This is a genomic window from Algoriphagus yeomjeoni (assembly GCF_049821175.1).
GTDB lineage: Bacteria > Bacteroidota > Bacteroidia > Cytophagales > Cyclobacteriaceae > Algoriphagus > Algoriphagus yeomjeoni_A.
On record NZ_CP187512.1, the window covers coordinates 1,672,469 to 1,730,139 of the forward strand.

Consider the following 57,671-nt stretch of genomic DNA (forward strand, 5'->3'; position numbering starts at 1 on the left):
TGCGGAACTTGAGAAGTGAAGATCACCAGCTTTGAACTGGAAGTTAGTGTTACCATCAACTTCATTGGTATTGTTTTTACCAGTTTTATACTTTGCATTGAATCCAAAATTTGCTTTTCCAGTTGCGGTAGGATACAGTTTAGAAGCTCCTAATGGCGAATCAATCCAACCACCACCGGTTACAAATCCTCCTGCAGGGTCGTAAACTGGAAGGAATACTTCTTCTGATTCTGAGCAGCCGCCTGCTTGGGCTGTCACAGCATAAAGATCTGCAGCTAATTTCCCTAGATCGAAGGTCGCTATACCATTTTCTGATGTTGCTGTATATGAAACAGCTCCTACATTCAGGGTAACAAGGACATCCGAAAGATTTGTGGATCCATCTGTAACACCAATAGTAATTGTTACAAGTTCATTGATGCTTCGTGGATTTTGAGCATTGGTAATATCAAGAGTCACAGCATTAACTGTTAGTGTTCCAGGGACATAAGTAAAGTTATAATTACTACTTAAAGCCAATGTACCCTGGTTAATAGAATAATTACTCGCTCCCTCGCCTGTTGCTCTTACTAATTCCCCTGTAAATCCATCACCAGTCACCAAAGCCCCAGAGGTAATTTGGTATGTAAGTGGAGGATCGACTTGACCACAATATTTAAATAGGTTATCAGCAGTTATCGTGATCGCTCGTTGCGTGATACTAAAGTCATCCCCTACAAAGGTCTCATCGTAGTTGCTGCCATAGGTATAGTCGTTCTGACTGATGGCATAAGAACCTACATCCTCGCCTGCCACTCTTGCCAATGTTCCTGTTGCAACATCAGCTCCCTGGATTACTCCTGAGGTTACTGTAGCGGTGAACGGTAACGGATCTGCATCGCCATAAATCTTCGTCTGGCCTGCGTCCACCGTGATCGTGATCGCTCGTTGCGTGATACTAAAGTCATCCCCTACAAAGGTCTCATCGTAGTTGCTGCCATAGGTATAGTCGTTCTGACTGATGGCATAAGAACCTACATCCTCGCCTGCCACTCTTGCCAATGTTCCTGTTGCAACATCAGCTCCCTGGATTACTCCTGAGGTTACTGTAGCGGTGAACGGTAACGGATCTGCATCGCCATAAATCTTCGTCTGGCCTGCGTCCACCGTGATCGTGATCGCTCGTTGCGTGATACTAAAGTCATCCCCTACAAAGGTCTCATCGTAGTTGCTGCCATAGGTATAGTCGTTCTGACTGATGGCATAAGAACCTACATCCTCGCCTGCCACTCTTGCCAATGTTCCTGTTGCAACATCAGCTCCCTGGATTACTCCTGAGGTTACTGTAGCGGTGAACGGTAACGGATCTGCATCGCCATAAATCTTCGTCTGGCCTGCGTCCACCGTGATCGTGATCGCTCGTTGCGTGATACTAAAGTCATCCCCTACAAAGGTCTCATCGTAGTTGCTGCCATAGGTATAGTCGTTCTGACTGATGGCATAAGAACCTACATCCTCGCCTGCCACTCTTGCCAATGTTCCTGTTGCAACATCAGCTCCCTGGATTACTCCTGAGGTTACTGTAGCGGTGAACGGTAACGGATCTGCATCGCCATAAATCTTCGTCTGGCCTGCGTCCACCGTGATCGTGATCGCTCGTTGCGTGATACTAAAGTCATCCCCTACAAAGGTCTCATCGTAGTTGCTGCCATAGGTATAGTCGTTCTGACTGATGGCATAAGAACCTACATCCTCGCCTGCCACTCTTGCCAATGTTCCTGTTGCAACATCAGCTCCCTGGATTACTCCTGAGGTTACTGTAGCGGTGAACGGTAACGGATCTGCATCGCCATAAATCTTCGTCTGGCCTGCGTCCACCGTGATCGTGATCGCTCGTTGCGTGATACTAAAGTCATCCCCTACAAAGGTCTCATCGTAGTTGCTGCCATAGGTATAGTCGTTCTGACTGATGGCATAAGAACCTACATCCTCGCCTGCCACTCTTGCCAATGTTCCTGTTGCAACATCAGCTCCCTGGATTACTCCTGAGGTTACTGTAGCGGTGAACGGTAACGGATCTGCATCGCCATAAATCTTCGTCTGGCCTGCGTCCACCGTGATCGTGATCGCTCGTTGCGTGATACTAAAGTCATCCCCTACAAAGGTCTCATCGTAGTTGCTGCCATAGGTATAGTCGTTCTGACTGATGGCATAAGAACCTACATCCTCGCCTGCCACTCTTGCCAATGTTCCTGTTGCAACATCAGCTCCCTGGATTACTCCTGAGGTTACTGTAGCGGTGAACGGTAACGGATCTGCATCGCCATAAATCTTCGTCTGGCCTGCGTCCACCGTGATCGTGATCGCTCGTTGCGTGATACTAAAGTCATCCCCTACAAAGGTCTCATCGTAGTTGCTGCCATAGGTATAGTCGTTCTGACTGATGGCATAAGAACCTACATCCTCGCCTGCCACTCTTGCCAATGTTCCTGTTGCAACATCAGCTCCCTGGATTACTCCTGAGGTTACTGTAGCGGTGAACGGTAACGGATCTGCATCGCCATAAATCTTCGTCTGGCCTGCGTCCACCGTGATCGTGATCGCTCGTTGCGTGATACTAAAGTCATCCCCTACAAAGGTCTCATCGTAGTTGCTGCCATAGGTATAGTCGTTCTGACTGATGGCATAAGAACCTACATCCTCGCCTGCCACTCTTGCCAATGTTCCTGTTGCAACATCAGCTCCCTGGATTACTCCTGAGGTTACTGTAGCGGTGAACGGTAACGGATCTGCATCGCCATAAATCTTCGTCTGGCCTGCGTCCACCGTGATCGTGATCGCTCGTTGCGTGATACTAAAGTCATCCCCTACAAAGGTCTCATCGTAGTTGCTGCCATAGGTATAGTCGTTCTGACTGATGGCATAAGAACCTACATCCTCGCCTGCCACTCTTGCCAATGTTCCTGTTGCAACATCAGCTCCCTGGATTACTCCTGAGGTTACTGTAGCGGTGAACGGTAACGGATCTGCATCGCCATAAATCTTCGTCTGGCCTGCGTCCACCGTGATCGTGATCGCTCGTTGCGTGATACTAAAGTCATCCCCTACAAAGGTCTCATCGTAGTTGCTGCCATAGGTATAGTCGTTCTGACTGATGGCATAAGAACCTACATCCTCGCCTGCCACTCTTGCCAATGTTCCTGTTGCAACATCAGCTCCCTGGATTACTCCTGAGGTTACTGTAGCGGTGAACGGTAACGGATCTGCATCGCCATAAATCTTCGTCTGGCCTGCGTCCACCGTGATCGTGATCGCTCGTTGCGTGATACTAAAGTCATCCCCTACAAAGGTCTCATCGTAGTTGCTGCCATAGGTATAGTCGTTCTGACTGATGGCATAAGAACCTACATCCTCGCCTGCCACTCTTGCCAATGTTCCTGTTGCAACATCAGCTCCCTGGATTACTCCTGAGGTTACTGTAGCGGTGAACGGTAACGGATCTGCATCGCCATAAATCTTCGTCTGGCCTGCGTCCACCGTGATCGTGATCGCTCGTTGCGTGATACTAAAGTCATCCCCTACAAAGGTCTCATCGTAGTTGCTGCCATAGGTATAGTCGTTCTGACTGATGGCATAAGAACCTACATCCTCGCCTGCCACTCTTGCCAATGTTCCTGTTGCAACATCAGCTCCCTGGATTACTCCTGAGGTTACTGTAGCGGTGAACGGTAACGGATCTGCATCGCCATAAATCTTCGTCTGGCCTGCGTCCACCGTGATCGTGATCGCTCGTTGCGTGATACTAAAGTCATCCCCTACAAAGGTCTCATCGTAGTTGCTGCCATAGGTATAGTCGTTCTGACTGATGGCATAAGAACCTACATCCTCGCCTGCCACTCTTGCCAATGTTCCTGTTGCAACATCAGCTCCCTGGATTACTCCTGAGGTTACTGTAGCGGTGAACGGTAACGGATCTGCATCGCCATAAATCTTCGTCTGGCCTGCGTCCACCGTGATCGTGATCGCTCGTTGCGTGATACTAAAGTCATCCCCTACAAAGGTCTCATCGTAGTTGCTGCCATAGGTATAGTCGTTCTGACTGATGGCATAAGAACCTACATCCTCGCCTGCCACTCTTGCCAATGTTCCTGTTGCAACATCAGCTCCCTGGATTACTCCTGAGGTTACTGTAGCGGTGAACGGTAACGGATCTGCATCGCCATAAATCTTCGTCTGGCCTGCGTCCACCGTGATCGTGATCGCTCGTTGCGTGATACTAAAGTCATCCCCTACAAAGGTCTCATCGTAGTTGCTGCCATAGGTATAGTCGTTCTGACTGATGGCATAAGAACCTACATCCTCGCCTGCCACTCTTGCCAATGTTCCTGTTGCAACATCAGCTCCCTGGATTACTCCTGAGGTTACTGTAGCGGTGAACGGTAACGGATCTGCATCGCCATAAATCTTCGTCTGGCCTGCGTCCACCGTGATCGTGATCGCTCGTTGCGTGATACTAAAGTCATCCCCTACAAAGGTCTCATCGTAGTTGCTGCCATAGGTATAGTCGTTCTGACTGATGGCATAAGAACCTACATCCTCGCCTGCCACTCTTGCCAATGTTCCTGTTGCAACATCAGCTCCCTGGATTACTCCTGAGGTTACTGTAGCGGTGAACGGTAACGGATCTGCATCGCCATAAATCTTCGTCTGGCCTGCGTCCACCGTGATCGTGATCGCTCGTTGCGTGATACTAAAGTCATCCCCTACAAAGGTCTCATCGTAGTTGCTGCCATAGGTATAGTCGTTCTGACTGATGGCATAAGAACCTACATCCTCGCCTGCCACTCTTGCCAATGTTCCTGTTGCAACATCAGCTCCCTGGATTACTCCTGAGGTTACTGTAGCGGTGAACGGTAACGGATCTGCATCGCCATAAATCTTCGTCTGGCCTGCGTCCACCGTGATCGTGATCGCTCGTTGCGTGATACTAAAGTCATCCCCTACAAAGGTCTCATCGTAGTTGCTGCCATAGGTATAGTCGTTCTGACTGATGGCATAAGAACCTACATCCTCGCCTGCCACTCTTGCCAATGTTCCTGTTGCAACATCAGCTCCCTGGATTACTCCTGAGGTTACTGTAGCGGTGAACGGTAACGGATCTGCATCGCCATAAATCTTCGTCTGGCCTGCGTCCACCGTGATCGTGATCGCTCGTTGCGTGATACTAAAGTCATCCCCTACAAAGGTCTCATCGTAGTTGCTGCCATAGGTATAGTCGTTCTGACTGATGGCATAAGAACCTACATCCTCGCCTGCCACTCTTGCCAATGTTCCTGTTGCAACATCAGCTCCCTGGATTACTCCTGAGGTTACTGTAGCGGTGAACGGTAACGGATCTGCATCGCCATAAATCTTCGTCTGGCCTGCGTCCACCGTGATCGTGATCGCTCGTTGCGTGATACTAAAGTCATCCCCTACAAAGGTCTCATCGTAGTTGCTGCCATAGGTATAGTCGTTCTGACTGATGGCATAAGAACCTACATCCTCGCCTGCCACTCTTGCCAATGTTCCTGTTGCAACATCAGCTCCCTGGATTACTCCTGAGGTTACTGTAGCGGTGAACGGTAACGGATCTGCATCGCCATAAATCTTCGTCTGGCCTGCGTCCACCGTGATCGTGATCGCTCGTTGCGTGATACTAAAGTCATCCCCTACAAAGGTCTCATCGTAGTTGCTGCCATAGGTATAGTCGTTCTGACTGATGGCATAAGAACCTACATCCTCGCCTGCCACTCTTGCCAATGTTCCTGTTGCAACATCAGCTCCCTGGATTACTCCTGAGGTTACTGTAGCGGTGAACGGTAACGGATCTGCATCGCCATAAATCTTCGTCTGGCCTGCGTCCACCGTGATCGTGATCGCTCGTTGCGTGATACTAAAGTCATCCCCTACAAAGGTCTCATCGTAGTTGCTGCCATAGGTATAGTCGTTCTGACTGATGGCATAAGAACCTACATCCTCGCCTGCCACTCTTGCCAATGTTCCTGTTGCAACATCAGCTCCCTGGATTACTCCTGAGGTTACTGTAGCGGTGAACGGTAACGGATCTGCATCGCCATAAATCTTCGTCTGGCCTGCGTCCACCGTGATCGTGATCGCTCGTTGCGTGATACTAAAGTCATCCCCTACAAAGGTCTCATCGTAGTTGCTGCCATAGGTATAGTCGTTCTGACTGATGGCATAAGAACCTACATCCTCGCCTGCCACTCTTGCCAATGTTCCTGTTGCAACATCAGCTCCCTGGATTACTCCTGAGGTTACTGTAGCGGTGAACGGTAACGGATCTGCATCGCCATAAATCTTCGTCTGGCCTGCGTCCACCGTGATCGTGATCGCTCGTTGCGTGATACTAAAGTCATCCCCTACAAAGGTCTCATCGTAGTTGCTGCCATAGGTATAGTCGTTCTGACTGATGGCATAAGAACCTACATCCTCGCCTGCCACTCTTGCCAATGTTCCTGTTGCAACATCAGCTCCCTGGATTACTCCTGAGGTTACTGTAGCGGTGAACGGTAACGGATCTGCATCGCCATAAATCTTCGTCTGGCCTGCGTCCACCGTGATCGTGATCGCTCGTTGCGTGATACTAAAGTCATCCCCTACAAAGGTCTCATCGTAGTTGCTGCCATAGGTATAGTCGTTCTGACTGATGGCATAAGAACCTACATCCTCGCCTGCCACTCTTGCCAATGTTCCTGTTGCAACATCAGCTCCCTGGATTACTCCTGAGGTTACTGTAGCGGTGAACGGTAACGGATCTGCATCGCCATAAATCTTCGTCTGGCCTGCGTCCACCGTGATCGTGATCGCTCGTTGCGTGATACTAAAGTCATCCCCTACAAAGGTCTCATCGTAGTTGCTGCCATAGGTATAGTCGTTCTGACTGATGGCATAAGAACCTACATCCTCGCCTGCCACTCTTGCCAATGTTCCTGTTGCAACATCAGCTCCCTGGATTACTCCTGAGGTTACTGTAGCGGTGAACGGTAACGGATCTGCATCGCCATAAATCTTCGTCTGGCCTGCGTCCACCGTGATCGTGATCGCTCGTTGCGTGATACTAAAGTCATCCCCTACAAAGGTCTCATCGTAGTTGCTGCCATAGGTATAGTCGTTCTGACTGATGGCATAAGAACCTACATCCTCGCCTGCCACTCTTGCCAATGTTCCTGTTGCAACATCAGCTCCCTGGATTACTCCTGAGGTTACTGTAGCGGTGAACGGTAACGGATCTGCATCGCCATAAATCTTCGTCTGGCCTGCGTCCACCGTGATCGTGATCGCTCGTTGCGTGATACTAAAGTCATCCCCTACAAAGGTCTCATCGTAGTTGCTGCCATAGGTATAGTCGTTCTGACTGATGGCATAAGAACCTACATCCTCGCCTGCCACTCTTGCCAATGTTCCTGTTGCAACATCAGCTCCCTGGATTACTCCTGAGGTTACTGTAGCGGTGAACGGTAACGGATCTGCATCGCCATAAATCTTCGTCTGGCCTGCGTCCACCGTGATCGTGATCGCTCGTTGCGTGATACTAAAGTCATCCCCTACAAAGGTCTCATCGTAGTTGCTGCCATAGGTATAGTCGTTCTGACTGATGGCATAAGAACCTACATCCTCGCCTGCCACTCTTGCCAATGTTCCTGTTGCAACATCAGCTCCCTGGATTACTCCTGAGGTTACTGTAGCGGTGAACGGTAACGGATCTGCATCGCCATAAATCTTCGTCTGGCCTGCGTCCACCGTGATCGTGATCGCTCGTTGCGTGATACTAAAGTCAGCACCGGGATTGGTAATCGTGTAGTTAGCCAGTTTGCTGTTTGGATCTACCAACGTAGCAGTGATCTGGTATGGTCCTCCCGCAACTGTTTCTCCTGTTGCTCTTGTATAAGTAGCAGTGATATTGTCTCCAGCAAGGAAGTCACCTGAACCTGTGGTCAACGGACTTGGGTCCGCCTCTCCATAGATTTTGCTGTTTACATCCGTTGTCCACGTAGCTGCACGCTTGGAAATCGTTCCCGTAGTGGCCAAATCAGCCATGCTGTAATTCGCAGCCAGCCCACCATTAGTTCCATCAGCAAGACTATATGATATGGTAGTTGCTTTTCCTACACCTGCATTTGCATCGGCATAGTTACTTGCAGATGGTGTAATTAATAATGTTTCTGTTCCAATAAGGCCCGATACAGTCCCTAAAGAAACTGTGCCTGTAATAGGTGAACCATTATACACTTTAGAGGCTACAGTAGAAGTAGCGGTCAAAGGCTTCTTATTCACCGTCAACCCTACCGCACTACTAGTCACAGTTCCACATGAACCAGTAATTACCACTCGATACGTACGTCCACTGAAACTAACACCAGGAGATGGAACAGTATAACTTGATGAATTTATCCCAACATTATTCCAAGTTCCAGGTGCAAGCGCAGTATTATATTGCCACTGGTAACTTAAGCCATCCCCAGTTGCTGTTACTGAAAAAGTAGGTTCTGAATCGCCATAGGTAATGGCTTTGGCTGTCGGAGCATCTGAAATGGAAGGTTGTGAACAAACTGAAACATAAATCCCTGTAAATAATTTAGCAGAGTTATTCGGCATACGATACCTTAAATTAGGGCCAGCTACAACATCCCCATCAGCATTTATAGTTGTGCTTGAATAGGTTACCCCACTTACAACCACATCAGGAAAAATAAAATCTATATATTCTTTATTAGATTGAACGAATGTAGAAGGAGTTGCCGGTGGAGTAAAGGATGCCGTATTTGTGTAAGATCCAGTGGGTACGTTTTCTGAAGTGCCCAATCTATATGAAACTGATAAAGATGTCCCAGCTGGAAGTCCAGATGCAGCTACTGTAATGTTTGCATCAGTAAACTCAGTAACAGCAACTCTCCCAGAAATTTGCCCGGTTGCAGTCAGCACAAATGCAACTCCTAAGTGATTGTCTTTAATCAAAAACCCGCTATATGATATATCTCCATTCTCATCAGCAATTGCGAAATAATCATGTGAATTAACACAGGTTTCCGGCTTCGGAGTTTCTTCAAAATGAAAATCAACCCGTTCTCCGGGTTCCCAACCTGAGCCTGTAATGATTACATACTCCCCCGGAGCGTAATCATCCTTATCCGTAGTAACTGTGGCTGTGCCACTTTGGGCAATTGCTGAGAACGCATTCCCGAAAAAAAGCAGGAAGGACAGACTCAGAATTCCAATAATCGAGGAATTGTAGAAATTTTTCATAAGCTATTGTTAAAAAATTCTGTCTAAGCAATCACCAAAAAACTCCTACCCTATATTGCTTAACTAGAATTACAAATTGTTTGCAAGTACATAAGTAATAAAAAATTTTGTATTTCAAAACCACTTTTATGCAATACAAACGTTTTTTATTGCGTTTCATAACAATAGTTACTTCAGAGCTTCGTTTGACAGGTAAAAAACATACCTAAACGATTTTCATAGTAATCTCCCTAACTATTAGGTCAACCAAAATCACCTGATTCACAGATCTTTTAATATGGCAACGATTACTATCGTACTAGTCGGATTGTCTTAAAAAAATTTCGTAAAAAGCAGGAATCAACCTCCGAATTATTCAAGTCAACTTCAGATGCCTTTGAATTGCCTATGTCTTTCAATATTTATTTAGAAATAGCATAGAATTCTCTTCCTTATTATTTTGGCAAGACCGCCTAATTACATTTCTTTGAATAAGAATTATCCCCAAACAAACTCCAATATTTTCAGTTTACGCTAACCTAATCGCCCACCTCCGCCTATTTCAATGATTAAACTATCTGAAGATATTAGCATACAAAAACTCACCCTAGCGGACCAGCCAGAGCTAATTGAATTGATGAGGGAAATCTATATTCCTTCCTACAAACACATTTGGTCTGACACTGGAGAGTGGTACCTTCAACAAATGTATAATCCAGAAGTCTTCCAAAAAGATCTGGAAGATCCAACCAGCCATTATTACTTTTTGCTTTATGATGGATGGAAAATTGGCATTCTAAAGTACAATTATCCAGAATCTCCCGACTTCATAGATTTTCCGGATTCGCTAAAACTTCATAGAATTTATATCAGCAAAGAATATCAGGGAAAAGGAGTTGCAGCTCAAATCATGAAGCGAGTTGAGTCTATTGCCAGAGAAAGAGGCCTAAAATACATGTGGCTGGAAGTAATGGACACCCAATTACAAGCCCAAACATTCTATAGAAAGATGGGCTTTGAATGGCTTTTTACCTACCACCTTGATTACAAAAAGCTCCTCCCTAAATACAGGGGTATCCAGATTTTAAGGAAAACATTGACCTGATTTTGAAATTAACGCCCCTGATCCAGTTTTAAATTCTAGGGAGAATGAGTTATTTTTAAAAAAAGCAACTATGCTAAAATCTGCTCTCTACTCTCTCCTGGCTATCATTATTGTTTCCTTAGTTATTTTTTTAGCGAAAGAAAACACAGAAGTTCCCCAGAGCCAATTAGCAAGTTTCGCCAGCTTCACCAAGCAAGCAAGAGTTGCTGAAGATGATGAAAAAGTAGGCGTCTTTTTCATGCCTTCGTGGAACACCTCGCCTGATCCAGCTTCAGATAGGGATAGTTTCTGGTCATGTCTTACCGGAAGAGGGGATTGTTCAAGTTTACAAAATCCAAGTATTTGGGGGCCAAAAGGAAGGATTTACAATGAAAACTATCCCTACGAAGGCCCTTATTTAGATAGAAAACCAATCAAGGAATTAAAAGGCTTTTACAAAAGAGATGATCCGGAAGTCATCAAAAAACAGCTGGAATACATGAAAAGCTACGGAATTGACTTTTTTGCATACGACTGGTTTTTTGGAAGGAACTATTATTACCACTTGGACTTTGGCCCCCAATCAAAAATCTATTATCCAAAAGGCTGGAAAAAGGACCCAGCAAATGCCGGACGTGTAGCCGTGCCTGGATTGGTAGAATGGGGAGATCAGCTCAAAGTAATGCTGGAAGTAAATGAAAGCTTGCCAGCCGAAAAGCAAATGAAATGGGCACTGAACTGGTGTGATGACAGTGACGAGCGCTGGATGGCGTGGCTCAACGTAGGATCTCCAGATGAAATGGCGAGGAAGGCAAACTATCCAGGGGAAAAGCCTGATAAGGAATTGTATTTGAAAGTTCATGAGAAAATCACCCAACTCTGGGTAGATCAATACTTTGGTAGAGGTGATTATTTGAAAGAAAAAGATGGTCGCCCAATCGTTTATTTCTATTTCCCACAAGACGCTGAGGCTAGAGCTGCTTTTTATGGTTTGAAACTGAAAGATCTTTTGGACCTATCTCAGAAAATTGCCAAAAAAGCCGGTTTACCTGGGATTAAATTTATTGCTGTCATGGCGGGACCTATGCTTGAAAATGAGCGGATTTACGGACTTCCTACCCAGTGGAAAGCCAACAATCCTCAGAAACCTTGGGAAGGTGGTACTTATCAGAAAAAGCAATTGCTCCAGGAATATGTCCCTAGATTGAAAAGCATGGGTTTTGAAGGAATGACGGCTTATGTGTACCACAATTTCATGAACAAGGACAACAAATCCTTTGATGACATGCGAGAGACTTACAAAGGGCATTGGAACATGTGGAGTGAGAAATTCAAAAACGACCCTAACTTCGAATACCAAGTCCCAACAGCCATGGGCTGGGATATGCGACCTGCCGGTGGTACTTGGCCACAACCTTCTGGATTCCCAAGTGAGCCTCAAAAAGATCGTGTTCACAGTGATAAAAATTCCTTCACTGCCATGCTTAAAGATGCTCAGCAAACTTCAAAAAAATATCGCTCCAGCAACGGAAACACAGTGATGGTTTGTTGCTGGAACGAATATTTGGAAGGTAACTACATAGAACCTACTGAAGGTCATGGATTTGATTACCTAGAGGCAATTCAATCAGTTTTTGGTAATTAAGGTGCTAAAGCGCTTCTTCTAGCTTTTTAATAATTTCATAGAAATCAGCCTTCATTTTATCTTCAGATTTTATCTTTTCCAAAACCGAGCTAATTATTTCAAAATGCTCTAATTCAGCCATTTTCTGACCTTTGTTGCCCGCAAGCTTCCATAGCTTCAGGTATTCATTAATTATATCTTCTTTTTTAGCATCGGAAATTCCCAAAATAAAATGAGTCAACATGATATTAACAAAATGAGCCATTTTCCAGAAATCATCTGACTTTGCTTCACTTGCTTTTAATTCATCATAGATTTTTTGAATTGCCTTTCTAGCATCCAAGTCAATATTCCTAAGTCCACTTTTCTCCTGCAGCAAAAGATGGAGACGTGTAAGTGTTAGCCAATTAGTCAGTGGATAAGCATCAGTATAATTTGAATACTTACTTGCATGCTTATATGCTTCTATTGATTCGGACATGGCCTTCATTAATTCATCGACTGAGGCATCCCTGAGAATATGCATTTTTCGTTTATGTGCACTTCCAATCAAACTCCATCGCTCAGCACTTTCCCCAAAATGCTTGGCCAAGCCCCCTAGATCCTCAATGACTTTATCAATCATATTCAACGCTTCTTTTTGCCCGATCTTCTTCAAGCCAAATTGCTGAAGCGCAAGCTTTGCAAGTGTATTACAATACCGCTCAAAACTCTTGATGGTAAATGAGGATTTCTTGGATTTTAATAGCTTTTCATAACAATTACATGATTTCTCATATTCCTGTAAGCCTGCATAAATAGTGGCAGATAGCTCATGAATTCTATCATTGAGCATATTCCTGCTTTGCATTTTTTCAAAGATAGAATCCAGTCTATTAAGCACTCCATTAGGATTATACTCATTAGCATCCATTGACTCCAGCGTATTCTGAAGCTCAATTTCTACTTCCTCACAAACCAGCAGTTCATCGTCGCTATTTCTCCAAACTCCTTCCTCTGAAAGCTTATAAAATGGGTCTCCGTAACATTGAAAAGCACCCCAAGTATTTGTTCTGCGACCATAATCCTGATAAATCACCTTCCTTGCCCGCTTTACTGCCTCTCCAAATCCCAGTCCTTCAAACATATTTTCATAGAACTGTTTAGAGAATTCCAATGCAGCTGCGTCATCCACTGCCCAGCCTGCTACGATTACTGCTCGAGCTCCATTGTTGATTAGCTGGGTACCAATATTTGCAGCAAATTTATTCCTATACTGACTTCTTTCTTCCGAACCCCTATCCATCAATCCTAGGTAGCAGCAATTCACAAAAACCAATTCAGCCGAAGAACTCATTCCTGCAACTTGAGCAGGAGTCAAAAAAGTATCATTGCCAATGACCATTCCAGTAGCGCGATTGGGACCATGTTCGAATACTCCGTGTCCAGCGAGATGAATGATTTTATGGTTTTTGGAAAAAAGCTTCAGGATAATATCAGATGCATTGCTACTAATCAAACTCTGGACCTGATAATCGTTTTTCTTGAGAATGTTTACAACAGCTTCTGCTTCACGTTTGGCTCCTGGAAGCTGTGACATAAACTTTTCCAGAACAGGATCTCCGACCACTAGAGCTGATTTTTCGGTGACTCTTGCTATTTTTTTTCGGAATTGCATGGTGGTCAACTGACGAATCATTCCTGTATGCACGCATAGCGGTACCGCATCCACGTCTTCCTGTATCATTTCCCAAGGATATTCTGCAGAAGGCAGATCCAATATCCAAGAGACATTATTTAGTCGCTTCACTTCTTCCTTAAAGTCATATGGAATCAGTAGCTCAAACATAGTTTTGGCTATTTCCGGAGAATATTGATTTTCCAAGGTCATACGCTTGAGCAATACGTCCAAAGTCTTATCGTTTGCTGGCATAAACTCCACCTTTTCACTTGCCCCGTTTGAAGCGATCGACATTCGAATTGCTTCCTCTACTTCATCTCTATCCTTGATTTTCAACTCATGGGAAACACTCACCCGAGTCCACCAGTCCTTTGTATTTTCATAAGGAATCCTCCAGCGTCTGCCTAGTTTGTAATTCAGTCCCTTGTCTTTGAAAGCCACATTAAACTCTTTGCTATCATCCACTTCCAGGCGCTGGATGGTTTTCAGAATAGACAAGGCTTTATCATTGAATATTTCGATAATTTCTACCTCTTCAATGCCTTTTATCTTCCCCTTATATACTGAGTTAATATTTCTATTTGCACGCTGAATACCTAAAATAATCGCCCGAATAGAACTCTCAGTGGACAATCCTCCATAAGCATTTGCAATAGCAATCACTGATATCCCAGTAGTGGCACCACTAGTCCCGTCACTCTGATCATCAGTATTGTCTTTTTTTATGGTTAGGTATCGGGCTACGCCTTTCTCCACAGAATTCATCAAAGCAAATCCCGACAATTCCCCTGGTACACCCAAGCCTATAATCAGACCTCCTTTGAAGGACGATTTTGTGAAATTTTCATTTAGTATAATCTGATTGGTCCCAATTGGACCTGGGTACAAGCCCAATCCGTGCAATCTGGAAAGTTCTCCATCAAGTTGGCGGTCAATCGCATGTTCTGTGGTGAGAATAGCATCAAACTCAAAATGACCAGCCAACACGGGATATTTGGCATATTTCAAATCTCCGTGGCTCACGCTTACCAAAATTGGTTTTTCTTCCTGCCATTTTTCGGTCACCTCCTCTATTCCCAAAATGGTATTCATCAAATTCTCCTCGCTGATATCAAATACCTCAGTTTCGGAAGGAGCAAAATCCTTTTCTTCTCCACGCGTCTTTGGAAGGCTATTTTGAAGTCTTTTTGTGCTTCCAAAAATCAACAAATCTTCAATGGCAGCAAAGAGGTTCCGCTCCTTAGAAAGTCCACCATGTGTCACATTAGCATAGTAAACTTGGTTCTTATCGTGAAAAGGCTTTGGAATCCCTGACATCCAAGTCACACTCTCATCTCCTGCATTCGTGGCATAGAATACCAACTCCCCATCCTCAATATCCAGATTGGAAATAGTGAAGCTTTTCTTGCCGCTTTGCCCTGCGATGTAAGTGATATTCGAATAATCAATCGTATCAATATTGTCTAGAACGACTTTTTGATGCTTACCAAATTCTTCCAGAACTTTGGCAGAAGGAATTGGCCAAGAGTCATCTCCTGAAGCGGCACGCATTCGCTCCCATAAGTTCCTATCGGAGAAATCATGTCTGTTATTGTTGCTGATTGGAAGTAGATTAAGTATGCCAGGGAAATTACAGAACACTTCCAAGAGCTCCTTGGTGGAGTGCCTGATATCGATTTTACCCAATAATTGAATCAAGCTATCTTTTCCAAAAAGCACATAGGGAATGCGGTACGAACCTCCCAGCGGGGAGCCAAGGAATACAGCTCGGAAGCCAATTGAGTTATTGAGCTTTTGCCAGGTATCTTGATGATAAACAATAAAGTCACGGACCAAAACCCCGCCCATGCTATGAGCAACGATTTTAATGGGCTGATTATAGCTTAAAAGTTCCTCGATTTTATTCTTGAAATCTTCAGCGCTTTTCTTCAATGGAATTCTCCAATCAAATTGGAATGTGACTATATCATAGGTCTCTGAGAGTTTATCACCCAAATTACCGTAGGAGGTCTTGATCAAGGAATGAGCGGATAGCCCACTTTTAGAATCAGAATCGTAAGCTAAGCCAGTCAATTCACCCTTCAGGAATCGCCAATAATTAATCCAAAGCAGTTCATCCTTTTCCCCAATATTTGATCCCATGATGCCTGGAATCACAATAGCGATAGGTCGAGATCCTGAAACCTGATCCTTTTTATAAACTCCTATTTCTATCGCACCTCTGTCCTTGTCAACTAATTTCAATTCAAAACTATCCGGAATATCCCCAACTTCAGCAGACAGACCAGAAACCAATGCTTTGACAGTATCGGGATTTGAGAAGTATTTGAAGTGATTGATAACGCCACTCTTCTGAATGTAAACTGCTACATTTCCAGAGGCGCGTCTTGCTCCCCATTTCATACTTTCCGTATCAACCACCAGGTCATTTTTCTTCATAAAGAAGAACTTACCCAAAATCACCACCAGCGTCTTAAAGCTCAAACTCAATTCGCTACTGCCACCCACCACAAATAGTGGAAACTTGATTTCAATGTCAGAGGCCTGATAGTTCATCGCTTTGATGAAAGGAGATTTGGGGTTCATAGCTTCCAAGCCCGGCAAGACATCCACATCATCTTTGCAGGCTACTGCTTCCATGATAAACTCCTTGAATGCTACAAAGATTGGATTGCCCACATGACCAACCGCCAGGCCTAGCAAGTTGAAAGTGACATTCAAGAAGATATTCAGTCGACTAGAGGCGAGTGTAGTACCATTGGCTGGGCTGGCAACACGGACCATAGAACGAATGGTTATTTTTTTTGATTGGAGAATATCTCTGATCTCCTTGATTGTGCTGAGATCAGAGGAGCGCTCATGCTTGTCTAAAAGGGCTTTCTCTATTTTATCAAACCCCTCCGAACTTGTAGAAAATCTCGCTAATAAATCAGCCAATAATCCACCACGGGAATGGCTCAAAAGATCCAATTGGATACCAGACGGAAGGCTCAAAACCAGTTCAAGAATATTCTCAAGAGGACTGGTAGTCAGTGTTCTATGCTGAAAAGCAATCAAATGCTCTTTGCCATATTTCTGAATCAACTTCAGCCACTCATCGGATTCCTTCAGCTCGCCAAAGGAACCAACAGTAGATGATCCAGTACCGTGCAGTAAAAGCAAATGCCGACTTTTCACATCCAGATCAGCCTCTTTTTCCTTATTAAATTTCAGCGGTGTAAGCTCGATTTCGGGAGAGCAGGCAATTAATAAACCATGCCTGACTTTCTTAAAATCCTCACCGGTAAAAGCAAGTTGCTTATCCTCCAGATTTCTAGCCAGCTCCTTTATTTTTGGTTGAATGATTTTCTTTTTCACAAAGACCTTCAGGAGCTTTATTCCTATCTTTTTAAATACTCCTCTATCCTGCTCATCAGACTCCATTTCATCTGGCAAATAGAGCTCATCTCCATCTGCAGAGCGTTTTACTTCTAGCGGAAAAAGAGTTTTGATGGTCTCATTATCCCCCATCCAGACCGTCTCATCCTCAAAATTAAACTCCACAATGTGGTTTTCATCCAATTCGAGAACCTGCTCGGGTACATCCCCGCGTGTTGGACTTTCGATGGTGAAAGCCTGGGCAAATTGGTAGAGTTCGAAGCCGCTATCATCTCCGTTATGAAATGAAGAATGATCCTGTCCTTTCAGCTTGATTTTTAACTTAGCCATAGGTAAAAATTATAAATTTAATGATGATGTATTCTATTAACAATGGAAAGCAATGGATGCTAAACACCTAGCATTTTGCCCGATCAGTAAGCGAGAGATGAGAAAAAATCACACCTGAATTTTCAAAAATCTAATAAAAGTATGACCTGATATAAAGACATAACTTCATCTGAAAACTCTCTACAAATTAAAATTTATTAGCTTAAAAACATCATTAAGACCAAATAATCTGGCACATAGAGGAAAACAAACTATAGAATTTGCAATCAGCTTTATACAATATTCTGCAGGAAACAAATACTAAAACCGGGCTGGGCCCTTCCATTAAAAAACATAAAAAAACTCCTCTCAGAAATTAGTCCAAGGGGAGTTTTTACAACTAGTTAATGAATTAACTTAACGCTTTTCGTAGGCCGGTCTAGCCGGTACTTTAAAGCGTCCATCACTATTCAATAAACGCATCACTTCTTTAATCGCAGCTTCCAATTGCGCATCGGTTCCCTTTGCCAGGCTTTCGAAGTCTTCTAACACTTCAATGTCCGGATCCACTCCATGACCTTCTTTGAACCAAGTACCATCTGGATTGTACATTCTAAAGGTTGGTACAGATACTGAACCACCATCAATCAAGGCAGGTGCGCCTGAGATTCCTATCAATCCTCCCCAAGTCCGGGTACCGATCAATGGGCCGATTTCTCTTTTTCTGAAGTAATCAGGGAAAGCATCTCCGCCGGAGCCTGCAAAACCATTGATCAACATTACTTTGGGTCCAAAGTTACCAGATGGAGGCCAAGCCCAATCTTGTCCATCCCGAACTGCCCAGAATGCCAATGGCTCACGATCCAGCAACTCCACAAACCGATCTGGGATCTGACCGCCGTTATTAAAGCGCTCATCTATGATCATTCCTTCTTTTTCCAGCTGTCCATAGAACTGGCGGAAGAGTTCATTTTGTCCATCAACCCCAGTGCTAGGCACAAAGATGTACCCTATTCTTCCGTCTGTGGCCTCTTCTACTCTCAGCCGAAAGTTATTGATCCATGCCAGATTTCTCAGTCTAGCTTCAGATTCCAGAGGCTCCACCAAAATATTCTTTGCACCGGACATTGAAGCTGAGCTATTGACAGTGAGCTGTACTGTCTTACCAGCTAATCCCTGAAGTGCAGCGTATATCGATTTAGTTGGATCAATTGGCTGACCATTGATAGCCAGTATAAAGTCACCTTCTTTAACTTCCAGACCGGGTTTAAGGAGGGGAGATCTCACTTCTACATCCCAAGGCGCGCCTTGGATTATTTTTTCAATTTTATATGCTCCATTCTCAAGTTTGAAATTGGCTCCTAAATATCCTACAGACATGGATGGTCCAGATTCCAGATCTCCTCCATTATTGTAGGTATGGGAGGCATTCAGTTCAGCGATCAAATCACCTATGATTATATTGACATCCCGCCTTGAGCCAGCTTGGGCAACTAAATCACCGTAGCGCTTGCGCATCTGATTCCAATCGACACCATGCATAGTTGGGTCGTAGAAATAATCACGCTCAAATCTCCAGACATCGTTGAAAATCTGCTTCCATTCTTCAGCAGGCACAACTGTCATATGCATTTCGTTAAGTGGAACTGTTTCTTCCATTTTCTGGCCCGGTGCCGGATCAATTACGGCGATTTTACCCATGGCAAAAACCATCACTTTCTTCCTATCAGCAGAAAGTGTAAATCCTCCTACTCCATCGATCACTGTTTTTGATTCCTTTTCTTCAAAATCATACAACTGTAAACTACTCTGGGAATCGTCGCCAGCCCCTGTATTTGGTGAGCGTACGTATAAAAGTTTTCCTTTAAGAGCTGCCAATGAACCTATATTTCCGGTTGAAATATCAAGCATTTCTATTCGGTTTTCGAAATTCGAAGTCTCGAAATCAACTCCTTTTGGCTCCTCTTCTTTCTTTTCGTCTTTTTCTTTATCATCGGTGTCAAAAGATTCCTCTTCCACTTTGATCTCATCATTTTTAAGCGAATTCAGGGAAGCAATGGATTGATTTAAAGTACCTACCGCTACACCAGAAGTGTTTGCATAGATGAAAGTATTGTCAATATCAGAGTACTGAGGATCAAAATTTCTATTGGTTGTAAAAAAGAGATATTTACCATCCTCGCTAAATGTTGGACTTTGATCTGAATAGAAACCGGAGGTAGCTTGGGAAAGCTTGGAGTTCTTCGTATCATAAACATAAATGGCAGAAGTGGCTCGGTTGATTTTGGATAAACCATAGGCTATATATCTGCTGTCTGGGGACCAACTTACTCCAAAGCCTTGGAGGTTTCCTTCAAACATGTATTTGCCCTGATCGATGATAGAAACCGCCCCTGAAATGGCATCGATTAGCATGACTTCCATGGCTTGGTTGACACTCACTATCTTTTTACTATCGGGTGACCAAAAGAGATTATACCCAAAGCCATCTGTAAATTTAGTCAGTGTTTTAGTCTGAGATTCTGCACCCAGTGTCTTGATGGTCAGCTGATACTCTCCAGTAGCGTCTGACCAGTACGCTATTTTTTTACCATCCGGAGCAATTTCCGGGTATCGCTCAGCTACTCCAGATGTATTAGTAAGATTTGTAACGAAACCTTCTTTTGCAGGCAAATTGAAAATCTCACCACGGGCGTTGGCTATGACGCGATTTCCGTCAGGAGAAAGACTAGCAGCCATCAAGTCAGACCCTACATTCACGATTTTTGGAATCATCGCCTTTTGATCCGAAATAATCTGGATTTCCACACGCTTAGATTGTTCCGAGGCAATATCATATAAATACAAGCTTCCCCCAGCCTCGAATACAATCTCGGTATCGCTGTTGGATGGGAAAGTGATATCAAAGTCCTTAAACTCCGTCAGCTGAGTATTCTGCTTTGTATTCAGATCATATTTCCAAAGGTTATTTCTTTTCTCTGGGCCATTATCAGACATATAAAATACTGCATCTCCCATCCACATAGGCAGTTCATCATTTGCAGCATTATTGGTTATGATCTCTGTTTTGTAGCCAGCTAGGTCGAAAAGCATGATATCCGGTGCAGTACCACCTCTGTACCTTTTCCAGTTTCTATTGACACGACTTTTATCTGTGTAGGCAAATCTTTTTCCGTCAGGAGAATAGGAGGCAAACTCCCCATATGGGACAGGCAGTTTGGTAGGCAGTCCACCCCCAGCAGCAACGGTATAAAACTGAGAAAAGCGCTCCTTGCCACTTTCTCTACCTGAGGTAAAAAGCACTGATTTACCATCGGGAGTCCAGCCTTGAACCATATCTGGCATTCCGTGGTAAGTCAGTCTTTCGGGTATGCCTCCGGATGTTGGCATTACATAAACGTCGTAGTTTCCATTGTAATTTGCAGAAAATGCGATCTGCTTACCATCCGGGGAAAATCTAGGATACATCTCAGGACCAGCTGGAGAAGTGAGTCTTTGTGCTACTCCTCCCTGCTTAGGGACAACCCAAATATCATCACCATAAGTGAAAGTGATTTGGGTCTCAGAGACATCGGGTAATTGCATCAGCCGGGCGTCAGTTTGCGCCTGACTCAAAAAAGGGACTGTCAATATTGACAAGCCTAAGATGAATTTTCTCATAAGTATGTGTCTAGTTGGGTTTAAATGGTGTAGTTAAAATGGCTGTAAAACTCCTAAAGCCCAGGTAATTCACTCTCGTTGTTCGAACGAAGGTTGAATAAATGGCAAGTGTTGATTGAAAAGAATGTACTATACAGAAAAAATAGTACCATCACTTCTAGTGTCAATTTAAGTGATTGATTTAAAGTATACTAAGAAAAAACCTTGAAATAAGGCTGTCTTATAACCGTACATATTTTTTGTTCGATTTCAAACAAATCACTACCTCAGATAAAATATTAGCCTGAATTGTTCGTCTTGAGATAAGATTTATTTACAGAGTATTTTCAAAAAAACAGGCAACTTGAACCTACGATTTCTATCGATTTTACTTCTTCTTATTTCGCATTCCCTGCTTGCACAAACATGGATTCCTTCTGATTACAATCGCTTTACGCCTGAGCAGTTTTTTCGACTAGTGGCTGTAAATCAAACGATCAATTATAAAAAGCTTGACCGTGGACTCCTACAAGCAGCTATGTTTTTTGTCACTAATGAAGAACGAGTAAAGTACGGTTTGAAACCTTTTGAGCATTCTGAAGTGATAGAAAAAGTAGCCTCCGAACATGCCAATGATATGGTGAGTTATAACTTCTATAGCCATGTCAGTCGGGTTTCAGGCAAGAAAACAATTGGAGAACGATTTTCAAGAGAAGGCCTGAAGCGCATGCTTATTGGTGAAAATATCAGTTCAAGTATTGGTCTGCAATATCAAACCGGTAGGCAAATCAATATTCCTCGAAGTGGTGGAATGTACACCTATGCAAATAATAGACGTGAAGTAATATTACCTCATACCTATTTAAGCTACGCCCGGGAAGTAGTGCAACTTTGGATGAATTCCCCTGCACATAGAAAAAGTATACTCAATCCCCACTTCGATCAGTTAGGTTGCGGCTCCCAAGTTTATAACAACAGAGAGTTTTTTAATGTGCCTTATTTGATGGGAGTACAATGCTTCGGAAGTAAAAACTAAACTTATTTTGATAGGTAAACAATTGATTCTCCTTTATGAAAACTCGAGAAAAGGCAACAGCACTTTGTGTTTTCTGAATTTTTGATAGGATTACTTTTCCAATTTCCAGAAATTACATGAAACAAACTTTTGAAATCATGTTAGAACAATTGTTAAATATGGCTGAGGGTCCACTTCAGGAAATGCTCGCTGGAATGGATCAAAATCAACCTGGAAATTCCGCATCTGTGCTTAAAGATTCGATCGCATCCAGTGTACAAAAGCAGGTAGCTTCAGGAGATCTGGGCGCTATTAAGGAGATGTTTTCAGGAAGTGAAACCTCGCCAGGAGCTTCGGTGATCAATAACCTTCAAGGAGATGTTTCTGCAAATTTGATGGATAAACTGGGGATTTCTAAGGAACAAGCTATGAGTATAGCTGCTGCAGCGTTGCCGATGATTATGAATTTCTTTAATAAGCGAGTGAATGATGCTCCGCAGGACAATGGGGACATCATGTCCTCCATTGTTTCCTCACTTCAAGGAGGCAAGGGGAAAGTTGAGGCAGGTGACCTACTTGGTTCACTTATGGGTGGCGGAAAAGGTGGAAATGGAGGAATGGATTTGGGAGGACTAATGGACTTGGGTAAGGGGCTATTTAAATAAAATTAATCCAATTATTAAATACCATCATAGAACCGCAACCATGAACAAAATAAAAATTATTCTAGGCCTAGTACTTCTATTCGTGCTTTCTGCGAATGTAAATGCTCAAATAGTTAAGCCAAAAATAAATCTTCCTGAAATGGACCTTGCCACCCAATTACTGGGAATACTGAACTCCACAGATGGTCTTGGACTTAATTCTGATCAGAAAGATAAGTTGACTAAAAACAATTCCAGCTTTGTTGATCAGCTGATGGAGATCAGCAAAAGCGATACGTCTGATGAGGATAAGAAAGCGGGCTTTCTAAACTTGAAAAACAGCAGAATTAAATTTCTCACTAGCCTTTTAGGAAACGATTTGTTCAAAAAGTATTCAGGACAAATTCTGAAATCTATCAATCCACTAAAAAGTAAACTAGGCCTGGCTGCACTGGCGTTTTAGAAAGAATTACATTTAAATTTAAAAGCCATGGAAATTGATTCCATGGCTTTTTTGGTGAAATACCCCTTCAAATTACTTCGAAGATTTTGTAATTCTTAATCCCAAATTCTAATAAGATTGCCGGTCCGGTTGTAGGTGGGCTTCGCTTTGCTCGCAACAACACTAGACTTGCGGCAATTTCCAGCCATTATGATAATGAGCTTTCATCAAGTCATTGGCTGCGGATGAGGTAAATTGATTTTTTGTTGCATCCCAATATACTTTCTCCCCAGTCTTGTAAGCAATATTTCCCATTTGGGCATTGATAGCTGCTACACTACCAGTCTGAATCGCACAATTGAGAAGACTTGGATCATTCGCAGTAACTGCCTCCACGAAATTCACAGCATGTAAATCCAAAGCAATTCCAACACCTCTAGTATGTGGAACTTCTTCTACTTTTGGAACCCTGTTTCCATCTACTGTTTCAGTTTCAGGAATCACCTTCCATCCTCCTCTATTCACTACCAGCGTGGCATTATTTCCTATAAAAGCTATGCCTTCGGTTGTCCCATAATTCCCACCATCAATCCCTGTGGCATGCTCCCAGAGCATGTTAAAGCCATCGTATTCATAGACAGTTTGCAGAGTATCAGGCGTTTCAGAGGCATCATTTGGATAAGCGAATTTACCTCCAGAGGCCATTACTGATTTGGGCGCAGAAACACCCATCGCATACAATGCAATATCTATCTCATGTACTCCCCAGTCAGTCATCAATCCTCCTGCATAATCCCAGAACCATCGGAAATTGAAGTGGAAACGATTTGGATTGAAAGGTCGCTCTGGCGCAGGACCTAGCCACATCTTATAATCAACTCCTGCTGGTACTGGGCCATTAGGCAATACCGGAACCGGCTTCATCCAGCCTTGATATGCCCAGCATTTCACTAATCGTATTTGTCCAAGTTTTCCGGATTTGACATAATCAATCGCCTCAGCATATTGTGAACCCGATCGCTGCCACTGCCCTACCTGAACTACCTTACCATAACGCTCCTGGGCTTTTACCATGAGCTGGCATTCTTCAATAGTATTTGCAATTGGCTTTTCTACATAGACATTTTTCCCAGCAGATACAGCATCACACATGATCAGGCAATGCCAGTGATCTGGCGTACCCACAATCACGATATCAATATCCGGATCCTCTAAAAGCTTTCTATAATCTTTGTATTGCTTAGGGCGTGTGCCTCGAAGCTTAAACACATCCTCTGTCCTCTGGTCTAGCACACTTTGATCCACATCTGCCAAGGCAACGCAATTCACCTGCGGCATTTTGAGATGAGCATTCATATTGGACCAACCCATGCCCTTGCAGCCAATCAGGCCATAATTAAGTTGATCGGACGGCTTTATTTTTCTGGTAAAGCGACCAAAATCGGATGCAGTTAGAATTTGAGGCATGCCCAAACCTGCTCCCAGTAACATGGTGTTCTGGATAAATTTTCTTCTTGATGACATAATATTTTGGGTTATTGAGTAAAGACAAAAAAAGAGCAGATAATCAACTTACCTGCTCTTCAAAATGGAATGGATTAAAGCTCTCTAACCCAAATATTTCTAAATCTAACTGGGTTTCCGTGATCCTGAAGTTTGATTGGTAACTTCTCAGGATGTGCTTTATAATTAGGAATACCGATGTATTCTGTTGGACCTTTTAGCGTCACATGGTTTTGAACTACCACACCGTTCATAATCACAGTAACAGTCGCTGGAGAAGTCACAATTCCATCCTTGTTGAAACGAGGTGCTTTGAAAATAATATCGTAGTAGTTCCACTCACCAGGAGGTCTTAATGCCATGGCTAAAGGAGCAAATTGCTTGTAGATACTTCCAGCTTGTCCGTTTGTATAGGTTTTGCTTTCGTAGCTATCCAAAACCTGAACTTCATAAATACCCATCAAGAAAAAGCCTGAGTTTCCTCTTCCTTGACCTTCGCCTACAATCTCTGTAGGTGCAGACCATTCTACGTGATATTGAGCATCGCCAAAAGGCAATTTGGATTGTATATCGCCTTTCCCTCTGGATACTACCAATTCCCCATTTTCAATGGTCCATGCAGCCGGAGAGCCATCTCTCGCACTTACGAACCCATTAAGACTAGTACCGTCGAAAAGTACGATAGCATCTGAAGGTGGTGCAGTATTGTTGGCACCTGGGGTTACTTTCGGAGGAACTGGAGTGTAAAATTCCGTTGCCTCGGGTTTCATAGCTGGAGGGGTTTTCTCCTGGGCTTGAACCAATGGGCTCAGTGTCAAAGCACTAGCAGTTATAACTAGTGATAGAATTGTCTTTTTCATACAATAGACATTTAGGATTTATTATTAGAGTGTTTAAATTAAACCAAATCAAGCCAAACCAAAAACCATTGATGGATTTTAAATTGTTCTACTCCTGCTCTTTTGTAATTTCAAGAAACCTAATATTTATGAAAAAACCACTGCTCATTTTATTACTTGGATTCATAATGGCTGCTGGAAGCTTTGCGCAGTCCAGCTATTACTTTCCCGGAGAATCCTTCGACTCTTCTATTCCTTCACCGGAAGAATTCCTAGGCTATCCGATTGGCGAATGGCATACCAGATATGATTTGATTGTAAGGTATTATGAGAAGTTGGCCGAAGTCAGTGATTTAGCTGAGCTAAAAACGATAGGCTATACCCATGAGCATCGACCTAAAATCATTCTGACTATCGCTTCATCAGCTCATCTAGGGAATTTGGAAGAAATCAGGCTAGCTCAACTTCAACTTGCAGATCCAAGTCAGCCGAAACCTGATGTAAGTGCCATGCCTTCAATTATGCATTTGGGCTATGGTGTGCATGGAAATGAACCTTCATCGGCAGAAGCTGCGATGCTTTCTGCTTATTGGCTACTTGCTTCGCAAAGTGAGCTAGCTCAAAACCTAAGGAAAAATGCTGTAGTTCATTTTGACCCAACAGTCAATCCTGATGGTAGAGATAGACATAGCCTTTGGGCAAATAGCAACAAAGGTTTCCCTCCCGTTGCGGATCCGCTGGATAGAGAGCATAATGAGGCTTGGCCAGGTGGCAGAACAAATCACTATTGGTTTGATTTGAACCGGGATTGGTTGCCTTTAGCTCATCCTGAATCACAAGTCAAAATAGCTTGGTATCATGATTGGTATCCGAATGTCACCACAGACTTTCATGAAATGGGTACAGATGGAACTTACTTTTTTGAGCCAACCAAGCCCTATGGAAGTGAAAATCCGGTAGTTCCCCGTAAAAACTACGATGATATCAATGTTCGCTTTGCAAAGTATTTTGCAGAATACCTAGACGAAATTGGCAGTCTCTACTGGACCAAAGAGGTGTTTGACAATAGCTATCCAGGCTATGGGTCGACTTATCCGGACATTCAAGGTGGCTTAGGGTTGGTATTTGAGCAGGCAAGCAGCAGAGGTCATTTACAGTCAAGCCAGCGAGGAGATATCAGTTTTGCTTTTACAATCCGAAATCATGTCCGGAGTTCAATAGCCACCATGGAAGCTGGCTTGGATAATAGAGAATACATGCATGATTACCTGCGGGAATTCTTTCAAACGGCAGTTTCAGAAGGAGCAAAAGATCCTGCAAAAAACTATGTATTCGGAGATCAATTCGATCCAAGTAGAAACTCCCTCTTTGTGAAATTTCTGATGGATCACAAAATCAAAGTATATGAAAACAATGCTGATCTGAGCGTAGGTGGTTATGACTTCAAAGCAGGCAAATCATGGATCGTCCCTACTTCACAGCCACAATATAGAATGGTTCGTACGATGTTCGAAGATGTGAAAGAGTTTGCTGATTCAGTATTTTATGATGCTTCCGCATGGACTATGGCCAGAGCTTACGGAATGCCATTTGCATCTAATGCCTCGGACAAAACAGGTGATTTACTTACTGAAGTACCAACCCAAACCTATGATTTCCCAACCGGAAAGGCTTATGCCTACTTAATTGATTGGTCAGATTATTATGCTCCAAAGATGCTTTTTGACCTGCAGGAAGCTGGCGTACATGTGGAGGTAATAAATCGCCCTTTCACTTCAAAGACCCAAGATGGAGAAACTAAGTTTTCAGCAGGTACGCTCATTATTCCAAGTGGCTTTCAAAAGCTTGAAACAGCAGAATTAAAAGATGTGCTTGACAAACTAGCGAAGAAAAACAAGCAAAAAATCTATGCAACGACCTCTGGAATGAACTTGGAAGGAATAGACCTTGGATCAAATCTGGTAGGCGCCGTCACCATCCCTAAGGTAATCATGGTTGTGGGCGATGGCGTTTCCAGTTATGAAGCGGGCGAGATTTGGTATTTGCTCGATGGTCAGGTTGGTATGCCAATCAGCAAAGTCAATTCTGATGATATGGGAAGAGTGAATCTCTTTGATTACACCACCTTGATCTTGCCATCGGGTAATTACAACTCTTTTTCAGAAAACTTCCAAAACCATTTGAAAGATTGGATCTCCAGAGGAGGAACAGTCATTTCCATGAAAAGTGCCAGTCTGTGGCTAAACGAAAAAGAAATCATCAAAGAAGAATTGGTAGAAACAGAAGTAGCTCCAGAACCGGAAAGCTTACCCTATGCAGTTCAGCGGGATTTTGAGGGGGCTAAATCTGTGGGAGGAAGTATCTACATGGCAGCCCTTGACCTGACTCATCCAATAGCGTATGGCTATCAGAGGGAAACTTTACCTGTGTACAGAAACAGCTCAATTTTCTTTAAACCAAGTAAAGACAAATACCTAACGCCGATTCGCTACACCGAAAACCCGCTTTTGGGAGGATATATTTCCGATTCCAATCTTGAAAAACTAGGGCAAAGTGCAAGTGTAATCATCTCCCCTGTTGGTCGTGGACGTGTGATTAACTTCTTTGATAATCCAAATTTCCGCGGAGCTTGGTTTGGCACCAATAAACTTTTCCTTAATGCGATCTTCTTTGGAGCTATAATGGATTGAGAAATAGTATGATCAATCTAAATTCAAAAGCCACTGATGGATCAGTGGCTTTTGAATTTTATCGGGTGTATGAAAGTATAATTTTCCCCTTCAGTGTTCCATCTGGAGTTTTTAAATCTACTTCATGCATCGTCATTAACTCCTTATCCGTGACTTTAAGTAGCGTATAGATCAGCTCCTCACCATTTACATAAGTGGTAATTAACTTGTCATCCTCAACTAACCAAGTTCCTTTACCATTATCGTATTCTCCAACCAACTTTTGAAAAGTACCCTCATCGGATAAAACCAGCTTACTTCTCAAGTGCTGCTCTAAGCCTCCATTGATTGTCACAACGATATCGGGCCCTTCAGTTTTCTGAAACATAAAATCATAACCCTGCCAAGTTCCAACAACTTTATCTTCTAGATTAACGCTGCATGAAAAAGTGGTGAGTGAAATAATCAGTATAGAAATAGGCAATAAAAACTTGCGAACTAGTTTGGGTGTATTCATGGGTCAACTTGCTAAATAAGTTCGCTAAACTAGTTCATTTGCCCATAAACAAAAAAACATCCGAAGAAGCTCCGGATGTTTTTCACCTTTAATTAAAACTTAACTTAATGCAAATTTGATTGGGATCTTCATGATGGTATTCACAGGCTTTCCATCTTTTAGACCTGGTGTCCAATTTGTAGATTTCTGAATGACTCGCATGGCTTCCTCATCACAACCGCTGCCTATTCCGCGGACGACAGATACCTTTTCTATTGAGCCATCAGTTTTTACCAGTAGTTCAATAATTACCACTCCTTCCACTCCTTTTTCTTTAGCAGGTTCCGGATACTTGAGGTTTTCACCGAGGTAAGAATACCAACCTTGAATGCCACCTGGGGGAATTGGCATAATATCATTCTCCTCCTCAGTTTGAGCTAGAGCCGATTGAATAGGCAGTGCAGCAAAGAAAAGTAGGGCAATCGCAAGAATTGAAATTGCTTTTTGCGGGAAATTCAGGATAGGTCGTGTCATAGTTTTTGGTTTAGATATATTTCACAATGAGCATGTTTTTATTCTTTCTGAGGAGTTCAGTTGACGGTTACAATCTGAACCTTACCGGAAGTCTCATTTTTACATTGACAAATTCACCGTCTTTTTTCCCTGGAGTCCAGGTTGGAGACTCCTTCACCAGGCGCATCACTTCCTCATCGCAGCCACCTCCTATTCCTCGCAGGATTTCAACCGAATCTATTGCTCCATCTTCACGCACTATAAACATAACGACCACTGTGCCTTCGATTTTCTTTTCTCTAGCCGCCGCGGGATAGGTCAGGTTTTCAGACAAATAGGAATTCCATCCTTCCATCCCACCTTTTGGTTGCGGCTGAACATCCACTTCCAGAAAAACTTCCTCAGCTTCAGTTTGTGCTTGAGCCGTTTGATTCGGGAGAAAAGCGAAGAAAAGTAGGGCAATCGCTAGAATTGAAATTGCTTTTTGCGGGAAATTCAGGTTAGGTCGTTTCATAGTTTTTGATTTAGTTAGGTTGATTTCAAAAGTTTAGTAGCTGAATAAAAATCATTAATTAAATGATTTTCAATTAATTATAGGCTACTACAACTATTTCGGGCAGATTATCACTAGAAGAGGCTGAGGTTGATTCAATCTTAGCATCACTATTGGCAAGCTTGAATCTTATTGGCAACCTCATTCTAGTACTTACTACTCGATCTCTCTGCTTTCCTGGCTCCCAATTCTCTGCATTTTCTACAACTCTGATCGCTTCTTCATCAACTGATCCTCCTATCCCTCTTAGGATTTCTACATTTGAAAGATTCCCATCCTCCTCTACTATGAATCCAACAACTACAGTTCCTTGAATCCCGGCGCTTCTTGCTTCTGCTGGATATTTAAGTGTTTTGGATAGGTATTTATGCCAAGCTGACATTCCACCTATTGGTTGTGGTGGGACTTCAACTACGTCAAAAACTTGATTTACATTATCGTTTAGTTTTCTTGCTGAGAGGTCAGCAGGACCTATGTTAGTCGCTTTTAACTCACCTGCCATCATTGGTCCTTCCATTTCCTCTTCAGGAGCTATTTCACAGGAAAACACGAAAAATAATGCTGCTAATACAGGAACAGCGAGTAGAAACCTACGCATTTCCTTCTTTTGAGATTGTGGTTTACTCATCATAATAATTCGTTTTTTGGTTTGAAACTGGTTGAAGTTATTCATGAAGTGCCAGCCCTGTCCTTTGGTGATCAGCTGAAGTAAAAGCCCCGAATATTCCTTTTTAGAATAGGTAGAAGTCACCCCCTGATCAGCCTGATATTCATGCACTTCCCGAAGGTGTCTCTCAAATTGATAAATCAAGGGATTGAACCAGAAGATGATTTTAGCAAACTGGACGAATAGCAAATCCCAGCTGTGTTTTAAGCGAACATGCACAGATTCATGCAAAATGATTTGCCGCTGCTCAGCTCTATTTGGGTCAAATTCTGGTAATAAAATGTAATCAAAAAAAGAGGCTGGTATGAACTCAGGATGTACAGCGATCCAATAGTTTTGATAGCGAAGTAGTTTTGATTTCCCTATCATCCGCTGAGAAGTAAAATAGCCAAGGATAAGGTAAACTGACATGATGACGACTCCAGCCAAGTAGATCATAAAGACAATTTGCTGCCAGGTAAGGCTTGAAGAATCCCGATTAATAACATTACCCACAACAAATTCAGGAAGTATAATTTCAGCTGTAGCTAAGGATGAAATGCCTACTTGAAATGAAAGAAGCGGAATAATAAATGAGAGCATCAGCATGCAAATCAGGAGCACCCGATTTAGGGTAAAGAATGTGAGTTCACTCAATACGACTCTATAGAATAAAACCGTAATCCCCAGGCAAATACTGGCTTCAGCTAAGTATGTTAAGATGAAATTCATTATTCCGCTGGCTTGTCCATGTCATCAATCATCCGCTGCAAGTCTTCAATTTCTTTATCAGAAATCTTATTCTCCTTCACCATAAAGGACAGGAAATTCCCCACCGACCCTTCGAAATAATGCTTCACCAATTGATTCACACTTTTCTTGCTGTATTCAGCCTGTGAAACCAAAGGGAAATATTGGTGCGTGGTACCATAAGCTTTGTGATCCAAATAACCCTTCTTTTCTAGCAGTTTGATAGCAGAAGCCAAAGTGGTGTATGGTGGCTTTGGCTCAGGAAGCTCCTCAAGTACATCGCGGACCAGCGCCTTTTCAAGTTTCCAGAAAATGCGCATGATCCTTTCTTCGTTGCTATTTAATTCGTTCATGGTGCTGGGATAAAGAGGATTTTTGGGTATTGTGGACGAGTCTCAGATCTATTGATTACTTCAAAGACTTATCATTGATTTTTATAATAACTGATTTTCAGTCTGTCTGGTCAAATCAACTTAGTTTAAATCGAATAGGCAGTCTCATTCTGGTATTCACAGGATTGTCTTTTTGCTTTCCAGAAATCCAATTCGGCGCGTTTTCCACCACACGAACAGCTTCTTGGTCAGCACCACCTCCGATTCCTCTAAGGACTTCTACATCAGATATAGAACCATCAGTATTTACTACAAAGACAACGATGACAGTGCCTTCTATCCCCGCAGATTTGGCCTGTGCTGGATAGGTCAAGTTTTGGCTTAGATAGGCATTCCATGCTTCCATTCCTCCCTGAGGTGCTGGCTGTGTTTCCACCACATCAAAGATTGGATCTCCATCCTTGGCCAGTGTTCTAGCATTGATGTTTGCCGGACCTATTTTTACTTCTTTTACTTCACCAGCCATCATAGGCCCTTCCATTTCTTCCTCTGGTGTTATTTCGCAGGAAAACACGAAAAACAAAGCTGCTAGTACTGGAAATGCGAGCAGAAATCTGCGCATTTCCTTTTTCTGGGATTCTGGTTTACTCATCATAATAATTCGTTTTTTGGTTTGAAATTGGTTAAAGTTATTCATGAAGTGCCAGCCTTGTCCTCTGGTGATCAGCTGAAGCAAAAGACCGGAATATTCCTTTTTGGAATAGGCGGAGGTTACTCCACGGTCAGCCTGGTATTCGTGCACTTCTCTTAGGGACTTTTCAAATTGATAGATCAGTGGATTGAACCAAAAGATGATTTTAGCAAACTGGATTAAAAGTAAATCCCAACTGTGTTTTAAGCGAACGTGAACGGATTCATGCAATATGATTTGTCGCTGCTCAGCTCTATTTGGGTTAAAGTCTGGTAATAAAATATAGTCGAAAAAGGAAGCTGGTATAAACTCTGGATGCACAGCTATCCAATAATTCTGGTAACGAAGTAGTTTTGATTTCCCTATCCTCCGCTGGGAAGTAAAATAGCCTAGGATCAGATAAACTGACATAAACACCACTCCAGCCAGATAGGTCAAAAAGACAATTTCCTGCCAGGTAAAGCTTGATGAATCTTGATTTACTAAATTACCTACCAGAAATTCAGGAAGGGTAATTTCAGCTGTACTAAAAGAAGTGATGCCTATTTGGAAAGACAGCGAAGGAATGATGAATGAAAGCATCAGCATACCAATCAATAGTACCCGATTTAGGGTGAAGAAGGTAAGTCCACTCAATACCAAACGATAAAACAACACCGTGATACCTACGCAAATGCTTGCTTCGATTAGATAAGTTAGGATTAGATTCATTATTCGGTAGGTTTGTCCATGTCATCAATCATCCGCTGCAAGTCTTCAATTTCCTTATCAGAAATCTTATTTTCCTTCACCATAAAGGACAGAAAATTCCCCACCGAACCTTCGAAATAATGCTTTACCAATTGATTCACACTTTTCTTGCTGTATTCAGCTTGTGAAACCAATGGGAAATATTGGTGCGTGGTGCCGTAAGCTTTGTGATCCAAATACCCCTTCTTCTCCAGGAGTTTGATGGCAGAAGCCAGCGTGGTGTAGGGAGGCTTTGGATCTGGAAGTTCATCAAGTACATCGCGTACCAGCGCTTTTTCAAGTTTCCAAAAAATGCGCATGATCCTTTCTTCGTTGCTATTCAATTCGTTCATATCTCTAAGATAAAAACGAATTTTTAATAATCCTACGATTTTTTCGTATTACTACGGAGATTTTAGAATTGTTGTGAAAAAATTTAGCAGTAAAACTAATCGTGTTTGATCATACCACCCTTTTAATCAATAGCTTGACGAACTTTAGAAAAAGCAAAAAATAACTCTGCTCCAATTTGGAGGGAGCGTTCTAAATATTTTTCTGTTTCAAAAGGAGTATCATCAAAAGCCTTTGGATCCAAGTATCTTAAAGGAAGGCGAAAGTCAGCACCTGGTATAAACGGGCAATTCTCATCAGCATGATCACAAGTCATAATTGCAGCAAAACCAGTTTGCGGATTATTTTTATCGTCGTAGGTCTTTGAAAAAGTTAGAATCGGTTTAGAGTCAGAGCTTGAGAAAATAGAATAAGTAGGATTGACCAACCCTTCTTTGCTGATTTGAAAGCCACTCGATTCCAGGGCTATAACTGCACGCTCATTAAAGGCTGTGATTTCCACCCCACCAGAATAACACAAAGCTGGAATATCGAAATAATTCGCGGCCGTTTGCGCCCAAACCTGAGCCAATTGACTCCTCCTGCTATTGTGCGTGCAGATAAAATTCAAGGCTACTTTTTCTTCATGCTGAAGCTTCTTGATAATATATTCAGCCAACTGACTAAGCATTTCCTCCCGCTCAGCGGAGAGAGAATGCCTAGAAAAAGTATCAATTATAGATTGAATTTTTGGAAACATCTTAGTAGGGTTCATTTAGCAGCAACCAGAACCAGGTGTACAAGAAGCGGATTCATTTGCCAAAGTAGCTAATCTAACCTTAGGCTTAGCTGCAGGAATTCCGCATTTATCCTTGGCTAAGCAATCCGTCATTTTGGTAGTCAACACAAAAGCTTCTCCGTTGAAATCCAAACCATATTTGCCAATTGTATCACTTTGATACTCTACTTCCACTTCCAAATCTTGCAGCCCAAGTACCCTTTCAGAAAGCGAAATAATGTCCAATAATTTCTTGGCACCAAGTCTATGATCAAAATCGCCATCTTCCCACAGCTGGAAGTTAATAGCTTTTTCCTCCCTCACCGTACCTCCACAATCGATGAACTTCTTATTGATTTGCCCCACTTCAGTAATATGGAAATGAGCGGGAACTTTTACGCCGGAAGGCATCAAAAATTGAAGTTCTGACAATGCTGGTAGTACAGCTTTTATCTCTGATAGTTTCATAGCTTATTAGTTTAATTGTAATATTACGATAAATAAATTCAAATTTTTTTTAACAACAATCCTTGGTCTCACATGCTTCAGCATGCTGATCAAAAAGACCATTAAATAGTCCTTTGACCGACTCCCACTTCGAGGAGTTAATGCAATAGCTCACTGATACTCCCTCTACCGTTCCTTTGATCAAGCCGATTTCCTTCAGCTCCCTTAGGTGCTGGGAAATTGTAGCCTGAGCTAGTCCAAGTTCTAGGACCAAGGTTCCGTTGATGCAGGATTTAGCGGCTAGCAGATGCTGCAAAATCGCAATTCGGGCGGGGTGCCCCATTGCTTTTGCCAGTTGTGCCAGTTCATTTTGCTGCACAGTGAAGAGATCAGATTTAGTAATTCCCATAATTATATTGCAATATTACGATAAAGTAATTCTGAATAAAAAATTATTCTTCTTTTTCTTCAATTTTGATGGTTCTACTGAGCACGGAAGTAACATTGAAAAATCCCAAAACATCAGAATCACCTTTTACCACTCTGATATTGGAATCTGGATTTTGAGGCGGCGGGGAGAATAAACCTCCATCATTAAACAAGAGATTTACCAACTGGGATATGTAATCATAGGCACTTTCATTCATTCTATAAAGTTCAAGCCTTACTTTATCTCCTACATTGAAGGAATAATTCAATTCAAGACCTTCTTCAAAAAACTTCAAACCAAACGTATCATCGAAAAGCAAATAATCGTCACGGTCGTTTTTCAGTGTATCGTTTTCAATGACCTTGATTCTATAATAATTATCCTCTTCAAAAGGGATCTTTCCATATACTTTGATGTAGTACCCCTCCTCCCGAAACAATCGATCTTCCTGGTATTCATAGGTCACACTATCGACAGTAGGAGGAGCCAAAAGTGTCCCTGAGGAAGTAAACTCATTATCATTCCAAAGCACCGTTAACCGATAGGTCTCCCCTATCTCAGCTTTCTCCCCGGCGTTGAGTGGCAAATAACTATTTGAATAAACATTAAAGCCAAAAGGGATTTTGCGCGAGCTGCCCTCTACTGAAATGAATACCTCGGCATCCGATATTAATTGAGTATCCAAGGTGTCAAAATAATTCTCGGCCAATGAGATCCTCACCTCATTGTAAAAGGTGTTATCAGTCCAAACAGCTTCAATCACCGGCATATCCCCATCAATAGTCGCCAACGGTAAAAACACTTCCTCCTGACAGGAAAAAGCAGCAAATGCAAGTATCAAAATCCAAAATCTCTTCATGCTAAAACTGAAAATTGTAGGTAATTGATGGTAAAAATGTAAAGAGGTAAGTCATCACTATGCCTTGTCGGGTTGACACTATTGGTCCATCTTCACTGCTATTGTATCGGAAATCATCATTGTAAATCTCTCTGAATTCATAGGCAAAAGGATTTTTCCTACCATACAAATTATAGATGGAGAAGTTCCAGCTGCCTTTCCATTTTCTTCCTTTGTCGGCATTTTTCCAAGTGACTGAGGCATCCATTCGGTGGTAATCAGGAAAACGATCTTCATTTCTATAATCAGAATACAAGGGAACTGATTGATTATCCAGATCATAAACACCTATAGGAAATGACACAGCCTGCCCGGTGGTGTAAATAAATGTAAGACCTGCCGACCAGGAAGGAGAAAATTCATGATTCAAAACCAGCGTAACATCATGTGGCCTATCGAATCTCGGATTATATGCTTGATCCAGAGAGATACCCTCTATTTTTCGCCAGGTTCTGGAATAGGTATAAGCCAACCAACCGGTAGTTTTCCCAATATTTTTCCTCAACAAAAATTCAGCACCGTAAGACCAACCGTTTCCAGTAAGCAGTTCCGTTTCTACATTGTCTGTAAATAACACCTGAGCCCCATTTCGCAGATCAATTACATTTCTTAAGTCCTTGTAATATCCTTCAACCGAAAACTCCCAGCGGTTCTCATCAAAATTCCGAAATAATCCCAATGAAACTTGATCGGATCGAATCGGGGGAACATAGGTTCCTGCCAGAATCCAACGATCGATGGGAAGACCTGCAGAAGAATTTGAAGCTATTTGTACATATTGGAAATTACGGTTATAAGCAGCTTTGAAGGAGAATTCATCATTGAATAAATACCTGAACGCGATTCTAGGCTCCAAGCCTTGGTAAAATTTAATGTTCTCAAGTAACTCATAATTCAGCGAATCAGTAATTGGAATACCTGGTGCTACAACGTTGTTTTCATAGATATAATCAACACCTTTTCCTACCTGGTTGAAAAATCCCCAGCGGAGTCCAGCTTCGGTACTTAATTTGGGAGTGATTTCGTAGGTGATTCCAGCGAAAGCGCTATTCAACAAACCATTTTTAGGATTGGTGACAATTGGCTGAATATTACTTTCAGTCGCAGGATTTAATTCTATCGGCGCAAAATGATACAACTGGCTTTGGAAACCCCAATAGCTTTGGATTTTATCACTTTTAAGTAAGGTCCACTGCCCTTTTACTCCAGTTTCTGATAATCTATTTTTCCATTCAAAACCTGCATTAGGATCATCAAATTCTACGCGATAGTTATATCGGGAATGGTACCCCTGCAAATCAAAGAACAGCTTTTCAGAGACATTTCTACTCCATTGAGCTGAGGAAATCCAGTTGGTCCAACCCAAACCAAATTGATCATCCAGCCCCAGAAAATCACTTCCTTGATAACTGGAAACGGTCAGCTTATCTTTTTCACCTAGAATAAATGACAATTTCCCACTCAAATCATGGAAATTAAGTTTGTTGTTTCGGATGTCGTTATCATTGGAGAGTTTCAAAAACAAATCCGCATAAGTCCTTCTGCCGGAAATAACGAAGGTGGATTTATCCGAAAACAAGGGGCCATCTAAGGTCAACCTGGAAGATATACTCCCAATTCCTCCTTCCCCATGGATCTGCTCATTGTTTCCCTCGCGCAAAGTCACATCTATCAATGAAGAAAGCCTTCCCCCGTAGGAAGCCGGCATATTTCCTTTGTAAAGTTCCACTTGATCAAGGGCATCAGGATTAAACACTGAAAAGAAACCAAAGAAGTGGGACGCATTATAAATCGGCGCACCGTCCAACTGCACTAAATTCTGATCTGCCGAGCCTCCCCGAACAAACAACCCTGTAGTTCCTTCTCCCGCGGTCTGTACTCCTGGAAGCAGTTGCAAGCTTCTTAGTAAATCTACTTCGCCGAATAGTGCAGGAATATTTTTAATCGTAGCAATAGGGATCGTTGCCTTTCCTGTTTCCATATTCCTGACTTGCTCATCAGGTCTTCTTTCCTGTATGATGATTTCGTCAAGAGACATTTCCTCTGGCTTTAGGAAAAAACGTTGCGTTTTCTCAAGGTCCTTGGTAGTAATGACACGAGAAGATGTTTCATAACCTATGAAAGAAACTATCAGGCGAGCTGGTAAGGGTTTTGTTTTTATCCGAAAGACGCCATTAATATCCGAGACTACGCCCGAAGAAACATCATTTTCCCAATAGACGCTAGCACCTGGAAGTGGCGTTGTATTAATCACATCAACTACCTCTGCCGAGAAATAGCTCGTTTCCTGAGCACTGGCATTGCAAAACAGTAAAGTAAAAAAAGACAGGAAAATGAATTTGCTAAGCTTGCCAGTTGGCTTCATCCTTTGTTAATTAGAATTGTAATCTCAAAACTAGACGATTCAAAAAAATTAATGTTTGTTAATTATCAAGAACATTTGAATTTACCTTTACCACTTATCGTATTCTCGCTTTTAAAGTAATCTTTATTTTATAATTTCAGGCTATGATTTGGGCATATCCGGACGTAAAACTCACCCTCTTGCTAGCCGGCATATTCGGCTTGCTGTATTTTATCTATTTATTTCGCTACTGGAAGATCAATCGAAAACTGGTGGTGGAAAAGCGCAGGCTATTCACTAAGGTGGTTATTAGAACCGTCTATTTTGTGTTATTCCTTATTGCTTTTGCTGGACCTTCCATAGGAACTTCCCTGAAAGAAATACAGGAAGAAGGCAAGGACATCTTCATTGCAGTAGATTTATCTCAGTCGATGAATGCTACAGACATTGGCCCCAGTCGCCTTCAGCGAATTAAGTTTGAGTTAAAAAACCTGACTAAAAGCTTTCCTTCTGATAGAATAGGTTTGATCATCTTCAGTTCGGAGGCATTCATGCAATGCCCTCTTACGTTTGATCAAAGTGTACTTCAGTTATATATCGATGGATTAAATACAGGCTTGGTTCCAAATTTCGGAACAGATCTTAACGGTCCTTTGAGAATGGCGGAAGAAAGGTTTCTTAATGACGAAAGCCAGGAAGTGAAGTCCAAAACGATTATTTTGATTTCCGATGGAGAAAATTTCGGAGATGATCTCGACGAAATTGGTTCACGATTAAACAGTGAAGGAATTAAAGTATTTTCCTTAGGCATTGGAACAGAAGGTGGAAGCAGCATTCCAAGAGGAAATGGTTTGGTAATAGATCCGCAAACCGGCAAGCCTGCGCAGACGGTACTTGACCGTACACCTCTTCAGCAAATAGCTGCTGAGACTAATGGTGCATATTTTGAGATATCCGATGAAGTTCAGGAAATTGGAGATTTAACTGCCGCTATTGAGCGTGTGGAAGGTGGAGTGACAGGATCCCGAGTGGTGGAAGCTTCCGCAAATAAATATTTCTATTTCTTATTGGCTGGCTTAGTTCTTTCTATGCTGGACATGATTTTACCGATCAAAACTATCAAATTATAAATGAGCTGGAGTAAGCTAACATTAGCAGTTTTTCTTCTGATTCCCGCATCTTGGACTCGAGTTTCCAGGTTGAATTCCGCCATTGATTTGGCAGGAGAAAGCTACGCCAAAGCTGAATACGAGCAGTCTATCATCAACCATCAGGTTCTAGTAGATGAATTTGGGTATGCTTCTCCAGAGCTTGATTACAACCTTGGATTGAGCAATCAATTTGCTGAAAAAGTGGACGAAGCTGCAGGCTATTACGACAAAGCTTCAATTGCTCCAAATAAGATGCTTGCGTCTTTCGCATACAATCAAGGTGGCGTATTATTAGGAGATAAAAAGGAGTACGAGCCTGCCCTCTCCAAATTCAAATCCGCATTGATTCAAAACCCGAATAATGAAGTAGCCAGATACAATTATGAATTGCTGGCAAGGTGGTTGCAACGTGATGAGGAACGCAAGAATGAAGACCAAAATAAGCCGGAACCATCGGAATTTGCGAAGCGTAAAAAAGCAGAGGCAGATCGGTTAGTGGAACAATTCCGCTTCAAAGATGCGTTGAACCTAATGAATGAAGCTAGGCTTCAAGATGAAACCGTTGATGCTTACAAAGATTTTATGACGAGTCTACAAGAAATTACAGAGATCGATGAGAAATAAACTTCTATTACTTCTGGGATTTGTTTTTACCCTAAGCTTATCCAGCAGCATAGCCCAAACTTCAGGCGAATACTTTAATCGCGCAGCGAGATCCTATGTCAAAACTGAAAAAGACCAGGCTTTGGCTACAGTAAACGATGGATTGACTAAATATCCTGGAGATGCAAAACTACAGGCGTTGAAGGAAAAGTTGGAAAAAGATAAGGAAGAGCAAGACAAGCAGGATCAAGATAACAAGGAGAATCAAGATCAGCAAAACCAGGAAGAAAAGCAGGATCAAAAAGATAACTCTCAACAAGGAGAGGATGGCGAACAGCAAGAGCAAAAGGAGGATGGCGAAAAAACCGATGAGGATAAAGCCAAAGAATCTCAATCTGGAGATCCTTCTGAGCAAAGCGAGGATAAGCCTGGAGAAAACGCGAATGATCAGAAAGATGCAAATCTAGCTGACAAGCAAAAGGCTATGGAAGAGTTTAAGGAAAAGCTGAAAGCAATGAACTTGACTCCTGAGCAAGCTGAGCAAATTCTGGAAAGTATGAACGCTGCAGAATTACGCTACATACAGCAAAACAAGAAAAAGGCCACAGAGAGACCTAAGAGAGGTATTCCTGATTGGTAAAATCTAGAAGCTAGACTTTAGACACAAGATTCAAGACTTTAGAATCTGCAAAATTTGATGTCTAGCAGTCATTAAAATTCTTTGTGATTTTGTGATTTACAAGATTTTAAATTCATAACTCTAATACCAAGACTCTTGATTCTAACTTCTTGGTTCTTGGCTCTCGGTTCTAAAATCTAATGTCTAGTGTCTTAAATCTAGCATCTTAATTTAAACCCAAATAACTATGATTAAAGAAGTATATATTGTTTCGGCCGTTAGAACCCCTTTGGGGAGCTTTGGTGGGAAATTAGCTGGATTGACAGCAATAGAACTTGGTAGCACGGCCATCAAAGGTGCCCTAGAAAAAGCAGGTGTAAAATCAGAATCAGTTCAGGAAGTTTTTATGGGAAATGTAATTTCCGCTAATCTTGGACAAGCTCCTGCACGTCAGGCAGCTATAGGTGCTGGAATCGGATATAATGTCCCTTGTACTACAGTCAATAAGGTTTGTGCTTCAGGCATGAAAGCAGTGATGTTTGGTGCTCAGTCCATTATGTTGGGAATCAATGACGTAGTGGTAGCAGGTGGAATGGAAAGTATGTCCAATGTGCCATTCTATGTTCCAAAAGCGAGATTTGGCTATAAATATGGAAATGCTGAATTCGTAGACGGTTTAGTGAAAGACGGTCTTTTCGAAGTGTATTATAAATTCCCAATGGGAAACTGCGCAGATAATACTGCAAAGGAAATGAACATTTCCCGAGAAGCTCAGGATGCATATGCTATTCAATCCTATCAAAGATCTGCCGATTCCTGGGCTAAAGGTTACTTCAAAGATGAAGTGGTGCCTGTGGAAATGAAAGGCCGAAAAGGTGAAACAATCGTCATTGACGAAGATGAGGAATATAAGAATGTGATGTTTGATAAGATTCCTTCGCTTCGACCAGTATTCGACAAAGAAGGAACTGTCACAGCTGCGAATGCTTCCACAATGAATGACGGAGCTTCTGCGCTAGTTTTGGTAAGCAAGGAAAAAGCAGAGGAACTGGGTTTAAAACCTTTGGCTAAGATCAGAGGATTTGCAGATGCGGCTACTGACCCACTTTGGTTTACTACCGCTCCTGCCCTAGCAATCCCTAAAGCAATTCAACATGCTGGCTTGAAGGCTGAGGATATTGACTTCTATGAGATCAATGAAGCTTTCTCTGCCGTAGCATTAGCTAATCAGAAAGAGTTGAACCTTGACAATGAAAGAGTAAATGTCTTTGGAGGAGCAGTTTCTTTGGGCCACCCTCTTGGAGCTTCTGGCGCAAGAATCATCAGCACGTTGAACTCAGTCTTACATCAAAAAAATGGTAAAATCGGCGTTGCAGGAATATGTAACGGCGGTGGCGGAGCTTCTGCCATAGTCTTAGAGAAGATGTAATCTTATTGCAATTTCACTTACCGCAGGATGCTTTATCCTGCGGTTTCTTTTTAACTATGAATAAATTATTCCTTCTAGCCTCTTTCCTCCTACTTACCAATTTTTCTTTTGGGCAGGACACCATTCGAACCTACTACGATGAGGAGGAAACAATTTTGAAAGAGTTGTATTTCACTATAAATGGTGAGGCAAATGGAGAAATCAAGCGTTTTGACGAAGAAGGAAAACTCATTCAAATCGGCGAATTAAAAGACGGTCAGCGTAATGGAATTTTTGCTGACTTAGATCCTGAAACCGGAGACACTTTGAGGACTACTCCTTTTGTAGATAATATCCGATCAGGAGTTTCAAAGAGCTTTTACCCAAATGGAAAGCTAAAGCAGATATCCACATTTTCTGACAATCAGATTGAGGGTGAGGTGATTACCTACTACGAATCTGGTCAAGTCAGCGACAGAACTATCTTCTCAGTCAATAAACCAAATGGGCCGAGCGAAACTTTTTATGAATCTGGAAAGCAAGCATCCAAAGTTAATTTTTCGGAAGGTAGGTATGATGGGCTTTTTCAGGAATTTTATGAAAATGGACAGTTGATCGTTTCTGCAACTTATTCAAATGGAGACCTCAATGGAAGGGAAACTCAATACTATGAAGATGGACAAGTATTATCTGTCATAGATTATTCTGATGGGGTGTTGGATGGAGTTTATGAACTGAATTATCCAGACGGAGCTCCAGAAAGAAGAGGAAATTACAAAAAAGGGTATGAGGATGGTGAATTATTATCTTTTCACGAAAATGGGATGTTGAGGGAAAAATCAGTTTTCAAAAAAGGAATCCCTATACAACCAACCGAAAAGTACTATCCTTCCGGTAACATTGAGCAGAAAAAGACCTTTGATAAAAATGGTAATCTCATGATGGAGATCAACTACTTCGATAATGGGCAAGTTTATTTTGGAATAAATTATCTAAATAATAAAGCTCAAGGAGAAGTAAGGATTTATAGGGGAGATGGATCTTTGGAAGAAATCAGACGTTTCCAAGCTGGAAAAATGCATGGAAAGCGAGAGTTTTTCGATGAACAAGGGAATCTGATTAAAACAGAAACCTACGAAAACGGAAACAAAACCGAGAAATAATAGATATTGAAAGAGAAGAAAGGAAAAGCTTTTTCTATTTTTGCCCAAACGATAAAAGGATGAGTAACGCAATCAAAGAAACCCATTTTCAATTCCCAGGACAGCAAGGATTTTACAAAGGCAAAGTTCGCGATGTCTATATGTTTGATAAAGAATTGGTTGTGGTCGCATCAGATAGAATCTCAGCCTTTGATGTAGTATTGCCTAAACCAATTCCTTATAAAGGTCAGGTTTTAAACCAGATCGCTGCAAAATTCCTTCAAGCTACTTCTGACATTGTGCCAAACTGGGTTACTTCTATTCCAGATCCAAACGTCACAATTGGTACGCGTTGCGAGCCTTTCAAGGTAGAAATGGTGATCCGCGGATACATGTCAGGTCATGCAGCCAGAGAGCACAAAGCAGGAAAACGAGAGATTTGCGGCGTATCCATGCCAGAGCACATGCGTGAGAATGATCCTTTTCCTGAGCCTATCATCACTCCTACTACTAAAGCTGACAAAGGCCACGACGAAGATATTTCCAGAGAAGAAATTCTAAAACAAGGAATCGTGAGTGAAGCAGACTATGTGCAACTCGAAAAGTACACTAGAGCTTTATTTCAAAGAGGTCAGGAAATGGCAAATGAAATGGGACTGATCTTGGTAGATACCAAATATGAGTTCGGAAAAGTTGGAGGTAAGATTCTTCTCATAGATGAAATTCATACGCCGGATTCTTCACGCTATTTCTACGCTAATGGCTACGAAGAAAATCAGGCGAAGGGAATCGCACAGAAACAACTTTCCAAAGAATTTGTTAGACAATGGTTAATTTCGAATGGTTTTCAAGGCAAGGATGGACAAACAGTGCCAGAAATGACTGATGAAATTGTAGAAAGCATCTCTGATCGCTATATTGAGCTCTTCGAAAAAATCACAGGAGAAACATTCCAAAAAGCAAATACAACAGAAATTGAGTCTAGAATAGAGAAAGCAATCCTTAAACACCTAGGCTAAAGGCCCAACTTAATAACAATAGGAAATCAAGCATGGCGAAATAGTTCTCACAACGTAATGATTATTTAATCTGCGAGATTCCTCCCGATAGCTATCGGGATGACCAATAAAAAACAATAATAAACACATGAAATATTCAATTGATAAAAAAGAACAGTACGTCATCTTCACTCCCCAGGAAGAGAAATTGGATTCATTACTTGCTCCAGTTTTAAAATCTGAATTGTTGACGATTCATGCTGAAGGCTTCGAAAATCTAGTTTTAGATATGAGCGAAGTGAAATATGTAGATTCTTCGGGGCTTAGCGCTCTTTTGGTAGGAGACCGCGAGTTTAGTAAAAACGGCGGTGTTTTCATCATTTCAGGCGTTCAAGACCACGTAATGAAACTGTTGAAAATCTCCATGTTGGATAAGAAACTGAATTTGGTGAGCTCTCTTGAAGAAGCTAGCGAAGCTATATTCATGCATGCTATCGAAAGCGGTGAAGAAGAGGAAGAAGAGGAGGAGAGTTGATACCAGACTTTGAAGTCACCATATTAGGAAACACATCTTCCATCCCTGTGCATGGAAGACATCATACTGCCCAAGTCGTTAGATTTGGGCAGGATTTTTTACTGCTGGATTGTGGAGAAGCCATGCAGCTACAAGCTCGTGCCTACAAGGTCAAAGTCTCCAAAATCTCAAATATTTTCATTTCGCATCTTCATGGCGACCATTATTATGGTTTGATTGGTTTGCTCTCCAGCTACAGTTTAGGAAAGCGAACTACTCCCCTGACCATTTATGGACCAAAGGGATTGGATGATATCATCACCACCAATTTCAGATATAGTAATACCAAATTCCCCTATCCTTTGAATTTTGTGGAAACACATGACGATGGATTAAACCTTCTCCTGGAAACCTCCCGATACCAAGTTTTCAGCTTTCCATTAAAACATAGACTGCCTACGACAGGATTTCTAGTCAAAGAAAAACATGGACTGAGAAGTATGATCAAAGAGAAACTTCTACAGAATGAGGTGCCACTTGCGGCTATCCAGTCACTTCGCCAAGGGGAAGATTATAAAGACGAGCAAGGAAAAGTTTACAAAGTAAAAACATACACTTATCCTTTGCCCCCACTCCGCTCCTACGCTTATTGCTCCGATACTATCTACAACCCAGAGTTGAAGCAATACATCAAAAATGCAGATCTGCTTTATCATGAATCCACATTTATGGAGGATAATCTGGAACGGGCAGCTGTGACCTATCATAGCACTGCCAAGCAAGCTGCCGAAATAGCGAAAATGAGTCAAGTGAAAAAGTTGCTTCTAGGTCATTTCTCCTCCCGATATGTTCATCTCGAGCCTTTATTGGAAGAAGCAAAAACAATTTTTGAAAATTCAATCTTAAGTGAGGAAGGCTCAATCTATGCACTATGAACAAGTCTCAAAACTCCAGAAAAACTAACCTATTTATCATCCTGGGAAGCATCTTCCTTACCAATGCTATTTTGGCTGAAATCATCGGGGTAAAGATATTCTCAGCAGAGAAAACCTTGGGTTTTGATCCTGTCAACTGGACTTTCTTTGGAGAATACTTATTGGATTTCAACTTGACTGCAGGAGCCGTGATCTGGCCTGTCGTATTTATTACCACTGATATTATCAATGAGTACTTCGGAAAAAAAGGCGTTAAGAAAATTTCATTTTTGACTGCCGGGCTGATTGCCTATGCATTTATAGTAATTAGTGTAGTTACAGCATTGACACCCGCGGATTTTTGGCTGGATGTAAATGCAACCACTCCAGCTGGCGAAAGTTTTAATATCAGTTATGCATTCAACACGATCTTTCGACAGGGATTAGGGATTATCATTGGTTCACTTACTGCCTTTTTACTTGGACAGCTAATCGATGTCTACGTCTTCCAAAAATTAAGATCGGTCACAGGAGAGAATAAAATTTGGCTCAGAGCAACGGGATCTACTTTGGTGAGTCAATTCATTGATTCATTTGTCGTGCTCGGAATAGCTTTCTATGTATTTGGAAACTGGAGCCTCAGCCAAATCATTGCGGTGGGAATCATGAATTACATTTACAAAATGACTGTGGCTATTGTGCTTACTCCCCTACTTTATGTAGCACATGGAGTTATTGATAAATACCTCGGTAAAGCCTTGGCTGAGGAAATGACAGCAGAAGCGAGTGAGGATAAAGCGTTTTTGTGATTGAGATTGGAAAATTTAAATATTGGAAGATTGTAAGATTAACTCCTTCTGGAAAATGACTAATTATTTGAATATCTTTGAGTAATGAAAACTTTACGGCTAGATATATCATTAACAGACCTGAAGAAATCACTTCAAAGCCTGTCTAACGAGGACAAAAAAGAACTCTATTTTTTCTTAGAAAATGAGCTTACAAGCAATAAAGTGGAAGAACCTTCTATGATACATTATGCTTCGGAAAAATCCTTAGCCAAAGACTGGCTATCAAAAGAAGAAGATGAACAATGGAAGAATTTGTAAAAGGCGATATCGTAGAAGTTACTTTTCCGTTTTCAGATTTGAGTGCATCAAAAAGACGGCCTGCTTTAGTTTTGGCCAATGCTGATAATGGCGATTACCTGCTTTGTCAAATCACATCCAAAATTATCAAAGACAAATGGGCTTTAGTGCTACCCGAGAATCGAATCATTGAAGGCTCACTTTTCAAATCAAGTAACATAAGACCAAACCGGATATTCACGGCAGACCAACGAATCATACTTTATAAAGCAGGTGAAATCGATCCCTTATTTCATGCTAAAGTTGTAGGGAAAATTATAGAGCTCATATCTTAACTTACCATACAATCCTTGGGAAAGCTAGCCTAGATTACTTGCAACCAAATATTTTTCTCCTAAAACGGTGAATTTTTAAGTATTATTCTAAATACTTTCAAAAACAGTTTGGTATTCAAAATATTTAATATTACTTTTGTGCCGTCAATAAGACAAAGAACAATTTTTCGTGCCGTGAATTCCTTACTGTCGCTTGTCGGGATATTTATTAGGACCGAATGGCAGGGAAATTAAGGAAACATCATGGATCAAACACTCAAGTTCTCAGACTTGGGAATTTCTGCGGAAATTCTTAAGTCAGTGGAAGAGATGGGCTATACCCAACCTTCCCCAATTCAATCACAATCAATTCCTTTTATCCTACAGGGTAGAGATGTCATCGGACAAGCTCAAACTGGTACGGGTAAAACAGCAGCTTTTGCTATTCCAATTATCGACCTAGTCGATTCGGATTTCAACAAGCCTCAAGCAATTATTCTTTGCCCTACACGTGAACTTGCTGTTCAGGTAGAAGGAGAAATCCAGAAACTTGCAAAATACCACAGACAGATTAATTCTGTTGCCATATATGGTGGTGAGTCTATCGACCGTCAGATCAGAGTTCTTCGCAAAGGAGTTCAGATCGTAGTTGGTACTCCGGGCCGTGTACAAGATCACATCAACCGTGGCACATTGAAGCTTGATTCAGTTGGCATCCTAGTTTTGGATGAGGCTGATGAGATGCTAGACATGGGTTTCAGAGATGATATCGAGGCTATTCTTCAGGAAATGCCAGAAGAAAGACAAACTGTTTTCTTCTCAGCAACAATGGCCAAGCCTATCATGGACTTGACTAGAAAATACCAGACAAATCCTGAGATCGTTAAAATCGATAAAAAAGAACTTACGGTTTCTAATATTGAGCAAACATATTACGAGGTTAAGAATCCATTGAAATTGGAATTGATGGCTCGTTTGATGAACGTTCACAACATCAACCTAAGCGTAGTATTCTGTAATACTAAGAGAATGGTAGATGAAGTTACTGAAGGCTTAATAGCTAGAGGAATCGCTGCTGATGCACTTCATGGTGACCTTTCTCAAGCTCAGCGTGACAAAGTAATGGGTAAGTTCCGTAAGGGGCATTGCAAAGTACTAGTTGCAACCGACGTAGCTGCAAGAGGTATTGACGTGGATAATGTTGAAGCTGTATTCAACTTCGACCTTCCTCTGGATGAAGAATATTATGTTCACCGTATCGGTCGTACTGGCCGTGCAGGCAGAGATGGTAAAGCAATCAACTTTGTAACAGGAAGAAGAGATAGCTTCAAAATGAGAGATTTGGAAAGATATACCAAAGCTACTATCACGAAGATGTCCCCTCCTTCTGCAGCTGATTTGATCGAATTGAAAAAAGCTCAATTCGTAAAAAGCGTAACAGAACAAATTGAGAAATCAGAAGATAATCAACTATTCGAAGCTACTATCGGACAGATGCTTGCTGAAGGACTTACGATCGATCAGGTAGCTGTAGGATTGATGAAATTAGTAATGGGCGACTCAGTGAAAGAAATGAGCGAGCAGAACTTCAGCATTGATACTTACGGTGGTGGAGATAGAAGAAGAGAAGGTGGACGTGACGGAGGAAGAGGCGAACGTGGCGGAAGATTTGAAAGAGGAGAGCGTGGCGATAGAGGCGGAAGAAACGAAAGAGGTGGAGAACGCGGTGGCGAAAGAAGAAGAGAATTCGGATCTCGTGACGGTGGCTCAAGAGACGGTGGTAAAAAACCTGAGAGAGCTCGTGAAGCAAACATGACTCGTTTATTCCTGAATCTAGGTAAAAAAGATAGAATCAGACCAAATGACATCGTAGGAGCTATAGCAGGAGAAACTGGTATTCAAGGACGTAGCATCGGTGGAATCGATATCTATGACAACTTCTCTTTTGTAGATGTTCCTTCTAAAGACGCGGATCAAGTGATCAACGGAATGAAGAATAACACCATCAAAGGCAAGTCTGTCAGCATGGAAGTATCAAAAGGATAATAGGTTATAAGGTTTATATAATACTAAGGCACATTTCTAAGGAAATGTGCTTTTTTTGTGTCTTAGAGATTTTCATATGCAACTTTTTTTTCAAGAAAATATTTCTCCTCCCCTGATCAGTTTGGAGCCTGATGAGTCAAAGCATCTCTGTAGGGTGCTTCGCAAAAAGCAAGGTGATCAAGTCTTTGTTACGAATGGAGAAGGGACACTTTTCGATTGTGTGATCATAGAGGCAAACCCAAAAAAAACCAGCCTTAAAGTTATAAAAACCACCGAGGTAGAGAAAGAACCATTCCACATCCACCTGGCAATCGCTCCTACTAAAAGCCCAGATCGAATGGAATGGATGGTGGAGAAAATCACAGAAATTGGATTCCATGAACTGACACTTTTGGAAACTATGAACTCTGAAAGGAGTTATCTCAAGACCGATCGACTTGTGAAAAAGATCATTTCTGCATGCAAGCAAAGCTTGAAGTACCGAGTTCCAACGCTTCACCCGGTTTCCAAACTGGATGAGGTTCTAGATTCTGGAGAATTTGAAGGCTATCAGAAATTCATTGCTTATGTGGATGAGCACCATGATCATCACTTATTTGACAGCGCAGAGCCAAATGGAAAATACTTGATTTTAGTAGGCCCAGAAGGTGATTTTGACCCAATCGAAATTGAAAAAGCTTTTGTGGCAGGGTTTAAGCCAGTATCTTTGGGTAAAGCAAGATTGCGTACTGAGACTGCCGGACTTGCAGCTGTTCAGATGCTACAAACACTAAATCGATAAAATAATCGTTTTTTTCTTGTTGAGTAAAAGTTCTTGTTGAAGAACCTATCGCATTTTCATTAATTTAGAGCTAAAGATATTTTTACCGTGCCGTACAAAGAGCGAGAAATAGAAAAGAAATACCACTCCATTGGGGAAGTAGCACAAATGTTCAAGGTTGCACCTTCTTTGATAAGATACTGGGAAGGTGAATTTGATATTATTCGCCCAAAGAAAGATAGAAAGGGCAATCGTCGGTACACCAAGGTTGATATCCAGAAGATCAAGTACATCTATCATCTGGTAAAAGAAAAAGGGTACACACTTCAGGGCGCTCAGGAAGTGATCAAAGCCGGCAAAGAGCAAGGATTTGATAAGGTTCAGGCAGTGCAGAAGCTTCAGGAAATCAGAGATTTTTTAATAAATATTCGGGACGAATTCAATGCAAAATCAGGCTCATGAGGATCTAAGATATCTTCTCGCATTATCCCTAGCTCCAAAAATTGGTCCTAGCGTATTTAAAGCCATTATAGCCTATTCAGGTTCTGCAACTAATTTTTTTCAACTACCAAGAGGAAAGGTTGCCAAAACTCCCAAAGTCGGTGAAAAACTTCTTGCATTACGAAATCAAGAAAACGAGCTGCTCAGAAAAGCTGATGATTTGATCAAGGAGTGCCAAAAAAGGAATTTCGAAATACTAAGTTCAATCCACCCACACTTTCCGCAGCGATTCAAGCAACAGGAAGATAGCCCTGTTGTGATATTTGCCCAAGGGAAAGCCAACCTGAACTTTGATCGAACTGTGGGCGTCGTAGGTACACGCAGCGCAACAAGCTATGGTAAATCCGCCACTCGCAAAATAATCGAAGACCTTGCTATTTATCAACCTGCGATAATCTCCGGTTTGGCCTACGGGATAGACATTGAAGCACATAGAGCCGCTTTAGCAGTAGGTCTACCAACAATTGCTGTAATGGGCTCCCCTATTGACCGGATTTACCCAGCTGTTCATAGAAAAACGGCAGAATCCATACTAGAAACAGGTGGGTTGATTAGTGAGTATGCCCCAGGAAGCACCATGGTTCCAGGTAACTTCCCGGCTAGAAATCGAATTATAGCCAGTCTTTCCGATGCACTGATCGTAGTCGAAGCGGCTGAAAAAGGCGGAGCATTGATCACGGCTGAGATAGCCTATAGTTATGATAAAGATGTCTTTGCAGTCCCTGGAAACCTGCAATCCCAATACAGCGAGGGTTGCAACTTGCTGATCAAGAAGATGAAAGCGAATATATACACCGGGCCAAACGACATTGCTGAAGCACTTTTTTGGAGCAAACCGGGAGAAGTCAAAACTCAGAAGCCTAGTTTTGATTTGACAAATCGGGATGAAGATGAGCAAGAAATCCTTAAGCTCTTAAAGGAAAAAGGCGATGTGGAAATTGATTCTTTGAGTATTTCCACGGAAATACCTTTGGGATTACTATCCTCTAAACTCTTGGCCTTGGAATTTGAAGGAATCGTAAAGTCCCTTCCTGGAAAAAAATACAGGTTGTTGGTTTAAGGATTTCTCGGATTAAAAACAAACCCAGCCAACTTCATAGCTTCTCCAAATTCCAATTTATTCAGGTTAAGATCAAAACCATCAGTCTCCAAAGTCTCTATCATAACTTCAGTTGCCATATTGCCGACCAACTCATCCTTTGCCATAGGACAACCACCAAATCCCTTTAGCGCCCCATCAAATCTTTTACAGCCTGCCTTCACTCCTGCTCTGACTTTTTCTGCAATATCTTCTGGCTTACTATGAAGATGTGCACCAAATTCAATGTGGGGAAAAGTAGCAATCTGAAGACTCAACAAACTCGTAATCAAAGTAGGGTCTGCCACGCCAATCGTATCAGATAATGAGATGATTTTCACTCCTAACTGATCTAGCTTCTCAACAAACTCAGCAATTATCTCCGGAGAATAAGCATCACCATAAGGATTACCAAAACCCATGCTTAGGTAAGTCACCAGTGTCTTTCCTTTCACCTCACAGAGATTCTGGATTTCTTCAACAGTTGTTAAAGCCTGAGCTATGCTGGCATTTGTATTTCGCTGTTGAAAGATCTCAGATACAGATAGCGGAAAACCCAAATAATCTATTTCAGGGAAATGCATTGCATCTTCTGCCCCTCTTACATTGGCTACAATACCAAGCAGCTTACTCTTTGCATTGTGCAAATCCAACAAACTCAATACTTCAGCTGTATCACGCATCTGCGGAATAGCCTTGGGACTCACGAAACTCCCAAAATCAACCGTATCGAACCCAACTTCCAGAAGTTGATTGATATAGGCTGCTTTGATGGCTGTATCTATAAAATCTGGAATTCCCTGCATCGCGTCTCTTGGACATTCTATAAGCTTGATCATACCCAAAGATATCCAACTTGATCTCCATACCAATAAATTCAAAACGGATGCGGATCATTCTTCACAACTCAAAAGGAAAATAGAAGCAAATTATGTGGAGGGTTGGGAAATTTTTTTCATGAATTGTGGAGTATAAGTTAGGATAAACTACCTGAAACTATTGGCTTAAAACAGAGTAAAAACAGCCTAAAAATAGAACAGAAGCCGTTTTATCGACTTTTTTGAATTTATGCTTTTTAAGTTGGTAGAAGGATTGCACACTGAACCAATGTATATAACCACTAACAACCTTTTTACAACAAAACCAACCTTAAAATGAAAACGAAAGCAACACTTATTATAGGAGCATCAGCGTTGGCGATGTTTGCCTGTGACACGAAGAACTACACTGAGCAAGATCGTGTAGAAGTAACTACCAACCTTGAAAATTATGTGGATAGCGTAGAGACTGCAGTTAAAATAATTCCAGTTCACAACTGGTCAATTATCGATGAACGATACGATAGCTTGGACAATAGAGCAGAAAAAGTTTATGAGGACTTGAAAGTCGAAGATGACAACTTGGAAATGATCGAGGAGCGCTATGAAACTATAGTGAAAAATGCCAAAGCTGAATCTGAGAACTTTGAAAGAACTGCCGAGATGCACATGGACAATGTGGAAACTTGGTGGGACAAAACTACTGCTGATATAGAAAAAGGCACCAAAAATACAGCTGAGGACATTGAAGATGCCACTCAGGAAAGCTTAGATTGGCTGGAGAAAAACTTTGACAAGCTAAGCGATGAAACCAAAAAGGAGTTTGAAGAAATCTCTTTGAAACTTCAAAAAGATTAAGAGTTTCAATTTACCAAAAAGCCTTCTGAAAATTAATTCAGAAGGCTTTTTGCTTATATTTCAAGTTGCAATTCTAGAATATTTCCTTCGCAATTTTATACGTAGTATCCGCTTTACTCATGGTGTAGAAATGTAGCGATGGAACCTGCTTTTTCACCAATTCCTTACACTGCTGAATTGACCATTCAATACCTACTGCTTTGACCTCTGTATTTGTTTTACACTTTTCCAACTCATCCATAAGCGGATCAGGCAAGTCCAAAAAGAAGGTCCTTGGCAGCATGGTAATTTGACCAATAGTCGTGATAGGCTTAATTCCTGGAATGATGGGAACTGTAATCCCGGCAGCTCGAACTTGGTCTACGAACTCAAAGTACTTCGCATTATCAAAAAACATCTGAGTTACGATATACTCTGCTCCTTTCTCCACTTTTTCTTTCAGTCGCTTCAAGTCAAACTTAAGACTCGGCGCCTCAAAGTGTTTCTCAGGATAGCCCGCTACTCCCACACAGAAATCAGTCTGAAAACCAATCTCCGTCTCCTCATGCAAATATCTTCCTTCATTCATACGGACGATCTGCTCCACTAATTCACAGGCATAAGAATGACCTTCAGGTTCAGGAATAAACTTTCCCGAAGATTTTGGCGCATCACCACGAAGCGCTAGGACATTTTCTACCCCGATGAAATTGAGATCTATCAAAGCATTCTCAGTTTCTTCTCTGGAAAATCCTCCACAAAGTAAATGAGGCACAGCATCGACTTTGAATCTATTCATAATCGCTGCACAAATGCCCACTGTACCCGGACGTTTTTTGGTACTCACCCTTTCAAGTAAGCCATTCGGATGCTTTTTGTAAATAAACTCCTCTCTGTGGTAAGTCACATCTACGAAAGGCGGATTAAAATCCATCAAAGGAGCAATTCCTTCAAGCAATTCTTTCAAACTTTGCCCTTTCAGCGGAGGTAATATTTCAAAGGAAAAAAGCGTGTCTTTCGCGTTTCCTAAGTGTTCGGTTATCTTCATGAAGTAGGTTCTACTAGGGTTAAATTAGGTTGGTAAGCAAGGTTAGGAGATAATAAACGCTCAGCTTCCTTGAGTGTAATACCTTTTCGCTCAGCATAGCTGGCCACTTGATCTTCTCCTATTTTTCCAAGGCCAAAGTATTTACTTTCTGGATGTCCAAAGAAATATCCTGAAACTGATGATGTAGGATACATAGCAAAACTGGAAGTCAGTTCGATTCCAATTTCCTGCTCCATATCCAACAGCTGTGAAATCGTGGTCTTCTCCGAATGCTCAGGACAAGCCGGATAGCCTGGCGCAGGTCTGATTCCGAGGTATTCTTCACGTACCAAGGAGTCATTTTCCAGATTTTCTTCTGGAGCATAGCCCCAATATTCTTTTCGAACTAGTTCATGGATATATTCAGCAGCAGCCTCAGCTAATCTGTCTGCAATGGATTTGAACATGATATCATTGTAGTCATCACCTGCTTTCTGGAATTCGGCAAGTTTCTTTTCCATTCCGATTCCTGAGGTGACCGCAAAACATCCCAAATAATCTTTCTCGGAAGGATGCAAATAATCAGCTAAGGAGCGATTGGGTACTCCCTTCCCTTTTTTGCCTTGCTGGCGCAAAAAGTGAAAGGATGCAGTCTTATTTCCAGCTTCATCAAATACCACTGCATCGTCTTCAGATCTTTGTACAGGGTAAAGTCCGAAAACCGCATTCGCAGAAAGCCATTTTTCTGCAATTGCTCGATCTAGCATTTCATTTGCCTCATCATAGACTTTCTTGGCTTCAGCTCCGACTACAGGATCAGAGAATATCTTTGGAAACTTCCCACTGAGCATCCATGTACTGAAAAATGGAGTCCAGTCTATGTACTTTCTTATCACATTTAAGTCCAGATCTTTTAAGACCGTTCTTCCAAGTTTTTTGGGAGCAACCGGCGCATAAGTATTCCAATCTATTTCAACTGGATTTGCTTTGGCTTCTTCATAAGAAACAAGTTGCTTCAAGGATTGCTTCGCTTCATGCTCTACTCGAAGTTGAGCATATATTTCCTTGTATTTGATTCTATAAGCTTCCTTCGTTTCCTCAGAAATGGCCTCTCCAGCTATGGGAACAGACTTACTAGCATCCATTACATGGATCACAGTACCGCTATACACCGGGTCGATTTTCACTGCAGTGTGAATTCTTGAAGTAGTAGCACCACCTATGAGCAATGGGATTTTGATCCCCTGCCGTTCCATCTCAGAAGCCACATTGACCATCTCATCCAATGAAGGAGTGATCAATCCGCTGAGTCCAATGATATCAACCTTATTTTTTACGGCCTCATCGATGATTTTCTGGGCATCCACCATCACTCCTAAATCGATAATTTGATAGCTATTACATGCTAAAACCACACCCACGATATTCTTACCGATATCATGAACATCGCCCTTTACTGTTGCCAAAAGAATTTTTTTCAGGGAAGACTCCTCGGCTCCTTCTTCAGGTAAAGGCATAAATGGTTCCAAATAGGCTACCGCTTTCTTCATCACTCGGGCAGATTTCACCACCTGAGGAAGAAACATTTTTCCCTCGCCAAATAAATCACCTACCACGTTCATTCCATCCATCAAAGGGCCTTCGATAACCTTCAGCGGATTTTTCAGCTCAAGTCTCGCTTCCTCTGTATCTTCTACGATAAAATCCAAAATCCCTTTTACCAAGGCATGCTCCATGCGTTTGGACACAGGATCAGAGCGCCAAGCTTCATTAATCACTTCCTTTTTATCGGCAGACTTTACAGTTTCCGCAAAATCAAGCATACGCTCAGTGGCATCCTCTCTTCTATCAAAAAGCACATCCTCCACTCTTTCAAGCAAGTCCTTTGGAATATCGTCGTAAATCTCCAACATGGTTGGGTTCACGATGCCCATGTCCATACCGCTTTTGATTGCATGGTATAGAAATGCAGCATGCATTGCCTCTCTGACTGGGTTATTTCCTCTGAAAGAAAAACTCACATTACTGACTCCACCACTGACTTTGGCACCAGGAAGATTAGCTTTGATCCACTTGGTAGCATTGAAAAAGTCAAGTGCATTTTTGCGATGCTCATCCATCCCAGTAGCAACCGGAAAAATATTCGGATCAAAAATGATATCCTGAGGGTTAAACTTCACCTGATCCACAAGGATTCGGTAGCTTCTCTCACAGATTTCTATTCTTCGCTCATAAGTATCCGCTTGTCCGGCTTCATCAAAAGCCATCACCACTACTGCAGCACCGAATTTCTTTACAGTTTTGGCTTGTTGAATAAACTCTTCCTCACCATTCTTGAGAGAAATAGAATTCACAATTCCTTTTCCCTGTACACACTTCAATCCTGCGACGATAATCTTCCATTTGGAACTATCGATCATAATAGGAATTCTGGAAATCTCAGGCTCTGAAGCGATCAGATTGAGAAATTTGACCATCGCAAATTCCCCATCAAGCATCCCTTCATCCATGCAGACGTCCAGCACCTGTGCTCCGCCTCTAACTTGATCCAAGGCTACCTCAAGTGCCTCATCGTAATTTCCATTCAATATCAAGCGGGCAAATTTCTTCGAACCAGTGATATTAGTTCGTTCGCCTACGTTGACAAAATTAATTTCGGGTGTAAAAACCAAGGGCTCTAAGCCCGAAAGTTTCATGTAGTTAGTTCTTGCCATCTTCTCAGTCCAACGTTTCTTCTAATTCTTCTTCTTGTAACTTTCTAGGCTGAAAATTGGCAGCCATATGTGCTAATGCGGAAATATGCTCAGGCGTTGTACCACAGCATCCACCTAGGATATTTAGCATTCCTTCTTTCAAAAAGTCTCTCACTTGGTCAGCCATTTCATTGGCTCCTTGATCGTATTGACCAAATTCATTTGGCAAACCGGCATTTGGATATGCACTCACAAAAAATGGTGCTTTGCTAGCCAGCACTTTCAAATAAGGTCTCAACTCTTTCGCTCCCAAAGCACAATTCAGTCCAACTGATAGTAAAGGCACATGAGAAATTGAAATCAAAAATGCTTCTGTAGTCTGACCGGAAAGAGTACGTCCAGATGCATCGGTGATAGTACCCGAAATCATAATTGGAATACCTCCATCTTTTGGATCCAAAGGAATATTCCGCTCTTCGTAAACATCCTGGATCGCATAAAGCGCTGCTTTAGCATTCAGGGTATCAAAAATCGTCTCCACCAAAATGATATCTGATCCTCCATCCAACAACCCTCTCACCTGCTCAGCATATGCTTCCGCTAGCTGATCAAAAGTAATCGCTCGGTAACCAGGATCATTCACATCCGGGGAAAGTGAAGCTGTTCTATTAGTAGGCCCAATAGCTCCAGCTACAAATCGAGGTTTATCAGGATTTTGTGCTGTAAATTCGTCTGCTACCTCACGAGCTAGCTTTGCTGATTCAAAATTGATCTTATACGCTAAATGCGAAAGGTTATAATCAGCCTGAGCAATCGTAGTAGCGGAAAATGTATTTGTTTCGATAATGTCAGCTCCAGCTTTGAAATATTCGGCATGAATATCTTTGATTATCTGAGGTTTGCTCAGAGATAGCAAGTCATTATTTCCCTTCAAAGACTTGGGATGATCTGCTAATTCAGGAGTTCTAAAATCTTCTTCAGTCAAGGTATAACGTTGAATCATGGTACCCATGGCTCCATCGAGTATTAAAATACGCTGCGAAAGTTGCTGAAGTAGGGATTCCGTTCTGTTTTGCATACTATTTTTTTGTTGTTCAAAAAGCTTGTCGAGCAAAACACGGAGAGAAGTACAAAGTACTAGTCCGCTCATCTG

General features: G+C 41.9%; 43 protein-coding genes and 1 riboswitch (2 of these 44 running past the window's edge). Of the genes, 22 read left to right on the plus strand and 21 right to left on the minus strand.

The genetic code is table 11. The features are described 5' to 3' along the window. Positions 1 to 9,285, minus strand: the 5' portion of a protein-coding gene (locus ACPUEN_RS06635; protein ID WP_425639322.1) for an MBG domain-containing protein. 1,032 nt of this gene lie to the left of the window's left edge; the window shows 9,285 of its 10,317 coding nt (coding positions 1-9,285); the start codon lies at positions 9,283 to 9,285; its stop codon lies off the left edge, out of view. Positions 9,286 to 9,829: 544 nt separating this feature from the next. On the opposite strand from ACPUEN_RS06635, the gene ACPUEN_RS06640 reads away from it, so the two are divergent. Continuing rightward, positions 9,830 to 10,369: a GNAT family N-acetyltransferase gene (locus ACPUEN_RS06640; RefSeq protein ID WP_425639323.1), complete on the plus strand. Its 540-nt coding sequence runs from the start codon at positions 9,830 to 9,832 to the stop codon at positions 10,367 to 10,369. Positions 10,370 to 10,439: 70 nt separating this feature from the next. Then, a complete protein-coding gene (locus ACPUEN_RS06645; protein WP_425639324.1) occupies positions 10,440 to 11,993 on the plus strand; it encodes a glycoside hydrolase family 99-like domain-containing protein in 1,554 nt (517 codons plus the stop codon). A 4-nt stretch (positions 11,994 to 11,997) separates the two neighbouring features. On the opposite strand, the gene ACPUEN_RS06650 is transcribed toward ACPUEN_RS06645, so the two are convergent. Both ACPUEN_RS06650 and ACPUEN_RS06655 read right to left on the minus strand, forming a co-directional pair. Continuing rightward, positions 11,998 to 17,340 (minus strand): CHAT domain-containing protein, encoded by a 5,343-nt coding sequence (locus tag ACPUEN_RS06650; protein WP_425639325.1) that lies wholly within the window; start codon positions 17,338 to 17,340, stop codon positions 11,998 to 12,000. Positions 17,341 to 17,736: 396 nt separating this feature from the next. Further along, a complete protein-coding gene (locus tag ACPUEN_RS06655; RefSeq protein WP_425639326.1) occupies positions 17,737 to 20,979 on the minus strand; it encodes a S41 family peptidase in 3,243 nt (1,080 codons plus the stop codon). Positions 20,980 to 21,322: 343 nt separating this feature from the next. Here ACPUEN_RS06655 and ACPUEN_RS06660 point away from each other — a divergent pair, with 343 nt between their 5' ends. The 3 genes from ACPUEN_RS06660 (at position 21,323) to ACPUEN_RS06670 (ending at position 23,080) form a co-directional block, all read left to right on the plus strand. Continuing rightward, complete coding sequence (locus tag ACPUEN_RS06660; protein WP_425639327.1) at positions 21,323 to 21,994, plus strand: CAP domain-containing protein; 672 nt, start codon at positions 21,323 to 21,325, stop codon at positions 21,992 to 21,994. A gap of 137 nt (positions 21,995 to 22,131) precedes the next feature. Then, on the plus strand, positions 22,132 to 22,638 hold the full coding sequence (locus ACPUEN_RS06665) for a hypothetical protein (RefSeq protein ID WP_425639328.1): 507 nt from the start codon (positions 22,132 to 22,134) through the stop codon (positions 22,636 to 22,638). A 40-nt stretch (positions 22,639 to 22,678) separates the two neighbouring features. Beyond that, positions 22,679 to 23,080, plus strand: coding sequence for a hypothetical protein (locus ACPUEN_RS06670; RefSeq protein ID WP_425639329.1), 402 nt, complete (start codon positions 22,679 to 22,681; stop codon positions 23,078 to 23,080). Between the two features lie 162 nt (positions 23,081 to 23,242). Here ACPUEN_RS06670 and ACPUEN_RS06675 read toward each other — a convergent pair whose 3' ends face one another. Together ACPUEN_RS06675 and ACPUEN_RS06680 are read right to left on the minus strand one after the other, a co-directional pair. Next, complete coding sequence (locus tag ACPUEN_RS06675) at positions 23,243 to 24,583, minus strand: Gfo/Idh/MocA family protein (protein ID WP_425639330.1); 1,341 nt, start codon at positions 24,581 to 24,583, stop codon at positions 23,243 to 23,245. A 74-nt stretch (positions 24,584 to 24,657) separates the two neighbouring features. Beyond that, entirely contained in the window at positions 24,658 to 25,422 is a 765-nt protein-coding gene (locus tag ACPUEN_RS06680) for a 3-keto-disaccharide hydrolase (RefSeq protein WP_425639331.1), read from the minus strand. Positions 25,423 to 25,550: 128 nt separating this feature from the next. Here ACPUEN_RS06680 and ACPUEN_RS06685 point away from each other — a divergent pair, with 128 nt between their 5' ends. Next, complete coding sequence (locus ACPUEN_RS06685; protein WP_425639332.1) at positions 25,551 to 28,091, plus strand: M14 metallopeptidase family protein; 2,541 nt, start codon at positions 25,551 to 25,553, stop codon at positions 28,089 to 28,091. A 58-nt stretch (positions 28,092 to 28,149) separates the two neighbouring features. Here ACPUEN_RS06685 and ACPUEN_RS06690 read toward each other — a convergent pair whose 3' ends face one another. The 12 genes from ACPUEN_RS06690 to ACPUEN_RS06745 all read right to left on the minus strand — a co-directional run bounded on the left by ACPUEN_RS06690 (position 28,150) and on the right by ACPUEN_RS06745 (position 38,028). Further along, a complete protein-coding gene (locus ACPUEN_RS06690; RefSeq protein WP_425639333.1) occupies positions 28,150 to 28,587 on the minus strand; it encodes a hypothetical protein in 438 nt (145 codons plus the stop codon). Positions 28,588 to 28,686: 99 nt separating this feature from the next. Further along, positions 28,687 to 29,100 carry an energy transducer TonB gene (locus ACPUEN_RS06695; protein WP_425639334.1) on the minus strand — a complete coding sequence of 138 codons (414 nt, stop codon included), beginning with the start codon at positions 29,098 to 29,100 and terminating at the stop codon, positions 28,687 to 28,689. A 67-nt stretch (positions 29,101 to 29,167) separates the two neighbouring features. Next, positions 29,168 to 29,593 carry an energy transducer TonB gene (locus ACPUEN_RS06700; RefSeq protein ID WP_425639335.1) on the minus strand — a complete coding sequence of 142 codons (426 nt, stop codon included), beginning with the start codon at positions 29,591 to 29,593 and terminating at the stop codon, positions 29,168 to 29,170. Positions 29,594 to 29,666: 73 nt separating this feature from the next. Then, on the minus strand, positions 29,667 to 31,010 hold the full coding sequence (locus ACPUEN_RS06705) for a M56 family metallopeptidase (protein ID WP_425639336.1): 1,344 nt from the start codon (positions 31,008 to 31,010) through the stop codon (positions 29,667 to 29,669). Next, positions 31,010 to 31,381, minus strand: a complete 372-nt coding sequence (locus ACPUEN_RS06710; RefSeq protein ID WP_425639337.1) for a BlaI/MecI/CopY family transcriptional regulator — start codon at positions 31,379 to 31,381, stop codon at positions 31,010 to 31,012. The genes ACPUEN_RS06705 and ACPUEN_RS06710 overlap by 1 nt, the downstream gene beginning before the upstream one ends. A gap of 115 nt (positions 31,382 to 31,496) precedes the next feature. Continuing rightward, positions 31,497 to 32,762 (minus strand): M56 family metallopeptidase, encoded by a 1,266-nt coding sequence (locus ACPUEN_RS06715; RefSeq protein WP_425639338.1) that lies wholly within the window; start codon positions 32,760 to 32,762, stop codon positions 31,497 to 31,499. Next, complete coding sequence (locus ACPUEN_RS06720) at positions 32,762 to 33,133, minus strand: BlaI/MecI/CopY family transcriptional regulator (protein ID WP_425639339.1); 372 nt, start codon at positions 33,131 to 33,133, stop codon at positions 32,762 to 32,764. Before ACPUEN_RS06720 ends, ACPUEN_RS06715 begins: the two co-directional genes overlap by 1 nt. Positions 33,134 to 33,255: 122 nt before the next feature. Next, entirely contained in the window at positions 33,256 to 33,870 is a 615-nt protein-coding gene (locus tag ACPUEN_RS06725) for a protein-tyrosine-phosphatase (RefSeq protein ID WP_425639340.1), read from the minus strand. 15 nt (positions 33,871 to 33,885) lie between these two features. Then, the gene (locus tag ACPUEN_RS06730) at positions 33,886 to 34,356 is read right to left on the minus strand and encodes a DUF6428 family protein (protein ID WP_425639341.1); all 471 of its coding nucleotides are present in this window, start codon (positions 34,354 to 34,356) and stop codon (positions 33,886 to 33,888) included. 49 nt (positions 34,357 to 34,405) lie between these two features. Then, a complete protein-coding gene (locus ACPUEN_RS06735) occupies positions 34,406 to 34,744 on the minus strand; it encodes an ArsR/SmtB family transcription factor (protein ID WP_425639342.1) in 339 nt (112 codons plus the stop codon). Between the two features lie 43 nt (positions 34,745 to 34,787). Then, positions 34,788 to 35,624 (minus strand): DUF4249 domain-containing protein, encoded by an 837-nt coding sequence (locus ACPUEN_RS06740; protein WP_425639343.1) that lies wholly within the window; start codon positions 35,622 to 35,624, stop codon positions 34,788 to 34,790. A gap of 1 nt (position 35,625) precedes the next feature. Next, positions 35,626 to 38,028 (minus strand): TonB-dependent receptor, encoded by a 2,403-nt coding sequence (locus ACPUEN_RS06745; protein ID WP_425639344.1) that lies wholly within the window; start codon positions 38,026 to 38,028, stop codon positions 35,626 to 35,628. Positions 38,029 to 38,171: 143 nt separating this feature from the next. Here ACPUEN_RS06745 and ACPUEN_RS06750 point away from each other — a divergent pair, with 143 nt between their 5' ends. The 15 genes from ACPUEN_RS06750 (at position 38,172) to dprA (ending at position 51,125) form a co-directional block, all read left to right on the plus strand. Further along, the gene (locus ACPUEN_RS06750; protein ID WP_425639345.1) at positions 38,172 to 39,137 is read left to right on the plus strand and encodes a vWA domain-containing protein; all 966 of its coding nucleotides are present in this window, start codon (positions 38,172 to 38,174) and stop codon (positions 39,135 to 39,137) included. Further along, positions 39,138 to 39,782, plus strand: a complete 645-nt coding sequence (locus ACPUEN_RS06755) for a hypothetical protein (RefSeq protein WP_425639346.1) — start codon at positions 39,138 to 39,140, stop codon at positions 39,780 to 39,782. It begins immediately after the preceding gene. Then, on the plus strand, positions 39,772 to 40,401 hold the full coding sequence (locus ACPUEN_RS06760; protein WP_425639347.1) for a hypothetical protein: 630 nt from the start codon (positions 39,772 to 39,774) through the stop codon (positions 40,399 to 40,401). The genes ACPUEN_RS06755 and ACPUEN_RS06760 overlap by 11 nt, the downstream gene beginning before the upstream one ends. Positions 40,402 to 40,630: 229 nt before the next feature. Further along, the gene (locus tag ACPUEN_RS06765; RefSeq protein WP_425640157.1) at positions 40,631 to 41,809 is read left to right on the plus strand and encodes an acetyl-CoA C-acyltransferase; all 1,179 of its coding nucleotides are present in this window, start codon (positions 40,631 to 40,633) and stop codon (positions 41,807 to 41,809) included. 56 nt (positions 41,810 to 41,865) lie between these two features. Further along, a complete protein-coding gene (locus tag ACPUEN_RS06770) occupies positions 41,866 to 42,951 on the plus strand; it encodes a toxin-antitoxin system YwqK family antitoxin (RefSeq protein WP_425639348.1) in 1,086 nt (361 codons plus the stop codon). Between the two features lie 59 nt (positions 42,952 to 43,010). Then, a complete protein-coding gene (locus tag ACPUEN_RS06775) occupies positions 43,011 to 43,949 on the plus strand; it encodes a phosphoribosylaminoimidazolesuccinocarboxamide synthase (protein WP_425639349.1) in 939 nt (312 codons plus the stop codon). A 127-nt stretch (positions 43,950 to 44,076) separates the two neighbouring features. After that, positions 44,077 to 44,463 carry an STAS domain-containing protein gene (locus tag ACPUEN_RS06780; RefSeq protein ID WP_425639350.1) on the plus strand — a complete coding sequence of 129 codons (387 nt, stop codon included), beginning with the start codon at positions 44,077 to 44,079 and terminating at the stop codon, positions 44,461 to 44,463. Then, positions 44,460 to 45,377: a ribonuclease Z gene (locus ACPUEN_RS06785; protein ID WP_425639351.1), complete on the plus strand. Its 918-nt coding sequence runs from the start codon at positions 44,460 to 44,462 to the stop codon at positions 45,375 to 45,377. The genes ACPUEN_RS06780 and ACPUEN_RS06785 overlap by 4 nt, the downstream gene beginning before the upstream one ends. Beyond that, on the plus strand, positions 45,374 to 46,165 hold the full coding sequence (locus ACPUEN_RS06790) for a queuosine precursor transporter (RefSeq protein WP_425639352.1): 792 nt from the start codon (positions 45,374 to 45,376) through the stop codon (positions 46,163 to 46,165). The genes ACPUEN_RS06785 and ACPUEN_RS06790 overlap by 4 nt, the downstream gene beginning before the upstream one ends. Before the next feature lie 84 nt (positions 46,166 to 46,249). After that, positions 46,250 to 46,465 (plus strand): hypothetical protein, encoded by a 216-nt coding sequence (locus tag ACPUEN_RS06795; RefSeq protein ID WP_425639353.1) that lies wholly within the window; start codon positions 46,250 to 46,252, stop codon positions 46,463 to 46,465. Next, entirely contained in the window at positions 46,450 to 46,779 is a 330-nt protein-coding gene (locus tag ACPUEN_RS06800) for a type II toxin-antitoxin system PemK/MazF family toxin (protein ID WP_425639354.1), read from the plus strand. The genes ACPUEN_RS06795 and ACPUEN_RS06800 overlap by 16 nt, the downstream gene beginning before the upstream one ends. A 243-nt stretch (positions 46,780 to 47,022) precedes the next feature. Further along, a complete protein-coding gene (locus ACPUEN_RS06805) occupies positions 47,023 to 48,804 on the plus strand; it encodes a DEAD/DEAH box helicase (protein WP_425639355.1) in 1,782 nt (593 codons plus the stop codon). A gap of 76 nt (positions 48,805 to 48,880) precedes the next feature. Next, entirely contained in the window at positions 48,881 to 49,585 is a 705-nt protein-coding gene (locus ACPUEN_RS06810) for an RsmE family RNA methyltransferase (RefSeq protein WP_425639356.1), read from the plus strand. Between the two features lie 87 nt (positions 49,586 to 49,672). Next, positions 49,673 to 50,026 carry a MerR family transcriptional regulator gene (locus ACPUEN_RS06815; protein ID WP_111613102.1) on the plus strand — a complete coding sequence of 118 codons (354 nt, stop codon included), beginning with the start codon at positions 49,673 to 49,675 and terminating at the stop codon, positions 50,024 to 50,026. Continuing rightward, a complete protein-coding gene (gene dprA / locus ACPUEN_RS06820) occupies positions 50,007 to 51,125 on the plus strand; it encodes a DNA-processing protein DprA (RefSeq protein WP_425639357.1) in 1,119 nt (372 codons plus the stop codon). Before ACPUEN_RS06815 ends, dprA begins: the two co-directional genes overlap by 20 nt. Here dprA and ACPUEN_RS06825 read toward each other — a convergent pair. Next, on the minus strand, positions 51,122 to 51,982 hold the full coding sequence (locus ACPUEN_RS06825) for a hydroxymethylglutaryl-CoA lyase (protein ID WP_425639358.1): 861 nt from the start codon (positions 51,980 to 51,982) through the stop codon (positions 51,122 to 51,124). The two genes, dprA and ACPUEN_RS06825, sit on opposite strands and share 4 nt — an antisense overlap. 315 nt (positions 51,983 to 52,297) lie before the next feature. Here ACPUEN_RS06825 and ACPUEN_RS06830 point away from each other — a divergent pair, with 315 nt between their 5' ends. Next, positions 52,298 to 52,819 carry a hypothetical protein gene (locus ACPUEN_RS06830; RefSeq protein ID WP_425639359.1) on the plus strand — a complete coding sequence of 174 codons (522 nt, stop codon included), beginning with the start codon at positions 52,298 to 52,300 and terminating at the stop codon, positions 52,817 to 52,819. A 73-nt stretch (positions 52,820 to 52,892) separates the two neighbouring features. Here ACPUEN_RS06830 and metF read toward each other — a convergent pair whose 3' ends face one another. From metF to ACPUEN_RS06845, 3 genes are read right to left on the minus strand one after another with little or no spacing between them, the layout of a single operon-like run. Continuing rightward, entirely contained in the window at positions 52,893 to 53,846 is a 954-nt protein-coding gene (gene metF, locus ACPUEN_RS06835; protein ID WP_425639360.1) for a methylenetetrahydrofolate reductase [NAD(P)H], read from the minus strand. After that, positions 53,843 to 56,539, minus strand: coding sequence for a methionine synthase (metH, locus tag ACPUEN_RS06840; RefSeq protein ID WP_425639361.1), 2,697 nt, complete (start codon positions 56,537 to 56,539; stop codon positions 53,843 to 53,845). Before metH ends, metF begins: the two co-directional genes overlap by 4 nt. Before the next feature lie 4 nt (positions 56,540 to 56,543). After that, positions 56,544 to 57,596, minus strand: a complete 1,053-nt coding sequence (locus tag ACPUEN_RS06845) for a homocysteine S-methyltransferase family protein (RefSeq protein ID WP_425640159.1) — start codon at positions 57,594 to 57,596, stop codon at positions 56,544 to 56,546. A gap of 65 nt (positions 57,597 to 57,661) precedes the next feature. Beyond that, a riboswitch (SAM riboswitch) is annotated at positions 57,662 to 57,671 on the minus strand; it runs 89 nt beyond the window's last position.

Coding starts and splice junctions, on each gene's coding strand:
- ACPUEN_RS06640 (WP_425639323.1), top strand. CDS start 9,830: ATGATTAAACTATCTGAAGATATTAGCATACAAAAACTCACCCTAGCG.
- ACPUEN_RS06645 (WP_425639324.1), top strand. CDS start 10,440: ATGCTAAAATCTGCTCTCTACTCTCTCCTGGCTATCATTATTGTTTCC.
- ACPUEN_RS06650 (WP_425639325.1), bottom strand. CDS start 17,340: ATGGCTAAGTTAAAAATCAAGCTGAAAGGACAGGATCATTCTTCATTT.
- ACPUEN_RS06655 (WP_425639326.1), bottom strand. CDS start 20,979: ATGAGAAAATTCATCTTAGGCTTGTCAATATTGACAGTCCCTTTTTTG.
- ACPUEN_RS06665 (WP_425639328.1), top strand. CDS start 22,132: ATGTTAGAACAATTGTTAAATATGGCTGAGGGTCCACTTCAGGAAATG.
- ACPUEN_RS06670 (WP_425639329.1), top strand. CDS start 22,679: ATGAACAAAATAAAAATTATTCTAGGCCTAGTACTTCTATTCGTGCTT.
- ACPUEN_RS06675 (WP_425639330.1), bottom strand. CDS start 24,583: ATGTCATCAAGAAGAAAATTTATCCAGAACACCATGTTACTGGGAGCA.
- ACPUEN_RS06680 (WP_425639331.1), bottom strand. CDS start 25,422: ATGAAAAAGACAATTCTATCACTAGTTATAACTGCTAGTGCTTTGACA.
- ACPUEN_RS06685 (WP_425639332.1), top strand. CDS start 25,551: ATGAAAAAACCACTGCTCATTTTATTACTTGGATTCATAATGGCTGCT.
- ACPUEN_RS06690 (WP_425639333.1), bottom strand. CDS start 28,587: ATGAATACACCCAAACTAGTTCGCAAGTTTTTATTGCCTATTTCTATA.
- ACPUEN_RS06695 (WP_425639334.1), bottom strand. CDS start 29,100: ATGACACGACCTATCCTGAATTTCCCGCAAAAAGCAATTTCAATTCTT.
- ACPUEN_RS06700 (WP_425639335.1), bottom strand. CDS start 29,593: ATGAAACGACCTAACCTGAATTTCCCGCAAAAAGCAATTTCAATTCTA.
- ACPUEN_RS06705 (WP_425639336.1), bottom strand. CDS start 31,010: ATGAATTTCATCTTAACATACTTAGCTGAAGCCAGTATTTGCCTGGGG.
- ACPUEN_RS06710 (WP_425639337.1), bottom strand. CDS start 31,381: ATGAACGAATTAAATAGCAACGAAGAAAGGATCATGCGCATTTTCTGG.
- ACPUEN_RS06715 (WP_425639338.1), bottom strand. CDS start 32,762: ATGAATCTAATCCTAACTTATCTAATCGAAGCAAGCATTTGCGTAGGT.
- ACPUEN_RS06720 (WP_425639339.1), bottom strand. CDS start 33,133: ATGAACGAATTGAATAGCAACGAAGAAAGGATCATGCGCATTTTTTGG.
- ACPUEN_RS06725 (WP_425639340.1), bottom strand. CDS start 33,870: ATGTTTCCAAAAATTCAATCTATAATTGATACTTTTTCTAGGCATTCT.
- ACPUEN_RS06730 (WP_425639341.1), bottom strand. CDS start 34,356: ATGAAACTATCAGAGATAAAAGCTGTACTACCAGCATTGTCAGAACTT.
- ACPUEN_RS06735 (WP_425639342.1), bottom strand. CDS start 34,744: ATGGGAATTACTAAATCTGATCTCTTCACTGTGCAGCAAAATGAACTG.
- ACPUEN_RS06740 (WP_425639343.1), bottom strand. CDS start 35,624: ATGAAGAGATTTTGGATTTTGATACTTGCATTTGCTGCTTTTTCCTGT.
- ACPUEN_RS06745 (WP_425639344.1), bottom strand. CDS start 38,028: ATGAAGCCAACTGGCAAGCTTAGCAAATTCATTTTCCTGTCTTTTTTT.
- ACPUEN_RS06750 (WP_425639345.1), top strand. CDS start 38,172: ATGATTTGGGCATATCCGGACGTAAAACTCACCCTCTTGCTAGCCGGC.
- ACPUEN_RS06755 (WP_425639346.1), top strand. CDS start 39,138: ATGAGCTGGAGTAAGCTAACATTAGCAGTTTTTCTTCTGATTCCCGCA.
- ACPUEN_RS06760 (WP_425639347.1), top strand. CDS start 39,772: ATGAGAAATAAACTTCTATTACTTCTGGGATTTGTTTTTACCCTAAGC.
- ACPUEN_RS06770 (WP_425639348.1), top strand. CDS start 41,866: ATGAATAAATTATTCCTTCTAGCCTCTTTCCTCCTACTTACCAATTTT.
- ACPUEN_RS06775 (WP_425639349.1), top strand. CDS start 43,011: ATGAGTAACGCAATCAAAGAAACCCATTTTCAATTCCCAGGACAGCAA.
- ACPUEN_RS06780 (WP_425639350.1), top strand. CDS start 44,077: ATGAAATATTCAATTGATAAAAAAGAACAGTACGTCATCTTCACTCCC.
- ACPUEN_RS06790 (WP_425639352.1), top strand. CDS start 45,374: ATGAACAAGTCTCAAAACTCCAGAAAAACTAACCTATTTATCATCCTG.
- ACPUEN_RS06795 (WP_425639353.1), top strand. CDS start 46,250: ATGAAAACTTTACGGCTAGATATATCATTAACAGACCTGAAGAAATCA.
- ACPUEN_RS06800 (WP_425639354.1), top strand. CDS start 46,450: ATGGAAGAATTTGTAAAAGGCGATATCGTAGAAGTTACTTTTCCGTTT.
- ACPUEN_RS06805 (WP_425639355.1), top strand. CDS start 47,023: ATGGATCAAACACTCAAGTTCTCAGACTTGGGAATTTCTGCGGAAATT.
- ACPUEN_RS06810 (WP_425639356.1), top strand. CDS start 48,881: ATGCAACTTTTTTTTCAAGAAAATATTTCTCCTCCCCTGATCAGTTTG.
- dprA (WP_425639357.1), top strand. CDS start 50,007: ATGCAAAATCAGGCTCATGAGGATCTAAGATATCTTCTCGCATTATCC.
- ACPUEN_RS06825 (WP_425639358.1), bottom strand. CDS start 51,982: ATGATCAAGCTTATAGAATGTCCAAGAGACGCGATGCAGGGAATTCCA.
- ACPUEN_RS06830 (WP_425639359.1), top strand. CDS start 52,298: ATGAAAACGAAAGCAACACTTATTATAGGAGCATCAGCGTTGGCGATG.
- metF (WP_425639360.1), bottom strand. CDS start 53,846: ATGAAGATAACCGAACACTTAGGAAACGCGAAAGACACGCTTTTTTCC.
- metH (WP_425639361.1), bottom strand. CDS start 56,539: ATGGCAAGAACTAACTACATGAAACTTTCGGGCTTAGAGCCCTTGGTT.
- ACPUEN_RS06845 (WP_425640159.1), bottom strand. CDS start 57,596: ATGCAAAACAGAACGGAATCCCTACTTCAGCAACTTTCGCAGCGTATT.